The organism is Bradyrhizobium manausense (assembly GCF_001440035.1).
Taxonomy (GTDB): Bacteria; Pseudomonadota; Alphaproteobacteria; order Rhizobiales; family Xanthobacteraceae; genus Bradyrhizobium; species Bradyrhizobium manausense.
Genome location: NZ_LJYG01000100.1, coordinates 8,441 through 49,055 on the forward strand (window position 1 = coordinate 8,441; position 40,615 = coordinate 49,055).

The window sequence follows — 40,615 nt, forward strand, 5'->3', positions numbered from 1 at the left end:
AGGCCGGCGCGCAGCACCATGCCGCCGCCGTCGCCGGTGCAGGTGTGCGCCGAGGTGCAGGAGGCATAGGCGCGGCCATAGCCGCCGGTGGCGAGGATCACGGTCTGGGCGCGGAAGCGGTGCAGCGTGCCGTCGTCGAGCTTGAGCGCGATCACGCCGCGGCAGGTGCCCTGGTCGTCCATGATCAAATCGATGGCGAAGAACTCGATGAAGAACTCGGCCGCATGGCGCAGCGACTGGCCATACATCGTGTGCAGCATGGCGTGGCCGGTGCGGTCGGCGGCGGCGCAAGTGCGCTGCGCCTGGCCCTTGCCGTAGTCCATGGTCATGCCGCCGAACGGACGCTGGTAGATCTTGCCGTCCTCGGTGCGCGAGAACGGCACGCCCCAATGCTCGAGCTCGTAGACCGCCTCGGGCGCGTTGCGCACCATGTATTCGATCGCGTCCTGATCCCCGAGCCAGTCCGACCCCTTCACGGTGTCGTACATGTGCCAGCGCCAGTCGTCCTTGTGCATGTTGCCGAGCGAAGCGGAGATGCCGCCCTGGGCCGCGACCGTGTGCGAGCGGGTCGGAAACACCTTGGTGATGCAGGCCGTCTTCAGGCCGGCCTCGCTGCAACCGACCACGGCGCGCAAGCCCGCGCCGCCGGCGCCAACCACGACGACGTCATAGGTGTGGTCCTCGATCGGATAGGCTTTGCCGTTGGTGGCGGGAGCGCCGTTGGCCTTGCCATTCGTCTCGTTGGCCATGGCTTACACTCCGGATGACAGTTTGATGATCGCGTAGGTCGAGGCGAGCGCGACGGCGATCGAGAAGAAATTATTGAGCATGATCGAGATGAGCTTCAGCTTCTCGTTGTGGACGTAGTCCTCGATCACGACCTGCATGCCGATCTTCATGTGCCAGGCGCTGGCGATGATGAAGAGCAGCATGATCACCGCGATCGGCAGCGAGCCGAGGATCACCTTGGCGCCGGCCTGGTTGCTGCCGAGCGTCATCATGACGACGATGATCACCGGCAGCATCAGCAGGGTCATCGCAACGCCGGTGAGGCGCTGGCGCCAGAAGTCAGAGGTTCCCGAATGCGCGGCGCCGAGATTGCGGACGCGGCCAAGCGGGGTGCGCATGCTGCGCTTCGGCGTATCGCTGGCGCTCATCGTATACCTCCGATCGCGTAGGCGATGATCCAGATCAGAACCGTCAGCACGATGCCGCCGATCAGGGCCGCCCAGGTCAGCGCCTCGCGCTCATTGGCCTTGAAGCCGAAGCCGAGGTCCCACACGAAGTGCCTGACACCGCTCAGCATGTGGTGCATCAGCGCCCAGGTGTAGCCGAACACGACGAGCCGGCCGATGATGCTGCCGGTGAAAGCCTGCACATTGGAATAGGCGGCGGCGGAGCCGGACGCCGCTGCGATCAGCCACCAGGCCAGCAGCAGGGTTCCGACGTAGAGGGCGATACCAGTGGCGCGATGGACGATGGACAGCGCCATCGTCAGCGTCCAGCGGTAGACTTGCATGTGTGGTGAAAGCGGTCGTTCGATCCGTGCGGTCATGGGCTTTTGATGTTTATGGCGGCCCAGCCGGGCGCGCGCGGGGATCGCGAAAGGTCGGCTCTATTTACGGAGTCGATTTCGCCTGCGCAATCACCAAATCGCCATAAATCGAACCTGGGTTCAGCTCTACGGCGTTGATGCATCAAGCCAATCAGGGCCTTGGTATACCAGAGCAATGGTGCACCGGCGAAGAAACGAACAATAGTTCATCCTTTGTGGCGGCCGTTGAGGCGCATTGAAATTACTATTGGAACGGCTCCAAGCTGCCGACCGGCTGTCGAGGTTCGAACCAGTCAGTTCATGGCGCGTCGACCGCTTCGCAAGCGTGCGTGCCATTGCCTATTTCCGCGAGACGCATCGATTTTCCGCAAGGCGGCGGATATGCGCCGTCTGCAATCCACCCCAGACGGCCGCCGCGGCATGTCTCGTACCGGTGTTTTTACGAATGCTCAGGCATCGGCGGCGTGCCTCTCGACATCCGCATGCCGCGCGACGAGACGCCACCCTCACTTCTTCGCGTAAATATCCTTGTACGTATCGCGCAGCACGTTCTTCTGCACCTTGCCCATCGTATTGCGCGGCAATTCATCGACGACGAACACCCGCTTCGGCATCTTGAACTTGGCGAGCCGTCCGTCGAGCGCCTTCAACACGGCAGCCTCGGTGACCTCGGCGCCCTTGTTGCAGACCAGCACCGCCGTCACCCCTTCGCCGAAATCTGCATGGGGCACGCCGATCACCGCGGATTCGATCACGCCGGGCATGGCGTCGATCTCGCTCTCGATTTCCTTGGGATAGACGTTGAAGCCGCCTGATATGACGAGATCCTTGCCGCGGCCGAGGATGTGGACGTAGCCCTTGTTGTCGATCTTGCCGAGGTCGCCGGTGATGAAGAAGCCGTCGGGCCGGAATTCCGACTTGGTCTTCTCAGGCATGCGCCAATAGCCCTTGAACACGTTCGGGCCCTTGACCTCGATCATGCCGATCTCGTCGCGCGGCAATTCCTTGCCGGTCTCGGGCTCGGTGACGCGGACGGAGACGCCGGGCAGGGGGAAGCCGACGGCGCCGGGCACACGCTCGCCGTCATAGGGGTTCGACGTGTTCATGTTGGTTTCGGTCATGCCGTAGCGCTCGAGCACGGCGTGACCGGTGCGTGCGGACCATTCGCGATGGGTCTCGGCCAGCAGTGGCGCCGAGCCCGAGATGAACAGCCGCATGTGCTTCGTTGTCTCCTTCGACAGCGCAGGATTCTGCAGCAAGCGCGTGTAGAAGGTCGGCACGCCCATCAGCACGGTGGCGCGCGCCATCAGCTTGATGATCAGATCCGGATCGAGCTTGGGCAGGAAGATCATCGAGGCCCGCGCGAACAGCGTGACGTTGGTCGCCACGAACAGGCCGTGGGTGTGATAGATCGGCAGCGCGTGGATCAGCACGTCCTTGTCGGTGAAGCGCCAATAGTCGACGAGCGACAGCGAGTTCGAGGCCAGATTGTCGTGGCTGAGCATCGCGCCCTTGGAGCGGCCGGTCGTGCCCGAGGTGTAGAGGATCGCAGCGAGGTCGTCGTTGGCCCGTGCGACCGTCGCGAATTCGCCGCTGGCCTTGTCAGCGGCGTCGGTCAGGGAGCCCTTGCCGTCAGCTCCGAGCGTCTCGATCCTGGCCTTCACCTTGGCGGCGATCGGGGCGAGGCCTTCCGCCTTGGAGGGATCGCAGACCACCAGCGCCGGCTCGGCATCGCCGATGAAGTAATCGAGCTCGTTCAGTGTATAGGCGGTGTTCAGCGGCAGATAGACCGCGCCGGCCCGCACGGTCGCCAGATACAGCACGATGTTGGCGACCGATTTTTCGACTTGCACCGCGACGCGATCGCCGGGCTTGACGCCGCGCGCGACCAGCACATTCGCCATTTGGCCTGCCCGCGCGACCAGATCGCCATAGCTGATCCGGGCACCGTCCTGTGTCTCGATCGCGAGGCGTTTGGGATCGTCGAGGCCGTCGAACAGGCGGGAAAACAGGTTGGCGTTGGCTGCGTGGTTCATGCAAGATTTCCTCGACCGCAGGACTGACAAGGCCGGTCAAAACCGAGGGCTGGATTAGCAAAAACCGCCCCAATGAAGCAACGGAGACAGTTTGCATGACAAAAAATGGGAAACGCGTGGCCTGGGTCACCGGCGGCGGCAGCGGGATCGGGGAGGCCGGCGCCGAGGCGTTAGCCGCCGACGGCTGGACGGTGGTGGTTTCGGGACGCCGCAAGGACGCTTTGGAGACCGTGGTCGCGAAGATCACTAAGGCGGGCGGCTTGGCCGAAGCCATGGCGCTGGACGTGGCCAATGCGGACCAGGCGCAGACGGCGGCCGACGGAATCGTCGCGAAGCATGGCCGCATCGATCTGCTCGTGAACAATGCCGGCATCAATGTCCCCAAGCGCAGCTGGAAGGATATGGAACTGGAGGGCTGGGACAGGCTGGTCCAGGTCAATCTCAACGGCGTGCTCTATTGCATGCGCGCAGTGCTGCCGACGATGCGCAAGCAGCAGGACGGCTCGATCATCAACGTCTCGTCCTGGGCCGGCCGCCACGTCTCCAAGATGCCGGGCCCGGCCTACACCACCACCAAGCATGCGGTGCTGGCGCTGACCCATTCCTTCAACATGGACGAATGCGTCAATGGTCTGCGCGCCTGCTGCCTGATGCCGGGCGAAGTGGCGACCCCAATCCTGAAGCTGCGCCCGGTGGTGCCGAGCGAGGAGGAGCAGGCCAAGATGCTGCAGCCCGAAGATCTCGGCCGCACCATCGCGTTCATCGCCTCGATGCCGCCGCGCGTCTGCATCAACGAGCTCCTGATCAGCCCGACCCATAATCGCGGCTTTATTCAGACACCGAACAATAGAGACTGAGGCGGGCACCCTGCCGTAGGGTGGGCAAAGCGACTTGTCCGCCGTAGCTCGCAGAGCGAAGGCGGAAGCGTGCCCACGCATTTTCCGTGATCGAGAGAGATGGTGGGCACGGCGCTTCAAGCCTTTGCCCACCCTACGGCACCGTGCGATTGCGCACCCACCCCACACGGACACGCCGCTCCATAGTTTCACGCATCACAATAAATTATTCCCCGAAACCGCCGCGCGAACCCTCCCGTAGTTCGGCCAACGACGCGCTGCTGCTTTACGTCAACTGTCGCAGACGCCGTTGTTGCCCCAACGCAAACGCCGGCGATCGCCGGTCACAATCGGGAGTCTCTCCATGTCGAAACGCATTGCCTATCTCACCGCTGCTGCCTTCAGCGCGCTGGCCATCACCGCAACAATCATCGCGCCCGCCCGCGCCGAGGAAAAGACCGTCATGGTCGGCGGCGCCGCGATGTTCCCCTCCAAGAATATCGTCCAGAACGCGGTCAATTCGAAAGATCACACCACGCTGGTGGCGGCGGTGAAGGCGGCAGGTCTCGTCCCGACGCTGGAAGGCAAGGGCCCGTTCACGGTGTTCGCGCCGACCAATGCCGCCTTCGGCAAGCTGCCGGCCGGCACCGTCGATAACCTGGTCAAGCCCGAGAACAAGGCGACCCTGACCAAGATCCTCACCTACCATGTCGTGCCCGGCAAGCTCGAGGCTTCCGACCTCAGCGATGGCAAGAAGCTGAAGACGGCCGAGGGCGAGGAACTCACCGTCAAGAAGCAGGACGGCAAGGTCTGGATCATCGATGCCAAGGGCGGCACCTCGATGGTGACGATCTCCAACGTCAACCAGTCCAACGGCGTGATCCATGTGGTCGACACCGTGCTGATGCCGGCAACGTAACACCGCACCCTCCTGTTTCATCCCCGACAGGATGCGGACGAATTAGCGAGCCGGGGACACCCGGCTCGCATTATTTTGACCACCATAGCCTGACGGTATCGATTCGATTTGCCGCGTGGCGTAACGAAAGCGGCCGGACCGGCGTATAATCACCGACACCGACGTTCAGGACGGAACCACCATGTCGAGCCTTACCGCGACCGACGAGCAAATCAGCGCCACCAAGGCCAAGGTGATCCAGCCGGCCTGGGTCCGCGTCATGCACTGGACCAACGCCGTCGCCATGATCCTGATGATCATGTCGGGCTGGCAGATCTACAACGCCTCGCCGCTGTTCGACTTCCGCTTCTCCCATGACATCACGCTGGGCGGCTGGCTCGGCGGCGCGCTGCTCTGGCATTTTGCGGCGATGTGGCTGCTGATGGTCAACGGCCTCGCCTATCTCATCACCGGTTTCGCCACCGGCCGCTTCCGGAAAAAGCTGCTGCCGATCACGCCCTCAGGCGTGATCCACGACGTCCAGGCGGCCTTGTCGTTCAAGCTCGCCCATGACGATCTCACCGTCTACAATTACGTGCAGCGGCTGCTCTATGCCGGCATCATCGTGGTCGGCGTGCTGATCGTGCTGTCGGGCCTGTCGATGTGGAAGCCGGTGCAATTGCACTGGCTGGTGACGTTGTTCGGCGACTATCCGACCGCGCGCTACGTCCATTTCTTCTGCATGGCCGCGATCTGCGCCTTCCTCGTCATTCACGTGCTGCTCGCGCTCTTGGTGCCGAAGAGCCTGCGCGCGATGATCATCGGCCGCTGAGGAGGAGACCATGGCCAAGCGCTCATTCCTGATCCCCGGCGTCGACAAGCGGCTGCTGATCAAGGACTCCCTCAAGGTGATGCCCGATCTCACCCGCCGCCGCTTCATCGCCGGCGGCGCCAGCCTCGGGGCGCTGACGCTGCTCACCGGCTGCGACGTGATCGATTCGTCCTCGGCCGAGGAGATGCTGAAGTCCGTCTCGAAGTTCAACGACGCGGTGCAGGATTTCATCTTCAATCCCGACGCGCTGGCGCCGACCTTTCCCGAGAGCGCGATTACGAAGCCGTTCCCGTTCAACGCCTATTACGATCTCGACGACGCGCCTGAGGTCTCGGCCGCGGATTGGAAACTTGAGGTGCGCGGCCTGGTCGATAACAAGAAATCCTGGACGCTGGACGAGCTCTATAAGCTGCCGCAGTTCACGCAAATCACGCGTCACATTTGCGTCGAAGGCTGGAGCGCGATCGGCAGCTGGACCGGCACGCCCTTGCGCGATTTCCTCAAGCTTGTCGGCGCCGACACCCGCGCGAAATACGTCTGGTTCCAGTGCGCCGACAAGGACGGATACAACTCGCCCCTGGACATGCGCACCGCGCTGCATCCGCAGACGCAGATGACATTCAAATATGCGGGCGAGATCCTGCCGCGCGCCTACGGTTTTCCGATGAAGATTCGCGTGCCGACAAAGCTCGGCTTCAAGAACCCGAAATACGTCGTCTCGATGGAAGTCACCAACGACTACAAGGGCGGCTATTGGGAAGACCAGGGCTATAATTCGTTCAGTGGGAGCTAGCGGCGAACTCCCCTGCCGTAGGGTGGGCAAAGGCGCGCAGCGCCGTGCCCACCCTCTCTCTCGATCGCGAAAAATGCGTGGGCACGCTTCGCTTTGCCCACCCTACGGCACCGGTTGCTTTGCCGGCCCCACCTTCCGTTGCAGCAGCGCAAGCACCGCGCCCAACGCCAGCAGCGCCGCCGATACGTTGAGCGCGTAGCTCAAGCTCCCCAGCGCGTCCGTGATCGCGCCGACCACGATCGGGCCGAGCGTCTGGCCGATGCCGAACGAGATCGTCATCGCCGCGATTGCGGTCGGCCACATCGGCGGCGGATAGTTGAAGCGCACGAAGGCAGTGGTCGAGCCGACGACCGCGAAGAAGGCGACGCCGAACACCAGCGCCGAGATTGCGAGCCATGCGGGCGAGTGCCCGAGGATCGGCAAGGCCGCGCCAACAGCGTTGGTGCCGAGGATGATCGCGGTGGCGAGACCGCCGCGGTCGAGCGCGAGCACACCCCGCCAGGCCCAGGGCGTGACGAACGCACTCATGCCGATCAGGCCCCAGAATGCCGCCTGCGCCGCGGCCCCGCCGCCGCCGTCGCGCACATAGGCGATCATGAAGGTCATGTAGGCGATGTAACCGGCGCCGAACAGGAAATAGGCGGCGAGATAGATCAGCACCGGGAGAACTGCGAAGGCGCCGTTTCTGCCTTCGGAAAAGCGCGCGCCGCTCTCGATCCGCACCAGAAACAGTGGCACGGTCATCGCGGCCGAGAGCAGCGTCATTGCCCACCACACGATCCACCATGAGCCCGGACCGAAATGCTGCAGCGTGAACGGTGCGATCAGCCCGGAGGCGAGAATGCCGATTCCGGGCCCGGCGTAAAACAGGCTCAGCAGGAAATTGGCCCGTTCAGGGCGCGACTGCGCGATTGAAGCCGCCAGCGCGCCGCCGGCGACGAAGCCGGCCGCGGCCCCGAGGCCGAGCACCAGGCGGGCGAGGCTCAGCGCGATGAAATTCCCCGTCAGTGCACAGGTGGCCAGCGCGGCGAGGCAGGCGAGGGTTCCGCCGCGGATCGCCGCCGACCAGCCAATGCGCTGGATGAGCCGGGACGCGGCCAGCGCCCCCACGAGGTAGCCGACGGCGTTGATGGTGTTCATGAAACCCGCCGCCGAGTAGGACCAGCCGAGGTCCTCCCGCATGTCGGGCAGCACCAGCGCATAGGCAAAGCGGCCGATGCCGAGCCCGACGGTTGCGGCCAGCGACAGGGTCAGGATCAGCCGCGCGGGATGCGCGACAGGTGGGCGGCGAGGTGCGGGCAAGGGGGTACTCCGGCGGGGCGCAGTGTGGCAGGCCCGGTCCGCCTTGCACAGCCGCACCCCGGCAATGGTGTCTTGCCAAGCGCGCAACGCCGCTCTAGCACTCCGGCCGAATTTCATCCTGCTCGTCTTGCCCGGGCTTGACCCGGGCATCCATCTTTCAAAAAAGCTGGATTNATTGCCGGGTCAAGCCCGGCAATGACGAGGAAAACCGAGGAAGAACTGATATGGCGACCCACAAATTGCTGCTGCTCCCCGGCGACGGTATCGGCCCCGAGGTGATGGGCGAGGTGAAGCGGCTGATCGACTGGCTCAATTCATCAGGGATCGCCAAATTCGAGACCGATACGGGCCTGGTCGGCGGCTCCGCCTATGACGCCCACAAGGTGTCGGTCTCCGAAGGCGACATGGCCAAGGCCAAGGACGCCGATGCCGTGATCTTCGGCGCGGTCGGCGGTCCGAAATGGGATTCGGTGCCTTATGAGGTCCGCCCGGAAGCCGGCCTCTTGCGCCTGCGCAAGGATCTCGCGCTGTTCGCCAACCTCCGCCCGGCGGTGTGCTATCCGGCGCTGGCCGATGCCTCCAGCCTGAAGCGCGAGGCGGTCGAGGGCCTCGACATCGTCATCGTGCGCGAGCTCACCGGCGGCGTCTATTTCGGCGAGCCCAAGACCATCACCGATCTCGGCAACGGCCAGAAGCGCGCCATCGACACCCAGGTCTACGACACCTATGAGATCGAGCGCATCGGCCGCGTCGCCTTCGAGCTTGCCAGGAAGCGCAAGAACAAGGTGACCTCGATGGAGAAGCGCAACGTCATGAAGTCGGGCGTGCTCTGGAACGAGGTCATGACCCAGCTCCACAAGCGCGAATATCCTGACGTCACGCTCGAGCACCAGCTCGCCGATTCCGGCGGCATGATGCTGGTGAAATGGCCGAAGCAGTTCGACGTCATCGTCACCGACAACCTGTTCGGCGACATGCTGTCCGACATCGCCGCGATGCTCACCGGCTCGCTCGGCATGCTGCCCTCGGCCTCGCTCGGCGAGGTCGACGCCAAGACCGGGAAGCGCAAGGCGCTGTACGAGCCGGTGCACGGCTCGGCCCCTGATATCGCCGGCAAAGGTCTCGCCAATCCGATCGCGATGATCTCGTCCTTCGGCATGGCGCTGCGTTATTCCTTCGACATGGGCGATCTCGCCGACAAGGTCGACCAGGCGATCGCCGCAGTGCTCGCCAGCGGTCTTCGCACCGCCGACATCAAGTCGGAAGGCACCACCGCCGCCTCGACCACGCAAATGGGCGAAGCGATTTTGAAGGAATTGCAGAAGCTGCACGCGTAAGAACGCTGTCGTAGGGTGGTTAGCCCTGCGGACTGCGCGAAGCGCAATTCGCTGGGCGTAACCCACCTCTTCTGTCTCCGCGGAAACCAAAGTGGTGGGTTACGCCGCGCGACTACGCTTCGCGCAGCCACGCAGCTAACCCACCCTACGAAGTCAGGAGCCCGTTCATGGACGCACCCCGCCCCAAGATCGCGGAAACCTTCGTCCATGACACGGTGCGCCAGCGCGAGGCGCAGATCGGGCGGCGTTGCGAGATCCTTAGCCATACCCGCATCGAATACGCCGCGCTCGGCGATTACTCCTATCTCGGCGAAAACTGCGACGTCGCCGACGCCGTGATCGGCAAGTTCACCGCCATCGCCAATTCGGTGCGGATCGGCGCGCCCAATCATCCGATGGGGCGGCCGTCGCAGCATCGCTTCACCTATGTCCCCGAATATTACGAGGCGGGCGCAACGCGCGATCGCGACTTCTTCGCCGATCGCCGCGACGACCGCGTCATCGTCGGCAATGATGTCTGGATCGGCCACGCCGCGATCCTGCTGCCGGGCGTCAGCGTCGGCGACGGCGCGGTGATCGGCGCGGGCGCCGTCGTCAGCCGCGATGTCGCGCCCTATACCATCGTCGGCGGCGTGCCTGCGCGCGCCATCCGCAAGCGCTTCGATGATGCTGTCGCGGCAAGCCTGCGCCGCATCGCCTGGTGGGATTGGCCGGACGAGCTGATCTTCGAACGCCTCGCCGATTTCCGCTCCGAGGCAATCGAGGAGTTTTGCCGGCGCCATGATCCGGCTTTTGCGGCTGGCCGCTGAATGGTAGGGTGGGTTAGCCTTGCGATTGCGCGAAGCGCAATTCGCATGGCGTAACCACCTCTTCTGTCGCTGCGGAAACCAAAGTGGTGGGTTACGCCACGCAGATGCGCTCCGCGCATCTGCAGGGCTAACTCACCCTACGAGATCTCGCAAAAACAAAAATGGCCGGGCGCGAGCCCGGCCTTTTGATTCGAACGATATGCCCGCTCAGTACAGCGGGAAATTCTGCGGGTAGCCGCCGACATCGGCCGGGGTCGCCAGCGGCTGGCGATCGATCGGGCGGTTGAGGTTTTCGCGGGCGAAGGACGGATAACCGACGGCCGGCGGGAAGGCGTAATCGCTGAACTTGCGGTCGCCTGGATTGACCTCGGTGCCGCCGTCGAGCCAGGAGCGCTTGCTCACGTAAATACGGGTACGGCCCTGCTGGTAGACCGCGTTGGGGCCGCTGGGACCGTAATAGATCCGGCCGCGATCGTCATAGCGCTGCTTGGTCCTGGTGTCGGCCGAAGCCGGCGCCGCAAAGGCCACAGCGACAACAGCGCCAGCCGCAAGCCAAGCCGCCAGTTTGGCAGAGAAATTCAAGCTCATCACGTCCCCTTCAGGCGGCAAGCCGCCAGTCGATTTCACCCCATACTAGCGCGGCCGAGGGCACTGCAACTAGGTCTATTCAGTCACACCAAGACGGAATAATCGGGCCCGCCGGCAAAAGTTGCATGAATACCAGCGACTTGAGCTTGATGCGGGTCAAAGCGCGCCGCGCAATTGCGCATTCGCCGCGCCCAGCAGCCAGTCGGCCGAGCCTGGAGACGAGCCCTGGGGATCACAGGCGCGGCGCTTCAGCTCGGCATGGGCGAACATCTCCGCCAGCTTCGGCTCGTTGCCCGAGGTCAGCAGCGTCAGCCGGTTCAGCGTGCAGGCGATCGCGGCGCGCCGGGCCGGCATGGTGTCGCCCTGGCAGGAGAAGCCGGAGATCTGCAGCGGTGGCTCCTCGTTGCGCTTGAGATAGCCGAGGCACGCCGGCGAGCCGTCCGCTGTGCCCGATGGCCGAAACAGGGCGACAGGGCCGAACTTGGTGTCGATCAGGCCGGCCTGCTCCAGCGCGGTGGCCGCCACGAGGCCCATTTGGATGGCGAGGCCGGCGGCTGCCGGACGCGTCACGTCGAATTCGTTGCCCTCCCGGTAAATCTCGAGCTCGGCCCAAGGTCTGTCGGCGTTGCCAGCCCAGCGCATGACGTCGCGGCGGCCGCCTTCGGGGTGCCTGAAAATCGTATAAGAGGCTGTTTTCTCTGATGTATCGAGCCGGCTGAGGGCGAAGGCCGGATGCGAACGGTCAGCGATAGCCCACCCCGGCTTCGCGGCGGGCTGGTCGTCACGCAAATCGGGCAGCTGGCCGAGCCCGGCAAGCGCCAGGATGGCAAACAGGGCCAGCGCCCCCACATAGGCGAACAGGCGCGCCAGCGTGCCGACCACCTCGTCGGCGAAATTGGCAAGCGCCAGATGGATCTGGGTGGGGTTTGCGGCCGTGCTGGCCTCAGGCGACTGCATCCACGGCCTTCAGGCAGGGTCCAACGTTGTCTTGAGGCCGGTTCTCGCATAGAAGCGCTGCTCTTCCTGTTTAAGCGTCAGCTTCAGGAACGGGCTTTTTCATCGGAGAGTGAACGATGGGTTACAAAGTCGCAGTCGTCGGCGCGACCGGCAATGTCGGACGGGAAATGCTCAACATCCTAGATGAGCGCAAATTTCCCGCGGACGAGGTCGTGGCCCTGGCGTCACGCCGCAGCGTCGGCGTCGAGGTCTCCTATGGCGACCGTACCCTGAAGGTCAAAGCGCTCGAGCATTACGATTTCTCCGATGTCGACATCTGCCTGATGTCTGCGGGCGGCTCGGTGTCGAAGGAATGGTCGCCGAAGATCGGCGCCGCCGGCGCCGTCGTGATCGACAATTCATCGGCCTGGCGCATGGACCCGGACGTGCCGCTGATCGTGCCCGAGGTGAACGCGGCCGCGACCGAAGGCTTCAGGAAGAAGAACATCATCGCCAACCCGAACTGCTCGACCGCGCAGCTCGTGGTCGCGCTGAAGCCGCTGCACGACAAGGCCACCATCAAGCGCGTCGTGGTCTCGACCTATCAATCGGTGTCGGGCGCCGGCAAGGATGCCATGGACGAATTGTTCTCGCAGACCAAGGCCGTCTACACCAATGACGAGCTGGTCGCGAAGAAGTTTCCCAAGCGCATCGCTTTCAACGTCATCCCCCACATCGATGTCTTCATGGAGGACGGCTACACCAAGGAAGAGTGGAAGATGATGGCGGAGACCAAGAAGATCCTTGATCCCAAGATCAAGCTCTCCGCGACCTGCGTGCGCGTGCCGGTCTTCGTCGGCCACTCCGAGGCCGTCAACATCGAGTTCGAGAATCCGATCAGCGCCGACGAAGCGCGCAACATCCTGCGCGTGGCGCCCGGCTGTCTCGTCATCGACAAGCAGGAGCCCGGCGGCTACGCCACGCCGTATGAAGCCGCCGGCGAGGACGCCACCTATATCAGCCGCATCCGCGAGGACGCGACGGTGGAGAACGGACTCGTGCTGTGGTGCGTATCGGACAATTTGCGCAAGGGCGCCGCGCTGAACGCGATCCAGATCGCCGAAGTCCTGATCAACCGCAAGCTGATCAGCGCAAAGAAGCAGGCGGCGTAAAGAAGATGTAGAATGTAGGGTGGGTTAGCCGGGCGGCTGCGCGAAGCGCAGGCGCTCGGCGTAACCCACCTCTTTCATTTCCGCGGTGAGAGAAGCGGTGGGTTACGCCAAGCGGTTTGCGCTTCGCGCAATCCGCAGGGCTAACCCACCCTACGAATTCACGTCACGCTCCGCGCGCTCCTGAATTGCTTGCTCGCCTGGTCCAGCACGAACAGCGTTCCCTCGGCGACGCCGAAATAGGCGCCATGGAGCTGCATCTGGCCGCTCTCGACGGCCTTGCGCACGAACGGGAACGTCATCAGGTTTTCGAGGCTGCGGAACACTGCGGCCTTTTCGATGCGCTCGACGAACTGCGCCATGGTCTCGTGGTCGCGCTGCTCCACCACTTCGCCCGGCTTGATGAACATCTGCATCCATTTGCCGATGAAGTCGCCCGGCGTGAGCGGCTCGATCTTGTCGACGAAGGCGCGGATGCCGCCGCATTGCGCGTGGCCGAGCACCACGATGTGCTTCACCTTCAGCACGGTCACGGCATATTCCAGCGCGGCCGAGACGCCATGCGCGTTCTCGTCGGGCTGGTAGGTCGGCACCAGATTGGCGATGTTGCGCACCACGAACAGTTCGCCGGGCCCGACATCGAAAATCACCTCGGGTGAGACGCGGCTGTCGCAGCAGCCGATCACCATCACCTCGGGCGACTGTCCCTTCACCGACAGCTCGCGATAACGGTTCTGCTCGGCCGGCAACCGGTTGGTGGAGAAGGCGTTGTAGCCGTCCAGCAAGGACTTCGGGAATGTGATCATGACCTATGCCTAATCATAGACCGCCAGGGCGAACAAGCCTTTCGAATGGGCAGGCCAGATGCTATCGCCTCCAACCTGGAACAAGTCCGAGCCATCAGGAAGGAACGCAGCATGACCCGCCCGCGCCGCAGCCATCTGTTCATGCCCGGCTCCAATCCTCGCGCCCTTGAAAAGGCAAGGAATCTCGCCGCCGACGGCCTGATCCTGGACCTCGAGGATTCCGTCGCTCCTGACGCCAAGTCCGCGGCGCGCGACGGCATAGCCGCCGCGATCGCTGCAAAGGGCTTCGGCAAGCGCGAGGTCCTGATCCGGACCAACGGTCTCGACACGCAGTGGTGGGCCGAAGACGTCGCCATGGCCGCCAAGGCTTCGCCTGACGGCATCCTGGTTCCAAAAGTTTCAAGCATCGAGGATCTCCGGAGCATCGGCCGCGACCTCGCCCATCTCGGCGCCGCGCCATCAGTGAAGGTCTGGGCGATGATCGAGACCGCGCGCGCGGTGCTGCATGCCGAGGAGCTGGCCGAGGCCGGACGCGATCCATCGTGCCGCCTCGCCGGCTTTGTGTTCGGCCCCAACGACATCTCGCGCGAGACGCGGATCAGGATGCTGCCCGGCCGCACCGCGATGACCCCGATGATCACGCATTGCATCCTGGCGACGCGCGCCGCCGGCCTCGAGATCCTCGATGGCCCCTATAGCGACATCGCCAATCCCGACGGCTTCGCCACCGAATGCGCGCAAGCGCGCGATCTCGGCTTCGACGGCAAGACGCTGATTCATCCCTCGCAAATCGAAGCCTGCAACGCGATCTTCACGCCTCCGGAAGAGGAAGTCGCGCGCGCGCGAAAAATCATCGCGGCGTTCGAGTTGCCGGAAAACGTCTCGCGCGGCGCGATCCGCCTCGACGGCGCGATGGTGGAGCGCCTGCACGCCGACATGGCGCGCCGCACCATCGCGATCGCGGACGCGATTGCCGCGATGAGCAAGGGCTGAGGTGTGAGCCAGTCCGCTTTGTCAACCTGGACTGCATCGGAACGCGGGTCGTTTTGAGGCTTTAAACGCCGCGAATGCATTGATTTGCCGCGCAGGTTTCTGATCACGACCGCGCGAAAATCGGCCGCGGTTGCTGCCGTTGACTTGCATAAGGCCCACGTCGCAAGGTAATGCCGGAAAGAATTGAAAATACTGGGTCCAACCTGGTGTGAGGTATCCTCATGACGGCTCTTGCGGAAGTGGCTGCTCCGGCCAATCTCGTCGACGAACTCACTGCACATGCGGTGCGCAGCATCGAGGCCGCTGATCATTCCGCGTCTCCGTTTCCCCACATCGTGTTCCGCGATTTCTTCCCCGCGGATTTCTACCGGGACATGATCCGGAGCGTGCCGACCCAAGGCTACGATCCGATCACCGGTACGGGGACACGGATGGCGCTGCGCCTCTACGGTGAAAATGTCGACAAGATCGAGCCGTCATTGCGCCCCGCATGGGCGGCCGTGTCGGCCATGCTGACCTCGAAGCCTGTCGAGCAGGCGATCCGGAACCGGCTGCATGACGGGCTCGAGATTCGCGCCCGCGGCGACAAGGTGGCCAAGGCTGAGGATCTGACGCTGGTCGCAAAGCCGGTCGTCTATGTCGACAGGGACGGCTATCAGATCAAGCCGCATCCGGACACGCGCAAGAAGGTCGTGACGATGCAGCTGTATTGCCCGGCCGACGACAGCCAGGAAGCGCTGGGAACGACGCTCTACCAGGCTTCGCTCAAGGGCCTGTTTCACGTCGGCTCCTATTGTCTCGAGCCCGTGAAGACGATCCCGTTCCTGCCCAATGTCGGCTACGCCTTCGTGGTCCTGAAGGCCTATCACACCCTGACCCGGATGAGCTGGCACGGCCGTCCGCAGATCCATACCGATCGTGACCGGGTCACCATTCTCAACACGTTCTATGTGAACGAGACCGTCGGCTTCTGATCGTTGGGTCTGGACCGCGACCGGTTCGTACCCGGTCGCGAGTACCGCCGCCGCCTCGTCAGATCGTCTGGCCCCCGGACACCTCGACGCGCTGGGCCGTGATCCAGCGGTTGTCAGGACCGAGCAGGCTCGCGACCATCGGCCCGATGTCGTCTGGCAGGCCGACGCGGCCGAGCGCGGTCATTTGTGCAAATTGCTTGTTCAGATCAGGCATGTCCCGGACGGCTCCGCCGAGGAAGTCGGTTTCGATCGCACCCGGCGCGACGACGTTGGCTGTGATGCCGCGTCCGCCGAACTCCTTGGCCATATAGACCGTCAAGACCTCGATCGCGCCCTTCGCGGCTGCATAGGCGGAGAAGCCGGGGAAGGACACGCGCGTCAGCCCGCTGGAGAAGTTGATGATCCGGCCGTTGTCGGCAAGCAGCGGCAGCAAGGCCTGTGTCAGAAAGAATGGCCCTTTGACATGCGTGTCGAACAGGGCGTCGAATTGCAGCTCTTTCGTCTCGGCGATGGAAGCCATCTCGCCCTGGCCGGCATTGTTGACGAGATGATCGAACGTGGTCGCGGCCCAATGCATAGTCAGCGTCGATCGAACCTCTGCGACGAACGCGGGAAATGACGAGACGGAGGTAACGTCGAGTTCGAGCGCGACGGCCTTCCGGCCGAGCGCCTCGATCTCGGTGACGACCTCGCGGGCGGCGGAGGCGCCGCTGCGATACGTCACGATCACATCGCCGCCGTGACGCGCGATGGCGATCGCGGTGTTGCGGCCAAGACCCCGGCTGGCGCCAGTGACGAGCGAAATGGTGGGCATCGGAAGTTCCTCGTGGGGTTGCGGTGAGTTGCTTCTGCCCGCGATCGATCGTCCGATGTTGCCGGATCCTCGGATCCTCTTGCCCAACACTCCAGAATGCGGCGGCGGCGGACTTGCCCAAAACTCCTGCTTTTCTGCCTGATTGCCCGGCGTTGTTGCTTGCGCGCCGGGCTCGGCCTAAAATTGGCGCGTGACCGAAACGCTGCTCCAGATCGCCAGTCGTTATTCCGCGGCTCACGCCGACGACAAAGGCATCGCCTCCACCCCCTTCGCCGGTGTCTCGATCATCCGGGAGACCGCGCCGAGCGCGCTCCTGTACGCGATCTCCAAGCCTCTGGTCGCATTGGTCCTGCAAGGCGCCAAACGTGTCGCGACCGGCCGGACGTCCTTCGACTTTGGTGCAGGCGATTCGCTGTTGATTGCGAGTGATGTGCCGACTGTCAGCCAGATCACGCGCGCGACGGCGGCGGCACCGTATCTTTCGCTCGTCCTCGAGCTCGACCCCACAATCATCGAAGGACTGGTGGTCGAGATGGGTTCGCTCCCGTTCATTCCGTCCCAACCGCTACGGGTCGAGCCTACGGAACAGGAGGTTGCGGATGTGGCGCTCCGCTTGTTGCGCCTGATCGACCGTCCCTCAGCCTTGCCGATCTTGCAGGGCCAGTTGCTGCGCGAGCTGCACTACTGGCTGCTGGCAGGACGGCACGGTGGCGTCATCAGGGCCCTCGGCATTGCCGACAGCCATGCCAAACGGATCGGCCGCGCCGTTGCCATCATCCGTGCCGACTACGCCAAGCCGTTGCGCATCGACCGGCTGGCCAGAGCCGCCGGCATGAGCCCGTCGGCGTTTCACGCGCACTTCCGGAGCGTCACGTCCTTGACCCCGCTCAAGTTTCAGAAACAGCTGCGCCTGATTGAGGCGCGTCGCGCGATGCTGGCGGATGCCGCGAGCATCGCGGCCGCAGCCCATCAGGTCGGCTACGAAAGCGTCACGCAGTTCACGCGCGAATATTGCCGGCTGTTCGGGATGCCGCCCGGGCGCGACATGCGCGAGATGAAACGGCGCGTCGAAACGGCGGCGTGAAAGGTTGCTGATGGCGACGATCGACAAGGTCTACATCCTCGATGGCGGTATTGCAGAGGTCGAGGATGGCTCGATCTACTCTCCCGGCATCAATGTCGGCGTCCCCATGACGCTGAGCTGCAATGCCTATCTCATCAGTCATCATGGCGAATGGCTGATCTGGGATACGGGAATCGAGGATGCGCTGGTGAAATACCCGGAGGACGGATCATCGCGCATGGCATACGCGGCATCGTGCGTCGTCCCATCGCCGACCAGTTGGATGAAATCGGCGTGCGGCCCCGCGATGTCGGCACGATCGTCCTGTCCCATGCCCATTTCGATCACATCGGAAATGTCGATCTGTTCGAAAACGCAAAATGGGTCGCTCAGCGAGCCGAGTTTGAGGCGATGTTCGGACCGGAGCCTGACGAGTTCGGCTACTCGCTGCCGCACTACAAGATGTTGAAGGAGCGGCCTTACGAGATCGTCGATGGTGACCACGACATCTTCGGAGACGGCGCCGTGCGCATGATCTTCACGCCGGGCCATACTCCAGGGCATTGCTCGCTGATTGTAAGGTTGCCGCGGCGCGGCGCCGTGCTGCTGAGCGGCGACGTCGCGCACAACAGGGAGAACCTCCGGCACATGCGCGTGCCGTCCTTCAATGCGGACCAGCAGGCAACGGTCGCGTCCATGGCCAAAGTCGTCGAATTGCTTCGCGCCGAGAACGCCGAAATCTGGATCAATCACGATACGGCGCAGAGTGAGGGGCTACCTCACGTGCCAGACTGGATCGCGTCAACGCGGCGCGACCTCAGTGCGATCGAGCGATTCCAGCGTCGCGGCGTTGCCGCAATAGCCGTGATAGTTTTCAGCCGCGGTGCCGTCGGCAAGATCGCGGTCGCACTCGCCCTTGTTATGGCAGAGCGAGCAGACCCGCTCCATATCGCGCAGCAGCAGCGGCTGTGGGCGTCCGAGTCCCTCCGCGCTAATGCCAAGCTGCTCCAGCATCTTCGGTAATTCGTCGGCGGCATGCTGGCCGTTGCGGACCAGCTCTTCGAGGTCGTCAGGCGCGATCCTGAGATCGTTCGCGATCCGGTCGAAATCGAAGCGATCAAGCTGCCGCATCTCGGCCATCTCGCGGCGATGCTTCAGCCAACTCGCGAAGGACTCGATGAGGTCCTGGACGATGGGGTAGGGACTGCTTGCGGTGCTCATGGAAAGCTCCATTCGAACGTCGGAACTGGAGCAACACTAGGCAAAATGATGCAGGAGCGCGTTGCGCTGGATCAAATCACGAAGATTGTCAGCGAGCTTGCGCCGCCTCTCCCGCTTGCGGGAGAGGTCGGGGAGAGGGTTTCTCCTCGATGGGACAGTCCCCTGGAGGAGAAAGCCCTCACCCGCGTCGCTTCGCTCCGCGGCTCGATGATTCCAAATCAATGACCTCGGATGCGCTTGCGGCCCGTGATCATGGCCCGGATCAGGTTTTCGTGCTGAAGCAGGCTCATCAGCACCACGCCTGCAACGTGCAGCAGGACCAGGATCATGACGGCGTCCGATGCGAAGGCATGCGTGTCCTCGATCCACCAGACGCCGAAGAGGGTGACTGTCACCGACAGCGCGCCTGTGATCGCCGAGACGGCAATTGACAGCAGCAGCGCCACCAGCATCAGCGTCCCGGCGGGATTGAGCCCGATATAGCGGCCGGTGATGCCGCGGCGCAGGTTCCAGAGATAGGAGGGCGCGGCACGAAGGCGGACGCCGATCAAGCGAAAGCGCGAATAGCGGCTGCCCCAGAAGCCCCAGGCCAAACGGAAGACGAGAAGCCCGATCACCGCATAGCCGACGATGCGGTGAAGCCTGTCGTAGACGGTGGGTGTGAACCACGCCACCAGGACGCACGCTGCGAGAGCCCAATGCCAGAGCCGGAGCGGAAGGTCCCAGATTGCGACCGTCCGATCCGCGGGGGTCCGTTTCGCCCCCCCGCACGTGTCTGATACCGCGTTGCCGCTCAAGCCGGGACCACTTTCAAAGCATAAGCCCTACCTGGCAAACTTACTTGGCAAACCTACTTGGCGATCGTGTGCTTCAGGCTGAGATCTTCCGGGCTGTAGAACAGCTCATAGAGCTTGCCTTCCTTGACGCCATAGACCTCATAGCAGGAGCCTTCGATCTTGGAGCGACGCACTTCGTAACCCAGCGCCGTCGCCTTGGCTTCGGCGTCGCTGGCCGGCTTCCATGACGCCTTGTCGAGCTTGGTGCAATTCTTGAAACCGTCGGCCATCGCGGTCGATCCAGCGCCGAGTCCGATCGCCAATGCCATGGCAACAACACGAATGACCTTCACGAACATCTCCTTTCCGTCATCTGCGCACCGCGTTGCGCGAGGCGCGTCCGAAGGAAGCAAAGGCGGGCATGAAGTCAATCGGCTCGGGTAGGGCGTGATTTAGATAAGCTCTAACGTCGGAGAAAATTGACGATGGCAGTCGTTGCGACGATCAGTAACCGGCCGCCGCCATCACCACGACGGCCGTGAGCGCCATCCAGCCGAAGTGGCGACCACGCGTCGCCCAAGCGTTGGCGCAGGCGGAAAGGCCGAACACGCCGATCATGGTGAGGACGATCCAGCGACGCGCCGAGGCTGAATCCATCCAGGGCGCGGCGACCAGCAGCACACCGCAGCCGATCCAGGCCACCGTCGAAGCCTGCCAGACCAGGCGGACCAGGGTGCGGAGCCGCGGCGGCTCGATGGTGGCATGGGGAAAGACCTTGGCTTCTCCGAGATAGCCATGGATGAGCGCCACGATGATGGCGCCGACGCCGGCACACTGCAGCAAGAGATCACGCATCAAGGCCTCCATACATCAGTGTATGGTGGGATAAAGGCTAGCCTGCCGGCTGTCAATACACTAGTGTATGGTCTGGGATCGGAACCCGACATGACCGAACAGCTCACCGCCGACGACTGGATCAGCCAGGGCATCAAGGCGCTCACCAGAGGCGGCTTTACCGCGCTGAAGGCCGATCCATTGGCAAGGGCCATGGGCGTCTCGCGCGGCAGCTTCTACTGGCATTTTGCCGATCTCGGCGCGTTCCACGCCGCCGTGCTGAGGCGCTGGCGCGAGATCGCGGCCGAGGAGATCATCGCTCGCGTCGAGGCCGACAGCGACGAGCCGCTCAGAGCGCTGCTGCGCAGGACCTTCGGCGCCCGGCTCGACCTGGAGCGCGCGGTGCGTAACTGGGCGGCGTTCGACGCGGCGGCGCAGGCGGCGGTCCGCGCCATCGACCGCCGCAGGCTCGATTATATCGAGGCCTTGCTGGCGAAACGGGGACTCGACGCCGCGACAGCGCAGGCGCGCGCGCAAATCCTGTACTGGACCTTTCTCGGCTTCGCGCTCTCGGCAGCGCCCGTGCCGAGCGCGCGGCTCCAGGGCCTGCTCGACGAGATCCTGAAGATGGTCTCTGACTAGCGTTTGACGCGTTTTCTTAACGCGAACCGGCGTCCACTTCGCTTGAAAACGCTACGGCCGGTGATGGGCGACCGCGAATTTCTGTGTTAGAGGCAAGCCAATGCCGGAGACCCCTATGAACGCGCCCACCGAACGCCCCGAAAACAGCGTCGATCCGAAACTGCTGGAGATCCTGGTCTGCCCGCTGACCAAGGGCCCGCTGGAATTCGACGCGGCCAAGCAGGAGCTGGTCTCGCGGTCTGCGAGACTCGCTTATCCGATCCGCGACGGCATTCCGATCATGCTGCCGGAAGAGGCGAGGAAGATCGACTAAGCGAGTAGGGAGTGGCGAGTGGCGAATCGCAAAACTCTACTCGCCACTCTCTATTCGCTACTCGCCTACAACGCCTCGCCCTTTAGCAGGCGAGGGATTTCGCCGGTGAGGCCGGCCGCCTGGCGGATGAACAGATTCTTCAGAGGCGGGGTGCGGTCGACGATGCCGAGTCCGATGTCGCGGACGGTGCGCAGTAGCGTCGACTTATTCGAGAACAGGAAGTTGAGCGAGTTGGTGGCAACGCCCATCGCCATGGTGTCGAAGCGACGCCAGCGCTGGTAGCGTTCGAGCACGTCAGCGCCACCGAGATCCATGCCGAGCCGCGCGGCATCGACCACCACCTCGGCCAGCGCGGCGACATCCTTCAGCCCCATGTTGAGGCCTTGCCCCGCGATCGGGTGAATGACGTGGGCCGCATCGCCGACCAGCGCGAGGCGCTCGGCGACGAAGGAGCGCGCGACGAAATAGGACAGCGGAAACGCGCGCGGCTTGTCCAGCGCCTTGACCTCGCCGAGATGCAAGCCGAAACGCTGCTCGAGCTCGCCGTGAAATTCCTCGTCGCCAAGCCCGATGATGCGTGCGGCCTCGGCGCGACGCTCGGTCCAGACCAGCGAGGAGCGCCTTCCGGTCAGCGGCAAAATCGCAAACGGGCCCGCGGGCAAAAAGTGCTCTTCGGCGCGGCCTTCGTGATCGCGCTCGTGGCCGACGGTGACGACGATGCCGGATTGGTCGTAGTCCCAGCCATGGGTGGCGATGCCGGCGCGCTCGCGCAGCTTCGATTTCGCACCGTCGGCTGCGACCAGGAGACTGGCCGCAATCTTGCTGCCATCGCCAAGCGTGACGTCAATGCCATCGGCGCTGGCGTCGTAGGACGCGACGGTGGTTGCGCGAAGATCGATGCCGGCGGCTTCGGCGCGGACCACCAGCGCATCGATCAGCCGACGGTTCTCGACCATGTGCGCGAAGGGTTCGCCCGGAGCGACGTCGCCGGCGAAATTCAGGAAGGTCGGACGCGTGGCGTCCTCCAGCTTCGAATCCGTGACGACCATGTCGAGGATCGGCTGCGCCTCGGCTTTCACATCGTCCCAGGCGCCGAGCACCTCGAACAGGCGGCGGCAGGCGGCCACGATCGCGGTTGCGCGGGGATCCCGGCTTGGCCGTGAGCTGAGCGCGGGATCGGCGACGATGACGGCAATCTCGGGGCCGAGCCCCTGACGCAGTGCCAGCGCGAGCGCCAGGCCCGCAAATGCGCCGCCGCCGATGACTATGTGACCCTGTACCGACATACCAAGTTTTCTCTGCCAAGCTTCCCAGTCAATTCTCGGGTCTTGCTAGCAGACTTGAGCTGGGCGAAACAGGGCGGTGAAACAAGGGCGGAACGGCCCGTCTGTGTCATTCCGGGGCGCGACAAAGTCGCGAACCCGGAATCCAGAGGTTATCAGCTCGAGATTCCGGGTTCGCACTGCGTGCGCCCCGGAATGACGACAATGCGAAAGCACCACCATGTCCAAAAGCCTGATCGACCTGATTTCCATCCTCGACCTCGAGCAGCTCGAGGTGAATTTGTTCCGCGGCAACAGCCCGAAGACGAGCTGGCAGCGGGTGTTCGGCGGCCAGGTGATCGGGCAGGCGATGGTCGCGGCCTGCCGCACGGTCGAGGGCCGGCTGCCGCATTCGCTGCATTGCTATTTCATCCTGCCGGGCGATCCGCAGATCCCGATCATCTACCAGGTCGAACGTCTGCGCGACGGCAAGAGCTATTCGACGCGCCGCGTCACCGCAATCCAGCACGGCAACGCGATCTTCTCGATCATGGTATCGTTCCATGCCGAGGAAGAGACCGCGTTCGACCACCAGGACAAGATGCCTGACGTGCCGCCGCCGGACAAGCTCACCGCGGAGGAGGTGGCGAAGCAGCCGATGTTCCGCGAGATGCCAGAGTTCATCCGCCGCTACTACGAATCCGATCGGCCGATCGAGCTGCGCCCGGTCGAGCTCGGCCGTTACTTCGGCCAGAAGATCGAGGACGGCCGCATCCATGTCTGGATCAAGACGGCGGCCAAGCTGCCCGACGATCCGGCGCTGCATATGTGCGCGCTGGCCTATGCCTCGGACTTCTCGCTGCTGGATGCGATCATGGCGCGCTATGGCCGCACGCTGTTCGACAAGCGCATGATGCCGGCAAGCCTCGACCACGCGATGTGGTTTCACCGCCCGTTCCGCGCCGACGAATGGCTGCTTTATTCGCAGGATTCGCCGAGCGCGCAAGGCGGCCGCGGCCTGACCCGCGGCTCGATCTTCAAGCCTGACGGCACGCTGGTCGCCTCGGTCGCGCAGGAGGGCTCTGTGCGCGAGCGCAGGAGCTGATGATCCCGAGCGCGAATTCATCGCGCTCGAGATGGCTTGATCGTGCTTACATCGATCCGCGCGGCGCGAGCTCGGTCTGCGATGCGAACCAGTTCATGATCCAGCGATAGACCCACGGAATCGGGATGATGAAGCTGCACAGGATCGCCGCCACGATGCCCCGCCAGAGAATCCCGAGCCCGCTGCCCCTGAAAATGATCTCTCGACGCGTGCCCTCGATATTGCGATAGATCCAGCGCAGCTGGGCGGCCGCGACCCAGGCCCATCCGATGATGGTGATGAGGGAGATCGCGAACAACAGGTTCCAGCCGATATAGCCGAGCACCGAGCCGTTGAAGCTGAGGCCGAGCGGCTGCCCGTTGGATGCGATGTTCGCGATCATCCATTTGAGCAGCATCCAGTAGAGAACGATCTGGACGATGTAGAAAGCGGTGCTCAGGATCTGGCTGCCGATGTAGCCGATCACAATTGCCAGAACGATGAAGCCGAAGAACCAGGGCACCATCGTCATTGCATTGCCGGTGAAGGACAGGTTCGGCCGCCCCGGGACCTTGACGCAGGACACGATCCATTTCGTGTACCAGACGAACACCCACGGCACCGGAATGACGAGGCACGAGAGGATCAGCATCACCAGCGTGCGCCAGGTGAAGTCGACGATCCCGAAATCGACCGACAGCGATCCGCCGGCGGCGCTGCCCGCGCCGGTATAGGCGCCACCACCCATCATCGGCGGCCCCCCGGTCGGAATGATCGGCGGCGAGCCGCCGCCGGAGATCAATCCAGGAATTTCGGCGGCCTTCTGCCAGCCGGCCATGCCCTCGGACCACACCAGCGTATCCGCGCGCACGACGCCTTGCGCGATCAGGTCGCGGAATTGCCCCTCCGGATAGGGCCCCTGCTGCTTGCCCTCGGATGCGTAGAACCAACTCGCCATGACGCGCCCCCCAAAATACTTATGTACCGCTCAGCCGGCGCGGGTTCACCGCATCCATGCCAAAAATGCATTGTGAGCGACGAACGGATGCCCTGTACAGAGGCGGCCGTTCACATGACCGCCCTTGGCCCAACGTTTTTCCGCTTCAATCTGCAAGTTTTTTGTGCCATTTGCCCGGAAAGATGCCAGATTGACGCATCGCCGGGGACACACGGCGGGCGCATCCCGGGGAACAGGCTGAATCATGAAACTCGTCGTCGCGATCATCAAACCCTTCAAGCTCGATGAAGTCCGTCAGGCCCTGACGGCGATCGGCGTCCACGGCATGACCGTGACCGAGGTGAAGGGCTATGGCCGCCAGAAGGGCCACACCGAGATCTATCGCGGCGCGGAATACGTCGTGAACTTCCTGCCCAAGCTGCGGATCGAGATCGCGGTTGCCTCCGACGTCGCCGAGAAGGCGGTCGCGGTGATCACAGCCACGGCGCGCACCGGGCAAATCGGCGACGGCAAGATCTTCGTCACGCCGATCGACCATGCGCTGCGCATCCGCACCGGCGAGACCGACAGCGACGCGCTCTAGCTCCAAGTTCTTCATCGTCGATCGCACCGGCAACGACGCCACAGCGTGCGACGCCATCACTATGCCGGGGAAAATGACATGGCGGGATTGTTGCGCCGCGTAGCCGCTATGGCTGCGCCGATTGGGTTTGCGTTGTTCAAGGCTGCGCCGGCGCGGGCCGCGACATCAGAGATCAACACCGCCGACACCGCCTGGATGATCGTCGCCACTGCGCTGGTGCTGATGATGACGATCCCGGGACTGGCGCTGTTCTATTCCGGCATGGTGCGCAAGAAGAACGTGCTCGCGACCATGGCGCAGAGCCTTGCCGCGGTGACCCTGATCTCCATTCTCTGGGTGGCGTTCGGCTATTCGCTGTGCTTCGTCGGCGACGGCCCATGGCTCGGCACGCTCGACCGCTGGTTCCTCGCCGGCATGACCATGGACAGCGTCAGCCCGGCAGCGAAGACGATCCCCGAAGCGCTGTTCATGCTGTACCAGATGACGTTTGCGATCATCACGGTGGCGCTGGTCGCGGGCTCGGTCGCCGACCGGATGCGATTCTCCGCCTACCTGCTGTTCTCGGTCGCCTGGTTCATCTTCGTCTACATTCCGCTGGCGCATTGGATCTGGGGCGGCGGCTTCCTCAACAGCATGGGCGTGCTGGATTTCGCCGGCGGCCTCGTCGTGCATCTGTCGGCCGGCACCGGCGGGCTCGTCGCGGCAAAGGTGATGGGACGGCGGCACGGCTATGGCACCGAAAATCTTTCGCCGTTCGATCTGTCGCTGGCGGTGATGGGCACGGGCCTGTTGTGGGTCGGCTGGTTCGGCTTCAACGGCGGCTCGGCGGGTGCGGCCAATTCGCGCGCGGTGATGGCGATCATCGCAACGCATCTGGCAGCCTGCTCCGGCGCGCTGACCTGGGGCGCGATCGAATGGTCGACGCGACGCAAGCCCTCCGTGCTCGGCATGATCTCGGGCGCGGTCGCCGGCCTTGGCACCATCACGCCGGCCTCGGGCTTTGTCGCACCGTGGCACGGCATCGTCATCGGCATCGCCGCAGGCGCAGTCTGCTACTGGGCCTGCACCTGGCTGAAGCACCGCTTCAACTACGACGACTCGCTCGACGTGTTCGGCGTGCACGGCATCGGCGGGCTGACTGGCACGCTGCTCGCCGGCGTATTCGCCACCAGCGCGATCGGCGGCACCGCCGGCCTGCTCGAAGGGCATCCGCAGCAATTGCTGATCCAACTCTACGGCGTCGCCGTCACCTTCGCCTGGTCGGCGGGCGTGAGCTTCATCCTGCTCAAGCTGGTCGGCCTGTTCGTGCCGTTGCGCGTGTCGCCGGAGCACGAGCTCGAGGGGCTCGACATTTCACAGCACGGTGAGGCGCTTCAGTAAGGGACTTGCGCAACACATAAGCGCGTGCTTATGTGTTGACATGATCGAAGCCGACATCTTCAAGGCGCTGGCCGACCCGACCCGCCGCAAGGTCTTTGAGAAGCTCGCCGGCGGCAGCCTCAATGCGAGCGCCTTGCGCGACGGCCTGGAGATCAGCCAGCCGGCGATGTCGCAACATCTTTCAGTGCTGCGCGCGGCAGGTCTCGTGCGCGAGCAGCGGCAGGGCCGCTTTGTGAATTACGAAGTCGATCCCGAAGGAATTGTCGCCATCGGGGCCTGGCTTGCGCGCTACCGCGCCTATTGGCCGAAGCGCATGGACGCACTCGCCGACCTCCTGAAGGAGATGGATCAATGAGCGACGCCGCAAAGCCTGATCCCTCCGAAGACAAAGTCGAAGAAGCCTTGGTGCTCGAGTTTGAATTCGATGCACCGCCTGCAAAAGTCTGGCGCGCGGTGACGATTCCCGAATTGCGCGAGCGCTGGCTGCCGGATTGCGACCTGGCCGGCACTGAACCTGAAACATCGATTCCCGGCGCAGAGGTGCGCTACCGGATGCGCGATTCCGAGCCGCCGTTCCGCGAAAGCCAGGTCATCTTCAAGATCGAGCCGAACGTGTCAGGCGGCACGCGCTTTCGCATCATTCAGCAGGCCTGCGCCAAGCTGCCGCAGCCGGCCAACAGCAATTGCTGCGTGATGCGCGCGGCGGCCTAACCACCCACAAACTTCATCACCTCTAGACATGGAGGTCGCCGATGCGCGACATGCTTCAGCTCGTGCCTATGGTCGTCGAACAATCCGCGCGCGGCGAACGATCTTTCGACATCTATTCGCGCCTCTTGCGCGAGCGCATCATCTTCCTCAACGGCGAGGTCAACGACGCGATGTCGGGCCTGGTCTGCGCACAGCTGTTGTTTCTGGAAGCAGAGAATCCGAACCGGCCGATCAATCTCTACATCAATTCCTACGGCGGCGTCGTCACCTCCGGGCTGGCGATGTACGACACCATGCAGTTCATCAAGGCGCCGGTGCATACGCTGTGCATGGGCACGGCGCGCTCGATGGGCTCATTCCTGCTGATGGCCGGCGAGCCCGGTCACCGCGCCGCGCTGCCCAATGCCAGCCTTCACGTGCATCAGCCGCTCGGCGGCTTCCAGGGTCAGGCGTCCGACATCCTGATCCATGCCAACGAGATGCAGGAAACCAAGCGGCGCATCATCCGGCTCTATGCGCAGCATTGCGGCCGTAGCGAAGCGGAGGTCGAGCGCACCCTGGACCGCGATCACTTCATGACCGCCCAGCAGGGGGTTGAATGGGGCCTGGTCGACCGGGTGTTCACGGAACGCGCCCCGGCCTGATTATCCCCGTCGGTTCCGACCATCCTGTAAGCAGCCGAAGGTCGCGCTCCATCTTCTGCAGCGCAGCGGCGCTCTTCGGTGAGCCTCACCCTGTAAGAAAATACCTTTCTACTGCCCGACGCATGAGCAACATTGTGTCGGCAGCCTGTCGTGCCTGTATTTTGATCAGTCCTGATCACGTTTTGAGCGCGACGTATTGGCGCACTGCACCGCAATACAAGCTGGGCGCGAAAACACCCGTTTTCATAGTCCGTTAGGCAACCCGCCCGATCTGGCACGGCATTTGATTCTACGGCGCGTGGCTGTGCCCGCGTAGTGAAACGTCTCCCTCGTGGCGAACCAGTCGAGAAACGCCCGGCCATGTCCGGACCGGGCCAAGCGGGGATAGGACCCATGAAAATTGTTATGGCGATTATCAAGCCATTCAAGTTGGAAGAAGTCCGTGACGCCCTGACCGCCATTGGCGTTCACGGTCTCACGGTGACGGAAGTCAAGGGATATGGCCGGCAGAAAGGCCATACGGAAATCTATCGCGGCGCCGAATATGCCGTGAGCTTCCTGCCCAAGATCAAGATCGAAGTCGCTGTCGCCTCCGAGCAGGTCGACAAAACCATCGACGCCATCACGTCCGCTGCGAAAACCGGACAGATCGGCGACGGCAAGATCTTCGTCATCAACCTCGACCATGCGGTCCGCATCCGCACCGGCGAGGCCGACGGCGCGGCCCTTTGATTTCGCGCTCAACCAAAATTCAATCAGGAGTAAATGCAATGACGTTTAAGCGTCCCTATGGCGCGGGATTGGCGGCTCTCGCAGTCGGCCTTTTCGCTGCGACCGCAGCCTATGCCGAGCCAACGGTCAACAAGGGGGATAACGCCTGGATGCTGACATCGACAGTCCTCGTGCTGTTGATGACGATCCCGGGTCTCGCGCTGTTCTACGGCGGCCTCGTTCGTTCCAAGAACATGCTCTCGGTCCTGATGCAGGTGTTCTACACCGTCTGCGTCGTCACCGTGATCTGGGCCGTGTACGGCTACAGCCTCGCCTTCACCGGCGGCTCCGACTTCATCGGCGGCTTCTCCAAGGCCTTCATGATGGGCGTCACCACCGACTCGAAGGCCGCGACCTTCTCGGTCGACGCCAACATCTCGGAGCTCGTCTATGTGTGCTTCCAGATGACCTTCGCGGCGATCACGCCCGCCCTCATCGTCGGCGCCTTCGCCGAGCGCATGAAGTTCGCGGCCGTCGCGCTCTTCATCCCGCTCTGGGTCACGCTGATCTACTTCCCGATCGCGCACATGGTCTGGTACTGGCCCGGCCCGGACGCGATCCAGGACGCGGCCAAGGCTCTGGCTGCTGCGGGTGATGCGGCGGCGAAGACCGCGGCTCAGGCCAAGCTCGACGAGATCAACGCCGACGCCGGCTGGATCTTCAAGGCGGGCGCGATCGACTTCGCGGGCGGCACCGTGGTGCACATCAACGCCGGCATCGCCGGCCTGGTCGGCGCCCTCCTGATCGGCAAGCGCGTCGGTTACGGCAAGGAGCTGATGGCTCCGCACTCGCTGACCATGTCGATGATCGGCGCCTCGCTGCTCTGGGTCGGCTGGTTCGGCTTCAACGCCGGCTCCAACCTGGAGGCCAACGGCGGCGCTGCGCTCGCCATGACCAACTCCTTCGTCGCCACCGCAGCCGCCGCGCTGTCGTGGATGTTCGCGGAGTGGATCGTGAAGGGTCATCCGTCGGTGCTCGGCGTCATCTCCGGCGCTGTCGCGGGCCTCGTGGCCGTCACGCCTGCCGCCGGTTTCGCCGGCGTGATGGGTGCGATCGTCCTCGGTCTCGTGGTCGGCGTGGTCTGCCTGTTCTTCTGCACCGTGGTGAAGAACGCGCTCGGCTACGACGACTCGCTCGACGTGTTCGGCGTGCACTGCATCGGCGGCATCGTCGGCGCCCTCGGCACCGGCATCCTGGTGAACCCGGCTCTCGGCGGCGCCGGCATCATCGACTACACCGCGATCCCGCCGAAGGTTGCCGATTACGACTTCGCTGCGCAGATGCTGTCCCAGCTCAAGGCGGTCGGCACCACGCTAGTGTGGTCGGGCATCGGTTCGGCGATCCTCTACAAGGTCGTCGATGTGATCGTTGGCCTCCGCGCCAATGTCGAGACCGAGCGTGAAGGCCTCGACATCACCGAGCACACCGAGCGCGCCTACAACATGTAACGTCTCCTCCCGGCCGCGATTTCCCTTGAGATCGCGTCCACTCCTACGGTTTGGGCACATACCCGGCAATGCCCCGACCGTTGAGGGGCTCCAGCGCAAGTTGGAGCCCTTTTTTTTTGCCAGATTGCTTTTAGGTCCGGCGACCCTAAGAAAAGCATTGCCATTCCAGATTGCCGGCGCAGAAATAACGACCACAACGAATAACAACACGGGAGGTCGTGATGCGCTTGGAAGGCGGATGCTATTGCGGCGAGGTGCGCTACGCGGCCGAGGGCGATCCGATGATGCAGGGGCAATGTCACTGCCGCGAGTGCCAGTACATCTCAGGCGGCGCACCCAACACCTTCATCGCGATGCCGGCGAACGGCTTCACCTACATCACTGGCCAGCCCAAGCAGTTCACCCGCAAGGACCTCGAGCGCGCCGTCACGCGCGATTTCTGCCCCGAGTGCGGCACCCATCTCATCACGAAAATACCCGGCCTGCCGGCCGTCGTGGTCAAGGTCGGCACGCTGGACGACCCGGAACAATTCCAGCCGCAGGTGGCGATCTACACCTGCGACAAGCAGGAGTTCCACGCGATCCCCGCGGGGATGATGACATTCGAGAAGCTGCCGGGGCATTAAGCCACCATGACGGTGCGCTCCCTCCCCCGCGTGCCTTGGGGGAGAGGTGACCACCCCGCCATCCCGTTGTTATCCGGCCTCATTTTTCCGGCTCTGGACGGAGCGGCCCGCCGATGGTTAATCGCGTCTTAACCTCGCCCTATCTATGGTGAACTGAACCGCTTTCCCGCCGGCGCGCAGCGCGCGACCGGCCGTTCCGAGAGTACTGGCGCCCAGAATGGTCATGACCGCTTCATCCCGTGCGCCGCAGGCCAGTGGAAGCTCCGACAACCAACGCTCGCCCTTCGTCCGGCTGAACGAGCTGCTGGCTCCGCATGAGCCCGGCAAGCCCTTGATTTCGCTGGCTGTCGGCGAGCCGCAGCATCCCGTGCCTGACTTCGTCGGCCCGGTGCTGGCCAAGCACGTCGCCGATTTCGGCCGTTACCCGATGAACCAGGGCATGGAGCCGTTCCGCAACGCTGCGAGCGCCTGGCTGTCGTCGCGTTTCAAGCTGCCGCGCGCGCTCGACCCCAAAAGCGAGCTTCTCGTGCTCAATGGCAGCCGCGAGGGGCTGTTCCTCGCCGCGATCGCGGCGGCGCGCTATGTCGGCCCGAAGCCCGGCAAGCCCGCGATCCTGATGCCGAACCCGTTCTATCCGGTCTACGGCGCCGGCGCCGGTGCAGCGGCNGAGCCGGTCTATCTGCCGACCACGGTCGAAAACGGCTTCCTGCCCGATCTCGATGCCATCGACGAGGCGACGCTGGCGCGCACCGTGGCGTTCTATCTGGCCTCGCCCGCCAACCCGCAGGGCTCGGTCGCCTCGCGCGATTATTTCACCCGCCTGAAAAGCCTCGCCGATCGCCACAACTTCATGATCCTCAGCGACGAGTGCTATTCGGAAATCTACACCCGTCAGGCGCCGGGCAGCGCGCTCGAATGCGCAGGGCCCGATTTCACCCGCGTTGCCGCGTTCCAGTCGCTGTCGAAACGCTCCAACCTGCCGGGCCTGCGCGTCGGCTTCGCCGCCGGCGACAAGACGTTCATCGGCAAGTTCCTGGAGCTGCGCAACATCGCAGCTCCCCAGGTGCCGATGCCATTGCAGCAGGTCGCGATCGTCGCCTATGGCGACGAGGCGCATGTCGAGGAGAACCGCAGGCTCTACCGGATCAAGTTCGATCTCGCCGACCAGATCATCGGCAATCGTTACGGCTATCGCCGGCCTGATGCCGGCTTCTGCGTCTGGCTCAACACGTCAGAGATCGGCGACGATGTCGCCGTGACTCTGAAGCTCTTCAGGGAGGCCGGCGTGCGCGTGGTGCCCGGCTCCTATCTGGCGCGGCTTCAGCCCGACGGCTTCAATCCCGGTGCCGGCTACATCCGCCTGGCGCTGGTGCAGGACAGTGAGACCACGGCGCAGGCGCTGCACCGGCTGGTCGAAACTCTGGGTTAGGCGGGGCCCATGAGCATGTCGGCAATCGAACGTGTGATTCCCCTGGTCGGCCATCTGCCGCCTTCGATCCGCGAAGCGCTGAGCCGGCGTTTGCGCGAGCTGACCGGCTTTGGCCTGGTCACGCTCTCGGGCGTCGCCTCCGCCGCGTTGATGACCTGGTCGGTGCAGGACCCGAGCCTCAGCCACGCGACCTCACGGCCGATCCACAATATCCTCGGCTATGCCGGCGCCATCGGCGCCGACCTCGCGATGCAGATCCTCGGCCTCGGCGCCATCATGCTGATCCTGACGGTCGCGGTGTGGGGCTGGCGCATGATGACCCACCGCCCGTTCGACCGCGAGGCGCTGCGGCTCGGCTGCTGGATTCTGTGCACGGTGATCGCGGCGGGCTTCGTCAGCTGCTGGCCGCATGGCGGCGCCTGGCCGCTGCCGACCGGGCTCGGCGGCGTGGTTGGCGATGCGCTGGTGCGCGCGCCAGCGGTGATCTTCGGACCGCCTGGCGCGATCTATCGCATCGTGCTCGGCGCTATCCTGTTCGTGGCGCTCACAGCAACCTTCCTGATCGCCTGCGGCCTCGGCGCGCGCGAGCATGACGAGGAGCTTGCGGAGATCGAGGACGACGACAAGCCGCTCGAAGACGGCGAGGACAGCGATCGCGGTTCGGTGTCGCTGGGCTTTCTGTTCCACGCGCTGATGAGCACCAAGGCACGCCTGATCTGGCTTTGTGGGGCTGCTTATCGCTCGCTGGTTTCAAGCGGCAGCAAGACCAAGCCGGCTTCGTTCAGTCGGCAGGAGCCCAATCTTGGTGGCAGCCGCGTCGCGCCCTCGATCTCGCCGCAGGCCGCGGACGACGACTACGAGGACGAGCACGACGAGCAAGAAGTCGAGGAGGAGGAAGAAGAGGAAGAGGCGCCCGCGCGCACCTCGCGCAAGAAGGCTGCGCCGAAGGCGGCGCCCAAGAAGGGCTCCGACAAGTTCGATCTTCCCTCCGTCTCCATGCTGGCCGCGCCGAAGGCCGGCGATCGCCAGCCGCTCAGCAAGGCCGAGCTCGAGACCAATTCGCGCTCGCTCGAAGGCGTGCTGCAGGACTTTGGCGTCCGCGGCGAGATCGTGAAGGCCAATCCGGGTCCCGTCGTCACGCTGTACGAGCTCGAGCCGGCACCGGGCATCAAATCATCCCGTGTGATCGGCCTTGCCGACGATATCGCCCGCTCGATGAGCGCCCTGTCGGCGCGCGTCGCGGTCGTGCCCGGCCGCAACGCCATCGGCATCGAGTTGCCGAACGCGCACCGCGAGAAGGTTTACCTGCGCGAATTGCTGGTGGCGAAGGAAGCCACCGACACGGTCGCGAAGCTGCCGCTCTGCCTTGGTAAGACCATCGGCGGCGACCCCGTCATCATCGATCTCGCACGCACGCCGCACATGCTGATCGCCGGTACCACCGGCTCCGGTAAGTCGGTTGCGATCAACACCATGATCCTCAGCCTGGTCTACCGGCTGCGCCCCGATCAGTGCCGGTTGATCATGGTCGATCCGAAGATGCTCGAACTCTCCGTCTATGACGGCATTCCCCATCTGCTCACGCCCGTCGTGACCGACCCGAAGAAGGCGGTGGTCGCGCTGAAATGGGCCGTGCGCGAGATGGAAGAGCGCTACAAGAACATGGCCAAGCTCGGTGTGCGCAACATCGACGGCTACAACACGCGCCTGCTCGAGTTGAAGGCCAAGGGCGAAGAGCCGACGCGCACGGTGCATACCGGCTTTGACAAGGAAACCGGCAAGGCGATCTACGAGGAAGAGAAGCTCTCGCTCGATCCGCTGCCCTACATCGTCATCATCGTCGACGAAATGGCCGACCTGATGATGGTCGCCGGCAAGGACATCGAAGGCGCGGTGCAGCGCCTCGCGCAGATGGCGCGCGCCGCCGGCCTGCATGTGATCCTCGCGACACAGCGTCCGTCGGTCGACGTCATCACCGGCACCATCAAGGCAAACTTCCCGACCCGCATCGCCTTCCAGGTCACCTCCAAGATCGACAGCCGCACCATTCTGGGCGAGATGGGCGCCGAGCAGCTGCTCGGCCAGGGCGACATGCTCTACATGGCCGGCGGCGGCCGCATCAGCCGCGTGCACGGGCCGTTTGCCTCGGACGAGGAAGTCGAGAAGGTGGTGCGCCATCTCAAGACGCAGGGCCAGCCGGAATATCTGGAAGCAGTCACGGCCGAAGAGCCGACCGAGGACGAAGATGGCGGCGCCGTGTTCGACGCCAGCGGCATGGGTGCGGATGGTGGCGGCGATCTGTTCCAGCAGGCCGTCGCGATCGTCAAGCGCGACCGCAAGGCCTCGACCAGCTACATCCAGCGCCGCCTGCAAATCGGCTACAACCGTGCTGCATCGCTGATGGAGCGCATGGAACTGGAAGGCATTGTCGGACCCGCCAATCACGCCGGCAAACGCGAGATTCTGGTCGAGGAAGAAGACAGTCACATGTGAGGCAACGAGCGACCCACCCGCCTCCGAACGCTATTGTCACGCAAATTCGATCTCTGCTTTTGCCCGAAATCACGCTAAAACGGCGCCAGCCACGTTAGGACGACGCGTTGACCAGACATCCGGACCTTGGATTCGCAGCCTCTCTCGCCGCGCGCAGCGCGCGCGTGGCCGGCGTGCTTCTCGTCACCGCCGCGACGATGACCGTAGCGTCGGTCGCGCAGACGGTCCCCGTGCCGAAGCCGGCGCCGAAGGCGCGTGACGCCGCTCCGCCATCGGGCGGACCGGCGATCTCAGGCGCAACGCAAGCGCCACCGAATCCGATTATTCCGGATCCGCGCCGCAACGTGCCGAGCAGCATCTTCCAGACCTTCGACGACAAGCAGAAGGCGCAGGCCGCCAAGGTCAGTGCGTATCTGTCATCGCTGCAGACGCTGGTCGGAAATTTCGTCCAGGTCGGCCCCGACGGCAGCAAGACGCAGGGCGATTTCTACATCCAGAAACCGGGCAAGATGCGTGTCGAATATGATCCGCCGAGCCCGATCGACATCGTCGCCGATGGATCCTCCGTCGTGGTGCGCGATCGCAAGCTTGCGACGCAAGACGTCTATCCGCTGTCGCAGACGCCGCTCCGCTTCCTGCTGTCCGATCGCATCGACCTGATGAAGGACACCAACGTCGTCAACGTCTCCGCCGACGACCTCTTCATCAGCGTCACGATCGAGGAGAAGCAGGCACTGGTCGGCACCAGCCGCCTCCTGCTGATGCTCGGCGCCAAGGACGGCCAGTTGAAGCAATGGACCGTGACCGATCCGCAAGGCTACGACACCACATTTGCGGTCTACAATCTGGACACGACCAAGAAGCTCGATCCGAACATGTTCAAGATCGACTTCACCAATTACAACGTGCCGTCGCCGGGCTGACGGCGCCGTAGGGCGGGTTAGCCCCGCGGATTGCGCGAAGCGCAAACCGCGAGGCGTAACCCATCACTGTTTGGCTCCGCGGATGCAGAGGTTGGTGGGTTACGCCGAGCAGATGCGCTTCGCGCACCTGCACGGCTAACCCACCCTACGGCACCGTCCCTGTGGACAGGCATTTCGCCCACGCCAATCCATGCTAAGACGCACCTCCCATGCGTCTTTCCCTGACAACCTGGAACATCAATTCGGTGCGGCTGCGCATCGATCTGGTCGCGAAATTTCTCAAAAGCGCGCGGCCGGACGTGCTGTGTCTGCAGGAGACCAAATGCATCGACGATGCCTTTCCGCTGAAGCGCTTCAAGCGACTCGGCTATGAGCATGTCGCGCTGAACGGACAGAAGGGCTATCACGGTGTCGCCATCGTCTCGAAGATTCCGTTCGAGTCGACCGACATCCGCACCTTCTGCGACAAGGTGGATTCGCGCCATATCTCGGTCTCGTTCGGCGAGAAGGCCAATATCGCAAAGCCGCTGGTGCTGCATAATTTCTACGTCCCCGCCGGCGGCGACATTCCCGATCCGGCGCTGAACGAAAAGTTCGACCACAAGCTTCGCTTCCTCGACGAGATGAAGGCCTGCGAGCCGCTGCATCCGCGCGAGCAGGATCGTCACATCCTGGTCGGCGATCTCAATGTCGCGCCGCACGAGAACGACGTGTGGTCGCACAAGCAGCTGCTGAAGGTCGTCTCGCACACGCCTGTAGAAACCGAAAAGCTGAAGGCGGCGCTCGAGGCCGGCGAGTGGGTCGACGTCGCACGCGACCGCATTCCGATGTCGGAAAAGGTCTACACCTGGTGGAGCTATCGCTCCGCCGACTGGACCGTCGGCGACCGCGGCCGGCGGCTCGACCACATCTGGGTCTCGCGCGCGCTGAAGGACGCGGTGCAGGATTTCAAGATATTACGCGATGCCCGCAGCTGGGAGCGGCCATCGGACCACGTGCCTGTGACGGTGACGCTGGAGGTATGAGCGCCCGTAGCCCGGATGGAGCGCAGCGAAATCCGGGATTCTCGCGTGCGGAAAGACTGCCCCGGATTGCGCTTCGCTCCATCCGGGCTACGGCACCATGAGCTACGTACTCAGCTTCGAACCCGCCATCAGAATATCGCTGGCGATCTGGCTGGAGCGGATGGCGAATTCGTCGCGCAGGCGCACCGCGGCGGCGGGATCGCTCTCGAGCACGCGCTGAAACAGGCTGCGTGCGACGCGGATGACGGAGGAGTTCTCCAGCGCCACCGCACCGGACGGCCGCTTCATCGGCACGACCAGGGCGAGCTCGCCGATCAGCGTGCCGGGACCTGCGATCATCTCGGCGCCGGCGCCGTCATCGACGCGAAAGGCGCCGCGCTGGACCACGAAGCCGGCGTCGGCATCGTCCCCGAGATTGAACAGGATGTCGCCGCGGACGAAGTCGCGCTGCTCGGAGCCGATCGCCAGCATGCGCAACGAGGCGTCTCCCAACAGGCGCAGTGTCGGGACACGCTCAAGCAGCGCTACGTCATCGTCGATTGACATTCCGGTCCGAGGCTCGAGGAACGCGCCAATTTACGACGAATCGCGCGTATCCGGAACGTATCACGGCACCAGCTTGTAGCCACCGGCTTCCGTGACCAGGATCTCCGGGTTGGCGGCATCCTTCTCGATCTTCTGGCGGAGGCGGTAGATGTGGGTTTCCAGCGTGTGGGTGGTGACGCCGGAATTGTAGCCCCAGACCTCCTGGAGCAGGGTCTCGCGCGAGACCGGCATCTGGCCGGCCCGGTAGAGGAAGCGCAGGATCGCCGTTTCCTTCTCGGTGAGGCGGACCTTGCGGGCATTGGCCGCGGTCAGCATCTTGGAGCCGGGGCGGAAGGAGTAGGGGCCGACCGAGAACACCGCGTCCTCGCTGGCCTCGTGCTGGCGCAGCTGGGCGCGGATGCGGGCGAGCAGCACGGCGAAGCGGAAGGGCTTCGCGACATAGTCATTGGCCCCTGATTCCAGGCCCAGAATCGTGTCGGAATCGGTGTCGTGCCCCGTCAGCATGATGATCGGCGCCTTGAAGCCGCCTTTGCGCAGGGAGCGGACCACCTCGCGGCCGTCGGTGTCGGGGAGGCCGACATCCATCAGAACAAGATCAGGGGCGTTGGCTTTTGCGGCGCTGGCGCCCTTGGCGCCGGTATCGACGGCGGAGGCTTCAAACTCTTCGTGTAGCGATAATTGCTCCACCAACGTATCGCGCAGATCGGTATCGTCATCCACGATCAGGATCTTGCGGGCATTGGCCATGGGGGATCATCCTTTTGGAGTCCGGCGAGGCGCGCATGCATGCGGCACCCAGCCGTGATGGGAAAGTTTAGGGGTCGCTGTTTTTATTGTTGTTCGTGTTGAAGTAGTGGGCTGCTACCGATTCACAAGCCGGAAACACTCTAACCTAGAATAGCAGGACGGTTCGATGAATGTCCTGTAATGAATTCGACATCGCGATTTCACATGAAAAACAAAGCTGTGTCAGTTAGTTACACCGGGAATCGAGGCAACGGACCACTGTCCGCGATCCGCGTTAAGCCTGCCGCCGGGAATCCGCGCAGGGGCTGGCTGAGGGCCGGCGGCCTGACAATCCCGGTGGCGCTGGGGCGCGGCGGCATTCTGGCCAACAAGCGCGAAGGCGATGGCGGCACTCCCAGGGGCAGCTTTCGGCCCCGGCAATTATGGTGGCGGGGCGACCGGCACAGCCGTCCCAGGACGTTTCTGCCGGCGCGCATCATCACCGACACGGACGCCTGGTGCGAGGACCCCGGTGACCGCCATTACAACCAGTGGATCCGGCGCGGGCAGGGCGAGGGCGGTGATCGGCTCAAGCGCGACGACCATCTCTATGATTTCATCATCGAGATCGATCACAACACATGCCCGCGCATCGCCGGCCGCGGCAGCGCGGTGTTCCTGCACCTGGCGCGCGACAATTTCGGCCCGACCGCAGGCTGCATCTCCATGACACGAGCGGCCATGCTGCAGCTGCTGTGGCGGATAGGACCAAGAACAAGAATCATCATCGGGTAAGGACACATGCTCGACAAGAATCAGATCGAAGCCGCTTCGCGTGTCCTCGTTCAACATTGGCGTGACGGCAGCAAGCTCGACGCGCTGGAGGCGCGGCTGCGGCCGCGGAGTAGGGCCGAGGCTTACCTTTCAATTACCCATAATTTTAGCCCCGATCGCGGCCCCCAATTCGATGTCGATCAGTCGCGATAGTCCGCGCCAGATCACGGTATTTCCTGGAGGCGGATCGTTGGCTCGGGCCAAGTATCCTCCGAGCCGCGCGATCTTGACGACGTAGTGGGAGATCGTGGTTCGTTGAGAGCGGTTGGCACCCCGATCTTTCACCAAATGATCGAGAAGCTTGATTTCGGTTTCCGTCAGCGCCGTTTGCGGCGGCGCATTCGGCGTGGAGCGATTGAGCATCGTCATCCAGAAGACGCGCCAGCTCACAATGCAGAAGACCGCGATCAGATTGACCAATCGCTCAGCGGTTCGCAATTTCGACTCCTCCGCCTTGCAGCCCGATTTGAGGATCTTATGGAAGACTTCGATCTTCCACCGCAGCGCGTACCACTCGAGCTTCTCGATGGCGTCCTTGCGCGATTGGACCGGGAGATCGGTGAGAAGCTTCCACTCGATTTTCTTTCGCCGCTTCGGCGTTCCGCGCTCTTGAGCATGGATCACGGTCAGAGTGAGTGCAGGATATTTCTTCTGCTTGCCGATCGGCGGCAGAATTCGAAGCTTGCGGAATCGAATTTCAAGAAGCGCTTCATCCGGATCACCTTTGTCATCCTTGACAGCCACCCGGTGCAGACCTTTGACCGCGACCTCGTCCATTTCGTCGGCAATTGTATGATTGCCGTCCCCGGCGAGTCGATCAACGCAGGTTCGCACCAGGAAATGCGTTCCAACCTCTTCGGCCAGACAGAACAGCTCATAGATGTCGCTCTCGCGATCGCCGATATGAACGCATTGTCCAGGGGCAGCGAGAAGGTCGGTCGATTGTCGTAAATTCTCCAGCCAGCGGATGCTCTCCTTCTGCTCGATCGGAACCCGTGTCGGATTGATCTTTCGCTTCAGGGCCGTCGTCCCCTTGAACTTCTTGCGTGTCCAGAACTTGATTGCCGCCAGTCCGAGCGGAAGCCCCTCGGTCGTCACGGCGAGGCTCGAATGCATCAGGATGCCGCACTGCGTGCGCCCTGCCGTCTTACCTGTAAAGCCAATCAGATCCGGCTTCTCTCGCTTGAAGCTGAATTCCGTCGTGTCATGGAGGACAAGGATCGGCCCCTCCGTTGTCGTCGCGCGCCCGTGCGTCGCCTCAAAGTGGCCGCCAAGAATATCCGCCTCGTTGACCCGTTCGTTGGAGAAGAAGCGATACGCGGCCTTCGTGTTCGCCCAGTCCTGACAAACCAGCGGGATGCTCTGACCCATGTCGCTCCCGATCAGCCCGAGCAACTTGCAAAATCGGCGGCCGAGCCGCTCATCCTTAAACTCGCATCCCGCAACTTCCCGATCAACCCACGTCTCGATGCCGGTCGTCAATCGCTGAGCACGCGCTTCCGCAAGATCCTTTAGTACCAAGCCCACCAAGCACCATCAAATTCGAATCAGGTGCTCGACAACGAATCACAAGAGATTCTGCCGATTCAAGTTTTCGCCGCGGACACGTCGTCTAAATCGACCGCAAATTGTGGGTAATTGGAAG

At 63.6% G+C, this 40,615-nt stretch carries 43 protein-coding genes and 3 pseudogenes; 28 read left to right on the forward strand and 18 right to left on the reverse strand.

All coding sequences use genetic code 11. The annotated features are described in order from the left end of the window. The 4 genes from AOQ71_RS48420 to AOQ71_RS24850 form a co-directional block, all read right to left on the reverse strand. Positions 1–749, reverse strand: a 749-nt coding sequence (locus tag AOQ71_RS48420; RefSeq protein ID WP_245317103.1) for an FAD-binding protein, incomplete at its 3' end; no start/stop codon positions are given. 3 nt (positions 750–752) lie between these two features. Further along, positions 753–1,157 carry a succinate dehydrogenase, hydrophobic membrane anchor protein gene (gene sdhD, locus AOQ71_RS24840; protein ID WP_057752399.1) on the reverse strand — a complete coding sequence of 135 codons (405 nt, stop codon included), beginning with the start codon at positions 1,155–1,157 and terminating at the stop codon, positions 753–755. Then, complete coding sequence (gene sdhC, locus AOQ71_RS24845; protein ID WP_057752402.1) at positions 1,154–1,555, reverse strand: succinate dehydrogenase, cytochrome b556 subunit; 402 nt, start codon at positions 1,553–1,555, stop codon at positions 1,154–1,156. The genes sdhD and sdhC overlap by 4 nt, the downstream gene beginning before the upstream one ends. A gap of 506 nt (positions 1,556–2,061) precedes the next feature. Beyond that, positions 2,062–3,591: a malonate--CoA ligase gene (locus AOQ71_RS24850; protein ID WP_057752405.1), complete on the reverse strand. Its 1,530-nt coding sequence runs from the start codon at positions 3,589–3,591 to the stop codon at positions 2,062–2,064. Positions 3,592–3,686: 95 nt separating this feature from the next. Between AOQ71_RS24850 and AOQ71_RS24855 the strand changes: the two genes are divergently transcribed. From AOQ71_RS24855 to AOQ71_RS24870, 4 genes are all read left to right on the forward strand, one after another. Beyond that, the gene (locus AOQ71_RS24855) at positions 3,687–4,448 is read left to right on the forward strand and encodes an SDR family oxidoreductase (RefSeq protein WP_057752408.1); all 762 of its coding nucleotides are present in this window, start codon (positions 3,687–3,689) and stop codon (positions 4,446–4,448) included. A gap of 343 nt (positions 4,449–4,791) precedes the next feature. After that, positions 4,792–5,346, forward strand: a complete 555-nt coding sequence (locus tag AOQ71_RS24860) for a fasciclin domain-containing protein (RefSeq protein ID WP_057752410.1) — start codon at positions 4,792–4,794, stop codon at positions 5,344–5,346. Between the two features lie 181 nt (positions 5,347–5,527). Then, on the forward strand, positions 5,528–6,157 hold the full coding sequence (locus tag AOQ71_RS24865; RefSeq protein WP_057752413.1) for a cytochrome b/b6 domain-containing protein: 630 nt from the start codon (positions 5,528–5,530) through the stop codon (positions 6,155–6,157). A 10-nt stretch (positions 6,158–6,167) separates the two neighbouring features. Beyond that, positions 6,168–6,950, forward strand: a complete 783-nt coding sequence (locus AOQ71_RS24870; protein WP_057752415.1) for a molybdopterin-binding protein — start codon at positions 6,168–6,170, stop codon at positions 6,948–6,950. Between the two features lie 102 nt (positions 6,951–7,052). On the opposite strand, the gene AOQ71_RS24875 is transcribed toward AOQ71_RS24870, so the two are convergent. Then, complete coding sequence (locus tag AOQ71_RS24875; RefSeq protein ID WP_057752418.1) at positions 7,053–8,252, reverse strand: YbfB/YjiJ family MFS transporter; 1,200 nt, start codon at positions 8,250–8,252, stop codon at positions 7,053–7,055. Between the two features lie 224 nt (positions 8,253–8,476). Here AOQ71_RS24875 and leuB point away from each other — a divergent pair, with 224 nt between their 5' ends. Continuing rightward, the gene (leuB, locus tag AOQ71_RS24880) at positions 8,477–9,589 is read left to right on the forward strand and encodes a 3-isopropylmalate dehydrogenase (RefSeq protein ID WP_057752421.1); all 1,113 of its coding nucleotides are present in this window, start codon (positions 8,477–8,479) and stop codon (positions 9,587–9,589) included. A 167-nt stretch (positions 9,590–9,756) separates the two neighbouring features. Next, positions 9,757–10,398: a DapH/DapD/GlmU-related protein gene (locus AOQ71_RS24885; protein ID WP_057752424.1), complete on the forward strand. Its 642-nt coding sequence runs from the start codon at positions 9,757–9,759 to the stop codon at positions 10,396–10,398. Positions 10,399–10,605: 207 nt separating this feature from the next. On the opposite strand, the gene AOQ71_RS24890 is transcribed toward AOQ71_RS24885, so the two are convergent. After that, complete coding sequence (locus AOQ71_RS24890; RefSeq protein WP_057752426.1) at positions 10,606–10,986, reverse strand: hypothetical protein; 381 nt, start codon at positions 10,984–10,986, stop codon at positions 10,606–10,608. A gap of 156 nt (positions 10,987–11,142) precedes the next feature. Further along, on the reverse strand, positions 11,143–11,943 hold the full coding sequence (locus AOQ71_RS24895; RefSeq protein ID WP_057752429.1) for a hypothetical protein: 801 nt from the start codon (positions 11,941–11,943) through the stop codon (positions 11,143–11,145). A gap of 116 nt (positions 11,944–12,059) precedes the next feature. Between AOQ71_RS24895 and AOQ71_RS24900 the strand changes: the two genes are divergently transcribed. Continuing rightward, the gene (locus tag AOQ71_RS24900; protein ID WP_057752433.1) at positions 12,060–13,094 is read left to right on the forward strand and encodes an aspartate-semialdehyde dehydrogenase; all 1,035 of its coding nucleotides are present in this window, start codon (positions 12,060–12,062) and stop codon (positions 13,092–13,094) included. A gap of 158 nt (positions 13,095–13,252) precedes the next feature. On the opposite strand, the gene AOQ71_RS24905 is transcribed toward AOQ71_RS24900, so the two are convergent. Beyond that, entirely contained in the window at positions 13,253–13,897 is a 645-nt protein-coding gene (locus tag AOQ71_RS24905; RefSeq protein WP_057752435.1) for a carbonic anhydrase, read from the reverse strand. A 111-nt stretch (positions 13,898–14,008) separates the two neighbouring features. Here AOQ71_RS24905 and AOQ71_RS24910 point away from each other — a divergent pair, with 111 nt between their 5' ends. Further along, entirely contained in the window at positions 14,009–14,890 is an 882-nt protein-coding gene (locus AOQ71_RS24910) for an HpcH/HpaI aldolase/citrate lyase family protein (RefSeq protein ID WP_057752440.1), read from the forward strand. Between the two features lie 221 nt (positions 14,891–15,111). Then, the gene (locus AOQ71_RS24915; protein WP_057752442.1) at positions 15,112–15,864 is read left to right on the forward strand and encodes a hypothetical protein; all 753 of its coding nucleotides are present in this window, start codon (positions 15,112–15,114) and stop codon (positions 15,862–15,864) included. A gap of 58 nt (positions 15,865–15,922) precedes the next feature. On the opposite strand, the gene AOQ71_RS24920 is transcribed toward AOQ71_RS24915, so the two are convergent. Continuing rightward, positions 15,923–16,678: an SDR family NAD(P)-dependent oxidoreductase gene (locus AOQ71_RS24920; protein ID WP_057752445.1), complete on the reverse strand. Its 756-nt coding sequence runs from the start codon at positions 16,676–16,678 to the stop codon at positions 15,923–15,925. 190 nt (positions 16,679–16,868) lie between these two features. On the opposite strand from AOQ71_RS24920, the gene AOQ71_RS24925 reads away from it, so the two are divergent. Together AOQ71_RS24925 and AOQ71_RS48425 are read left to right on the forward strand one after the other, a co-directional pair. Further along, the gene (locus tag AOQ71_RS24925) at positions 16,869–17,762 is read left to right on the forward strand and encodes an AraC family transcriptional regulator (protein WP_057752448.1); all 894 of its coding nucleotides are present in this window, start codon (positions 16,869–16,871) and stop codon (positions 17,760–17,762) included. Between the two features lie 150 nt (positions 17,763–17,912). Continuing rightward, positions 17,913–18,389: pseudogene (locus AOQ71_RS48425) on the forward strand (N-acyl homoserine lactonase family protein); the annotation flags it as partial. Positions 18,390–18,542: 153 nt separating this feature from the next. On the opposite strand, the gene AOQ71_RS24935 reads toward AOQ71_RS48425, so the two are convergent. The 4 genes from AOQ71_RS24935 to AOQ71_RS24955 all read right to left on the reverse strand — a co-directional run bounded on the left by AOQ71_RS24935 (position 18,543) and on the right by AOQ71_RS24955 (position 20,593). Beyond that, entirely contained in the window at positions 18,543–18,962 is a 420-nt protein-coding gene (locus AOQ71_RS24935) for a hypothetical protein (protein WP_057752519.1), read from the reverse strand. A gap of 218 nt (positions 18,963–19,180) precedes the next feature. After that, positions 19,181–19,759, reverse strand: coding sequence for a cytochrome b/b6 domain-containing protein (locus tag AOQ71_RS24945; protein WP_057752457.1), 579 nt, complete (start codon positions 19,757–19,759; stop codon positions 19,181–19,183). 53 nt (positions 19,760–19,812) lie between these two features. After that, positions 19,813–20,091, reverse strand: coding sequence for a PepSY domain-containing protein (locus AOQ71_RS24950; RefSeq protein WP_057752522.1), 279 nt, complete (start codon positions 20,089–20,091; stop codon positions 19,813–19,815). A 151-nt stretch (positions 20,092–20,242) separates the two neighbouring features. Then, entirely contained in the window at positions 20,243–20,593 is a 351-nt protein-coding gene (locus AOQ71_RS24955; protein ID WP_057752525.1) for a hypothetical protein, read from the reverse strand. Between the two features lie 90 nt (positions 20,594–20,683). Here AOQ71_RS24955 and AOQ71_RS24960 point away from each other — a divergent pair, with 90 nt between their 5' ends. Together AOQ71_RS24960 and AOQ71_RS24965 are read left to right on the forward strand one after the other, a co-directional pair. Beyond that, positions 20,684–21,214 carry a TetR/AcrR family transcriptional regulator gene (locus AOQ71_RS24960; protein WP_057752460.1) on the forward strand — a complete coding sequence of 177 codons (531 nt, stop codon included), beginning with the start codon at positions 20,684–20,686 and terminating at the stop codon, positions 21,212–21,214. Between the two features lie 115 nt (positions 21,215–21,329). Then, complete coding sequence (locus tag AOQ71_RS24965; protein WP_057752463.1) at positions 21,330–21,527, forward strand: Trm112 family protein; 198 nt, start codon at positions 21,330–21,332, stop codon at positions 21,525–21,527. A gap of 65 nt (positions 21,528–21,592) precedes the next feature. Here the strand turns inward: AOQ71_RS24965 and AOQ71_RS24970 are convergent, their stop codons facing one another. Continuing rightward, positions 21,593–22,813, reverse strand: coding sequence for a ubiquinone biosynthesis hydroxylase (locus tag AOQ71_RS24970; protein ID WP_057752466.1), 1,221 nt, complete (start codon positions 22,811–22,813; stop codon positions 21,593–21,595). A gap of 217 nt (positions 22,814–23,030) precedes the next feature. On the opposite strand from AOQ71_RS24970, the gene tesB reads away from it, so the two are divergent. Then, positions 23,031–23,894 carry an acyl-CoA thioesterase II gene (gene tesB, locus AOQ71_RS24975; RefSeq protein WP_057752469.1) on the forward strand — a complete coding sequence of 288 codons (864 nt, stop codon included), beginning with the start codon at positions 23,031–23,033 and terminating at the stop codon, positions 23,892–23,894. A 46-nt stretch (positions 23,895–23,940) separates the two neighbouring features. Here tesB and AOQ71_RS24980 read toward each other — a convergent pair whose 3' ends face one another. Further along, on the reverse strand, positions 23,941–24,831 hold the full coding sequence (locus tag AOQ71_RS24980) for a DUF4339 domain-containing protein (RefSeq protein WP_057752472.1): 891 nt from the start codon (positions 24,829–24,831) through the stop codon (positions 23,941–23,943). A gap of 244 nt (positions 24,832–25,075) precedes the next feature. Between AOQ71_RS24980 and AOQ71_RS24985 the strand changes: the two genes are divergently transcribed. The 13 genes and pseudogenes from AOQ71_RS24985 (at position 25,076) to xth (ending at position 36,864) form a co-directional block, all read left to right on the forward strand. Next, complete coding sequence (locus AOQ71_RS24985) at positions 25,076–25,414, forward strand: P-II family nitrogen regulator (protein ID WP_057752475.1); 339 nt, start codon at positions 25,076–25,078, stop codon at positions 25,412–25,414. A gap of 78 nt (positions 25,415–25,492) precedes the next feature. Continuing rightward, the gene (locus tag AOQ71_RS24990) at positions 25,493–26,794 is read left to right on the forward strand and encodes an ammonium transporter (protein ID WP_057752478.1); all 1,302 of its coding nucleotides are present in this window, start codon (positions 25,493–25,495) and stop codon (positions 26,792–26,794) included. Positions 26,795–26,834: 40 nt separating this feature from the next. Beyond that, positions 26,835–27,149: an ArsR/SmtB family transcription factor gene (locus tag AOQ71_RS24995; RefSeq protein ID WP_057752481.1), complete on the forward strand. Its 315-nt coding sequence runs from the start codon at positions 26,835–26,837 to the stop codon at positions 27,147–27,149. Continuing rightward, positions 27,146–27,505: an SRPBCC family protein gene (locus tag AOQ71_RS25000; protein WP_057752484.1), complete on the forward strand. Its 360-nt coding sequence runs from the start codon at positions 27,146–27,148 to the stop codon at positions 27,503–27,505. The genes AOQ71_RS24995 and AOQ71_RS25000 overlap by 4 nt, the downstream gene beginning before the upstream one ends. A 41-nt stretch (positions 27,506–27,546) precedes the next feature. Then, entirely contained in the window at positions 27,547–28,149 is a 603-nt protein-coding gene (locus AOQ71_RS25005) for an ATP-dependent Clp protease proteolytic subunit (RefSeq protein WP_057752487.1), read from the forward strand. A 393-nt stretch (positions 28,150–28,542) separates the two neighbouring features. Then, positions 28,543–28,881 carry a P-II family nitrogen regulator gene (locus AOQ71_RS25010; protein ID WP_057752490.1) on the forward strand — a complete coding sequence of 113 codons (339 nt, stop codon included), beginning with the start codon at positions 28,543–28,545 and terminating at the stop codon, positions 28,879–28,881. Between the two features lie 38 nt (positions 28,882–28,919). Further along, positions 28,920–30,368: an ammonium transporter gene (locus tag AOQ71_RS25015; protein WP_057752493.1), complete on the forward strand. Its 1,449-nt coding sequence runs from the start codon at positions 28,920–28,922 to the stop codon at positions 30,366–30,368. 221 nt (positions 30,369–30,589) lie between these two features. After that, positions 30,590–30,994, forward strand: a complete 405-nt coding sequence (locus AOQ71_RS25020) for a GFA family protein (protein ID WP_057752495.1) — start codon at positions 30,590–30,592, stop codon at positions 30,992–30,994. A gap of 217 nt (positions 30,995–31,211) precedes the next feature. Then, positions 31,212–31,660, forward strand: a pseudogene (locus AOQ71_RS48430) (aminotransferase class I/II-fold pyridoxal phosphate-dependent enzyme); the annotation flags it as partial. A gap of 1 nt (position 31,661) precedes the next feature. Continuing rightward, positions 31,662–32,423 (forward strand): annotated as a pseudogene (locus AOQ71_RS48435) (aminotransferase class I/II-fold pyridoxal phosphate-dependent enzyme); the annotation flags it as partial. 9 nt (positions 32,424–32,432) lie between these two features. After that, positions 32,433–34,916 (forward strand): DNA translocase FtsK, encoded by a 2,484-nt coding sequence (locus AOQ71_RS25030; protein WP_057752501.1) that lies wholly within the window; start codon positions 32,433–32,435, stop codon positions 34,914–34,916. A gap of 164 nt (positions 34,917–35,080) precedes the next feature. Next, positions 35,081–35,839: an outer membrane lipoprotein carrier protein LolA gene (locus AOQ71_RS25035; protein WP_057752503.1), complete on the forward strand. Its 759-nt coding sequence runs from the start codon at positions 35,081–35,083 to the stop codon at positions 35,837–35,839. Between the two features lie 209 nt (positions 35,840–36,048). Continuing rightward, positions 36,049–36,864 (forward strand): exodeoxyribonuclease III, encoded by an 816-nt coding sequence (gene xth, locus AOQ71_RS25040; protein WP_057752506.1) that lies wholly within the window; start codon positions 36,049–36,051, stop codon positions 36,862–36,864. A gap of 102 nt (positions 36,865–36,966) precedes the next feature. On the opposite strand, the gene AOQ71_RS25045 is transcribed toward xth, so the two are convergent. Further along, on the reverse strand, positions 36,967–37,410 hold the full coding sequence (locus tag AOQ71_RS25045) for a cyclic nucleotide-binding domain-containing protein (RefSeq protein WP_057752509.1): 444 nt from the start codon (positions 37,408–37,410) through the stop codon (positions 36,967–36,969). A gap of 60 nt (positions 37,411–37,470) precedes the next feature. Continuing rightward, on the reverse strand, positions 37,471–38,157 hold the full coding sequence (locus AOQ71_RS25050; protein WP_007598630.1) for a response regulator transcription factor: 687 nt from the start codon (positions 38,155–38,157) through the stop codon (positions 37,471–37,473). A 204-nt stretch (positions 38,158–38,361) separates the two neighbouring features. Between AOQ71_RS25050 and AOQ71_RS25055 the strand changes: the two genes are divergently transcribed. Then, the gene (locus AOQ71_RS25055; protein ID WP_057752512.1) at positions 38,362–38,931 is read left to right on the forward strand and encodes a L,D-transpeptidase family protein; all 570 of its coding nucleotides are present in this window, start codon (positions 38,362–38,364) and stop codon (positions 38,929–38,931) included. A 129-nt stretch (positions 38,932–39,060) separates the two neighbouring features. Here the strand turns inward: AOQ71_RS25055 and AOQ71_RS25060 are convergent, their stop codons facing one another. After that, positions 39,061–40,497 (reverse strand): IS4 family transposase, encoded by a 1,437-nt coding sequence (locus tag AOQ71_RS25060; RefSeq protein WP_057740977.1) that lies wholly within the window; start codon positions 40,495–40,497, stop codon positions 39,061–39,063. Positions 40,498–40,615 lie beyond the last annotated feature (118 nt).

What these genes read in the sequence shown, in the direction of transcription:
- leuB (WP_057752421.1), top strand. Translation starts at nt 8,477, where the DNA reads ATGGCGACCCACAAATTGCTGCTGCTCCCCGGCGACGGTATCGGCCCC.
- AOQ71_RS24990 (WP_057752478.1), top strand. Translation starts at nt 25,493, where the DNA reads ATGGCGGGATTGTTGCGCCGCGTAGCCGCTATGGCTGCGCCGATTGGG.
- AOQ71_RS24865 (WP_057752413.1), top strand. Translation starts at nt 5,528, where the DNA reads ATGTCGAGCCTTACCGCGACCGACGAGCAAATCAGCGCCACCAAGGCC.
- AOQ71_RS25030 (WP_057752501.1), top strand. Translation starts at nt 32,433, where the DNA reads ATGAGCATGTCGGCAATCGAACGTGTGATTCCCCTGGTCGGCCATCTG.
- AOQ71_RS24900 (WP_057752433.1), top strand. Translation starts at nt 12,060, where the DNA reads ATGGGTTACAAAGTCGCAGTCGTCGGCGCGACCGGCAATGTCGGACGG.
- AOQ71_RS25055 (WP_057752512.1), top strand. Translation starts at nt 38,362, where the DNA reads ATGAAAAACAAAGCTGTGTCAGTTAGTTACACCGGGAATCGAGGCAAC.
- AOQ71_RS25015 (WP_057752493.1), top strand. Translation starts at nt 28,920, where the DNA reads ATGACGTTTAAGCGTCCCTATGGCGCGGGATTGGCGGCTCTCGCAGTC.
- sdhC (WP_057752402.1), bottom strand. Translation starts at nt 1,555, where the DNA reads ATGACCGCACGGATCGAACGACCGCTTTCACCACACATGCAAGTCTAC.
- AOQ71_RS24890 (WP_057752426.1), bottom strand. Translation starts at nt 10,986, where the DNA reads ATGAGCTTGAATTTCTCTGCCAAACTGGCGGCTTGGCTTGCGGCTGGC.
- sdhD (WP_057752399.1), bottom strand. Translation starts at nt 1,157, where the DNA reads ATGAGCGCCAGCGATACGCCGAAGCGCAGCATGCGCACCCCGCTTGGC.
- AOQ71_RS24860 (WP_057752410.1), top strand. Translation starts at nt 4,792, where the DNA reads ATGTCGAAACGCATTGCCTATCTCACCGCTGCTGCCTTCAGCGCGCTG.
- AOQ71_RS24995 (WP_057752481.1), top strand. Translation starts at nt 26,835, where the DNA reads ATGATCGAAGCCGACATCTTCAAGGCGCTGGCCGACCCGACCCGCCGC.
- AOQ71_RS24965 (WP_057752463.1), top strand. Translation starts at nt 21,330, where the DNA reads ATGAACGCGCCCACCGAACGCCCCGAAAACAGCGTCGATCCGAAACTG.
- AOQ71_RS25020 (WP_057752495.1), top strand. Translation starts at nt 30,590, where the DNA reads ATGCGCTTGGAAGGCGGATGCTATTGCGGCGAGGTGCGCTACGCGGCC.
- AOQ71_RS24910 (WP_057752440.1), top strand. Translation starts at nt 14,009, where the DNA reads ATGACCCGCCCGCGCCGCAGCCATCTGTTCATGCCCGGCTCCAATCCT.
- AOQ71_RS24870 (WP_057752415.1), top strand. Translation starts at nt 6,168, where the DNA reads ATGGCCAAGCGCTCATTCCTGATCCCCGGCGTCGACAAGCGGCTGCTG.
- AOQ71_RS25050 (WP_007598630.1), bottom strand. Translation starts at nt 38,157, where the DNA reads ATGGCCAATGCCCGCAAGATCCTGATCGTGGATGACGATACCGATCTG.
- AOQ71_RS25000 (WP_057752484.1), top strand. Translation starts at nt 27,146, where the DNA reads ATGAGCGACGCCGCAAAGCCTGATCCCTCCGAAGACAAAGTCGAAGAA.
- AOQ71_RS24885 (WP_057752424.1), top strand. Translation starts at nt 9,757, where the DNA reads ATGGACGCACCCCGCCCCAAGATCGCGGAAACCTTCGTCCATGACACG.
- AOQ71_RS25045 (WP_057752509.1), bottom strand. Translation starts at nt 37,410, where the DNA reads ATGTCAATCGACGATGACGTAGCGCTGCTTGAGCGTGTCCCGACACTG.
- AOQ71_RS24850 (WP_057752405.1), bottom strand. Translation starts at nt 3,591, where the DNA reads ATGAACCACGCAGCCAACGCCAACCTGTTTTCCCGCCTGTTCGACGGC.
- AOQ71_RS24960 (WP_057752460.1), top strand. Translation starts at nt 20,684, where the DNA reads ATGACCGAACAGCTCACCGCCGACGACTGGATCAGCCAGGGCATCAAG.
- AOQ71_RS25005 (WP_057752487.1), top strand. Translation starts at nt 27,547, where the DNA reads ATGCGCGACATGCTTCAGCTCGTGCCTATGGTCGTCGAACAATCCGCG.
- tesB (WP_057752469.1), top strand. Translation starts at nt 23,031, where the DNA reads ATGTCCAAAAGCCTGATCGACCTGATTTCCATCCTCGACCTCGAGCAG.
- AOQ71_RS24895 (WP_057752429.1), bottom strand. Translation starts at nt 11,943, where the DNA reads ATGCAGTCGCCTGAGGCCAGCACGGCCGCAAACCCCACCCAGATCCAT.
- AOQ71_RS24955 (WP_057752525.1), bottom strand. Translation starts at nt 20,593, where the DNA reads ATGCGTGATCTCTTGCTGCAGTGTGCCGGCGTCGGCGCCATCATCGTG.
- AOQ71_RS24920 (WP_057752445.1), bottom strand. Translation starts at nt 16,678, where the DNA reads ATGCCCACCATTTCGCTCGTCACTGGCGCCAGCCGGGGTCTTGGCCGC.
- AOQ71_RS24915 (WP_057752442.1), top strand. Translation starts at nt 15,112, where the DNA reads ATGACGGCTCTTGCGGAAGTGGCTGCTCCGGCCAATCTCGTCGACGAA.
- AOQ71_RS24980 (WP_057752472.1), bottom strand. Translation starts at nt 24,831, where the DNA reads ATGGCGAGTTGGTTCTACGCATCCGAGGGCAAGCAGCAGGGGCCCTAT.
- AOQ71_RS24855 (WP_057752408.1), top strand. Translation starts at nt 3,687, where the DNA reads ATGACAAAAAATGGGAAACGCGTGGCCTGGGTCACCGGCGGCGGCAGC.
- AOQ71_RS24905 (WP_057752435.1), bottom strand. Translation starts at nt 13,897, where the DNA reads ATGATCACATTCCCGAAGTCCTTGCTGGACGGCTACAACGCCTTCTCC.
- AOQ71_RS24935 (WP_057752519.1), bottom strand. Translation starts at nt 18,962, where the DNA reads ATGAGCACCGCAAGCAGTCCCTACCCCATCGTCCAGGACCTCATCGAG.
- AOQ71_RS24970 (WP_057752466.1), bottom strand. Translation starts at nt 22,813, where the DNA reads ATGTCGGTACAGGGTCACATAGTCATCGGCGGCGGCGCATTTGCGGGC.
- xth (WP_057752506.1), top strand. Translation starts at nt 36,049, where the DNA reads ATGCGTCTTTCCCTGACAACCTGGAACATCAATTCGGTGCGGCTGCGC.
- AOQ71_RS25010 (WP_057752490.1), top strand. Translation starts at nt 28,543, where the DNA reads ATGAAAATTGTTATGGCGATTATCAAGCCATTCAAGTTGGAAGAAGTC.
- AOQ71_RS24985 (WP_057752475.1), top strand. Translation starts at nt 25,076, where the DNA reads ATGAAACTCGTCGTCGCGATCATCAAACCCTTCAAGCTCGATGAAGTC.